Consider the following 57,671-nt stretch of genomic DNA (forward strand, 5'->3'; position numbering starts at 1 on the left):
TGTGGCGAAAGGATGTAGTGTTATTCAGGCCTTCAAAAAGCGTAACGAACCATATGGAAGGATGGAGACCCTCCAGCATGGTGAAGAAGGTTTCGAGCGGCTAGGGGAAGTGCCTAGCAAACTGAAAGAGGCAAGTGGTGTGGAGCCTGTCGTTGTCTTCGAGGCAACCGAACATTACCATCGAGGTTTGGCAGGATATCTGAAACGTAGCGGATGGATTCACTACATCATCAATCCTTTGCAAGCGAAACGATCCAAAGACACACAACTTCGAAAAGTGAAAACCGATGCAGCAGATGCTTGGCATATTGCCGAGATGTATTACCGTGGGGATGTTAAAGCGCATCGCGAGTGGGAAGAGTCCTACAGTGAGCTTCAGCACTTGACCAGGAAGCATGAGTTTGTGACCGCTATGTACGTGCAGGCGAAGCTAAACAGCTAGAATTATTGAAAAATAAAAAAAGTCCACTCCTAAGTCATGAACTGTGACCCGTAAGATGGACACTTTGAAAAAAGTACCCTCTTACGGGTCTTTTGCGTTTTAATCAGATTATAAAAGTTTGTGGGGATGTAGATTATGAAGAATCTCGGACGGGTTTTTACGGAGAAAGAGATCAAGGTACTGGAGTCGAATCCATCCGTTCTTCGCGTATCAGAGAATATCACGTATTCCCCTGCCTTTAAGATTGCGGCTGTACAGGCCAATCAAGCGGGGCATACACCCATGGAAATCTTCGTACAGACAGGATTTTACTTGGAACTGATCGGACAGGAGACGCCAAAAAGATGTCTGGAGCGTTGGCGGAAAACATATGCTTCTTCAGGTGAAGCTGGGCTGCTGGAAGAGCGTAGGGGAAGGGAACTCAGAAAGACCGGTTAGTCGTGAGCTATCGAGGGATTCCATTACACACATCCTGAAGTTCGTTCCATTATCGCTAAAGCTGGGTTTAAACAATCGATGTCACGAAAAGGAAACTGTTGGAATAATGCTTCGATGGAGACGTTCTTCGGGCATATGAAGGATGAATTAGAGTTCAAGGATTGCTTATCCCTACAAGAGCTGCGAGTTCGTGTCAACGAATACATCACCTATTACAATACCGAACGGTTCCAATGGACATTAAAAAAGATGACTCCTGATGATTGATGAATAGGGACCCTTTTCAAAAGGATCCACAAATGGGGTCACAGTTCATCACCAATAAAGATATGTTAATTCTATATATAGTAAATGTAACTTGACTAAATACATATGGATGGATTTGATAGATAAAAAAATCATGAGTTTTAACAATGAAAAAAATGACCTCTAAATCATTGCGGAGGGTTGGGACTGGCTATAAAAGCATTACAAAGCACAAACGCATAAAGCCAAAAGGCACCTGAAACCGTAATTTGGTTTTTGGTGCCTTTTGTATTAAGACTGTAGTGAGCCACCTCTTCGACGATATCACCTTACCGTAGACGCGATGAACTCCAAAATCAGCGAAGTGTCCACCATGATGGATCATATTGTTTAGTAGACCTCGCACGTGGTGGTAAGCGATCTAGAGATACAACCTGTGTTCTCCAGGAGAATGTCAAAGAGATAATAAAGCTTTAGAAAGCTAAAAGGAACTGCTTTTCCTATTTATTCATTTCAAAAACGAAAAATTATTCAGAGAATTAGTCAAAAAATCCAAATGTCTAAATTTTATTTGATAAATTGGATAGTTTATTGAAAATCATAACATCATTTGGGTATTCAATGGTTTACATTTTATTTACTGAATAATTAAATGCGATAAGGAGAACTCAAATAAAAACGGCCGTTTTCAGATGAAACACTATCAAAATGTGCATATGTAAACTAAAAAGTTTATTTTAATTTAAAAAATAATGCGAATGTAAAAAAAAGTTTGACATTTGTACACATGTGGTTTATTTTGTTAAATATGGGCATGTTGTTTTGAGTGCTCTTGTAGTTTTTCTTGGTTGCTTCTATAGAAAGGTGGACGTAATATGTCCCGAACGAGTTGAATCAATTCTAATATGGATCTTATTTAAACCCAAAGGAGCGTGAGCAACATTAACAAAATGCACTTATCAGATGATATTAGCAGCAGAAAAGGATCAGGAAATCTGTATTACAGGGAGACATATAGGCCGGCAAACCACAGGTGCAGAGCATCGCTTACAGCAGGGATAAAGGTCGAACTTGGATAAAATTATGAAGGTAACCCTGTTTTGTTCCCAACGAAAACGCTAGACTTTCGTGATCCGAAGGTGTTTTGGTATGAAGAATCGTCAATGTGGGTTATGGTTCTTGCCGTAAGAGACCGCGTCGACTTTTACACGTCTTCGAATCTGAAGGAATGGTCTTTTGCAAGCGATTTCGGTTCCGATATTCCGGGTATCCATCGAGGGATATTTGAATGTCCTGAGGTATTTAAAATCCAAGTGGATGAGGATCCCAATATCACTAAGTGGGTTCTGATGCTAAGTGTCGGGGATAGAAATGGTGTGAATCCAAACGATTCAGAACCACCAGCAGGCGGTTCTGGCATGATGTATTTTATAGGCAACTTTGACGGTAAGGTATTTACAAGGGATGAAACGTTGGAATCATTCGATACGATCAAATGGATAGATTACGGGTCTGACTTTTACGCGGCCGTGACATGGGATGGTATTCCGAAAGAAGACGGACGAAAGATCTGGGTCGGCTGGATGAACAACTGACGTTATGCCTCTACCCTTCCTTCAAAGGAATGGCGTGGCCACATGTCAATCCCCCGAGAGATTCAGCTTAAGACATATCCGGGAGGAATTCGCTTAATCCAAGTACCTATAAGAGAGTTAAGTCAACTCAGAAGACCGATTATGTCTCTGCAAGACTTAACGATTAAGCCAGGTAGCAACGTCTTATCTGATATTTCTACTGCAAAGGCCGAAATTATTGCGGAATTTGAAATCGGTACTGCCGTGGAATTCGGGTTCAAGGTGCGTTCCTCTTCTACTCAGGAGATAACCACCGGATATGATGTCTTGAATGAGGAGCTGTTTGTCGATAGGACGAAGTCAAACGCAATTGATTTCCATCCTGATTTTGCTGCAAAGCACCAAGCCCCCATGAAGCCAGAGCATGAACGGATAACCTTGAGCATTTACGTTGATTGGTCTAGTGTCGAGGTCTTCGGCAATAAAGGAAAAACAATCGTTTCAGACATGATTTTCCCGGACTTGGAAAGTAGAGGACTAGAACTCTATGCCCTTGGCGGAGAACTAAAGGTCGTGTCGCTTCAAATCAATGATCTGGTAAGCATCTGGGAAAATGAGACGGTTTAGACTTTAGCAATGGCTTGATTCGACGAAATGGTTACAGTCCGGTTTGGGGCACCCGGATCTGAACTTGGTGCCCCAAACTAATTAACGAAGCAATCACTCCTGAAAACGAATAAGGACTACAGCGTTGCGGTGGTCCAGGAAGTTTGACTCTATCTGTGCTGTCAGTCTGTAGTTCTTAGCTAATTGACACTAAATCAAATTCTCTCCCAAGGGGGTGTCTAATTGCGATCCAAGATATTACCGATGCAGTATCCGGCAATCACCTCGTGGCAGTGGCAGGCAAATACGTTTGCCGTCCTAGCCAATTACCCGCAAGCAAAGCCGTGGATTATGACACATTTCATTCCGCTCCAGCTCACCTTAAATGAGGGAAGTTCCTACGTGGACTTCTACCGTACTCCTACCTTTGAATTTTGTCCTTGGCTGCTTCGCCAACATTTAAGTCGTCAGTTGGTCCGAAATTTCAACAAGGATATATGTACTTTTCTGATGGATTGTATAGACATGAATAATTATATTTATTTGCTTCTTGATCAAGCGCAGTTTTTGGATATTGAATCTTTCTTCTCACATGACTCATTTATTTTTGGTTATGACGAGGAGAGGGATATATTTCATATCGCCGATTTTACATTCATGGGGGGGAAATACTCATTTAACGAAATCACATTTGAGCAAATGAGACGTGCCTACGAGGGAATCGATGATGATGGAGATTGGTTGTATGCGTGGAAGGGTGGTCTCTCTCTGTTACAATTCAACGAGCGAGCAGCTTATGACTTTAATCTAAACTATGTTATTGAGCACCTTAAGGACTATTTAAATGGAGAAAATCCCGCCGACAAATACAGAGAGTTGGGTTATATAACAAATCCATGTGTATGGGGAATTCGTGTTTATGACGAGCTGATTTTGGATATAACCCGCATACGCAGTGGACAAATTGAGGAAGATAATCGCCCGTTTCAAATGATCTATGATCACAAGATCTTGATGTTGGAACGAATTGACTTCATGAATCAAACTGGTGTTCTAGGGGAAAGTAATCAGCTCAAGGTTCGCTATCAGACGATTGCCGACGATGCTCTATTAGCGCGAAATTTGATTATCAAATATTCACTGACGAAAAACGAAGATAACCTCAAAAAAGTGGAAGTGTTAATTAGGCGTATTCAAGCCTGTGAGCGCGAGGCTATCGAACTTATGATCTACAACTTGAGCCTTGTGTCAAACATAACTCCAATGGGCGTAGAGGAGGAGGTCTAACGTTGAGAAAACAACCCTGTTTGGAACGCATCCAAAACCTTATTCATCAAAAGATTCCGGACTACGATAAACAACGTATAAACGCTAATTCGTTACTTGAAGAGATATGGATCCAAATGAATTCTATGCAGATGATTACATTCGTCGTGGAGCTCGAAACCGAATTCGGTCTAGAGCTCCCGGACGAACTGGTAGGTAACATGGCAGGCAGTCATCTAACCCTTGGCGACTTGGCAGATCTTATTAAAAGTTACCAGGAACGCTTATAGCAAGCGGTACTTGATCATGCACACTCACAACATGCAGTCTGAAGCAATATGAGTTTGGATCAGGCTGATGCTCTGGCGGACGGCACGAATGCGCATGTTGAATCACTTGTCTAAGCATCTCCCATCGGGAGTGCCATAATAGACGGATCTGGGAGCGGTATTCCAGGATGGCCGCAGTCTTCTGTTTCAAACTGCACTTGGGAAGTGAAATGTAGACTGGATGTAGATTCCGAGCTAGGTCAATTTCCCATTTTATATCTTGACCATAGTTTAAATACGGTAGATCTTCGTAGTAAATCAAACGGGCAGAGACTTCCAGATCACTAATACTTCGTACAGCCTGTTCGGCCGCAACCCGCACGATACCGTGATCCACATGTCTTCCGATTGCAAGCGGAATATAAATATGATCGTAGTCTGTAAGACAGAGTCGTGTCAAAAGCACCTTTGTTGCCTCAGAAATCACGTCCAGCTCGGTTTCGTAGTCACTACGGAACAGATCGTCCAGCTTTTCATATGAGGGGGCACCGCTGCGATCTTTACGATAGATACATTCCGGCATGTCCAGATGAATCGTGTCCACATCGAGAAAAGCACATGCACTAATGTCCTCTTCTCGCCGTACCTTCATCACGTCGGAGCTTAGCCCGAACTTTTTGTGCAGGATGCGAGCAAGTAGGGATAGATCTGTGCCAGTACCAGTGAAAACAGTTGCTATGGTCACATGATAGCCAGCACGAACAAGCGAATCGATATAATCGCCGCAAGAAATAATAGCATCGTCCAGATGGGCGGAGACAAACAGACAGTGGTGATTCAAGGCTTCAAACCCTCCCTTTAACAGTGATAAGTAATATATTACTATTATACCTTTTATTTATTTTTTTTGGAATTAAATAAAAAAATCGAAACTACAACTTGAAAGGATGACGTTTATGTTTGAAACATTAAAAAATATCATTGCAACTGTGCTCGAGGATGACTCGCTTCGTGAAACTCTCACAATGGAGAGCGACCTGATTAACGACGTCGAGTTAGATTCCCTACAGATGATAACGTTTATTCTCGGAGTTGAAGATGCTTTTGGGGTGGAGATCGTTTACGAGGATCTGGACTTGGCTTGTCTGCGCTCAATCGGTGCCTTCATGGCATTCCTAAAAGGCATGAATCAAGAGGTCGGGTAGTATGTTGGTTGCCAGCACCTTTGATTCGGAAACCTATTGGCGTGAAGAAGGGAGTAGCAGGTTGCCTTTTATTCCTGATCCTTCACGGTCGCGGGTCGTAATGGCTATGGATGAATTGCTGGCTTCCTTATGTGGCCCGGAGGACACACTGTTGACCCGCTTTGAGATGGATGAGGCGCACATGGATTATTTGGCGCACATCGGCTTTCATTTTAAACAGCTTAGTGCGAATGTCCCAAGCCATGTACCAAATCTATTTCGCGCTCTGTACGAAGTTTCAGAGACCGACGAGCGGCTGAAGCAGTTTAGTGAAATGACTCCCTTTTCAGTCGTACCTTACGTTCACGAGCTTCTCGACAGGTACAACTATTCGAACAAGCTGCCCACCCTTCAAGACGTTAAACGAGTAAATTCTAAGTTGTATTCCGCCGATCTTGCTAAGAGACTTCTGGGCAGCTCCTATAGCCAGCCAGTGTTCAGCGCGGATGAATTGGCTGCAGTAGGGCTAGAGCTTATGGGGTTGTCGAAAGGGGTCCTGTTAAAAGACCCCTTTGGCGTAGCTGGAAAAGGCAATATGCTGTTTAAAAACCTATCCTCTTTGGAACGTGTAGTAAGCTATTTGCGCAAACAAGAGCAAGCCGGTTCCTCAACGGCGTTTCTTGTCGAGCCGTTCCTTGACGTGGAATATGATTTTTCCTGCCAATTTTCAATTGATGAGAGCGGGTCGTACCAGATCGTCGGCTTGCAGCAAATCATCAATCGACAGTTTGCTTATGTGGGGTCACAAGCGATGCAGGAGGAGAACAGTCATTCGCTAATACGGAACGGTTACTTCGATGTCATTGAGAAGCTTGCTTCCTCACTATACAAGGACAGGTACTTCGGCCATGTTTGTGTTGACTCCATGATACTAAAGGACGGGACAATCGTGCCGATTGTAGAAATCAACGCCCGTCAATCGATGGGACTGGTCAGTCATCGACTGGGCGAACGGCTGGAAAATGGGAAGCACGGGACATTTACGTTCCGAACCGTAGGCAGTCGCCATCGGTTTGATTACGGGCAGTGGCTGCGGCAGCTGGATGATGACGGCGTTTTATACCCTAATCATACCGGTGAGGGCATCATTCCGCTTTCCCCGGCGTGCATGTTTGCTGGCTATGGGGAATCAGATTACCCACAGACATTAAGCGAAGGCAGTTTCATCAAGGGTAGGCTTTATCTGTTTGTAATCGCGCGAGATGTGCAGGAGCAGAAAAGTTTAATCGACAAGCTAAAGGAACGTTTTGAAGTCCAGGGAGGCAAGTGGTATGGATAGTCATTTGAAGCCTTGTGTCACTATACTTGGATCCGGTAACTCACTAGGTGTGTACATGCCCGCCGTACAGCTAGGCATTTACCTGGAGCGTTCCGGCATTTCAAACGAAGTCTGTGTGCTCGAAAATGTGTATGTCGACGGCTTAAAGAACAAAGTGCCGGCTTATCGTAAAGCCTTTCATGATAATTTCGCTATCGCTCGGAAGAGTGTGGAGTTGGCTCGCGATATTTCAGATTGCCTGGATCCCACCAAGGTACAGCTGCTGCTGGAAGATTGGTCCCGTGAGCGCCGGACGTCGTTCATTGCGTTGACTGGGTTCTGGATCCCGATTTTGGAACAATATGAACGGTTTGTTGGAACTCGGCTCGAGGTCGACATGCTTCATCTCGATGCTACGCTTTCGCCATCTTATTTGGTCTATGGATCTCGAAGCGAGCGGTACAACCACATTTGGTTTTACGAACCGACCAAGAAACGTTTTGAATTACAACTTCCGATGACGGACGAAGCACCGATCCCGTTTCGCCAGCGAGAAGAGAGAATGGTGGTCCATGGTGGCGGCTGGGGGATTGGGACCTACCCGCAGGCTGTTAGAGACCTGCTTGAAGGCGGTATGGAGCTGGATGTTCTGGCTTATTTTGACGAGGATATCCAGCCTGATCCACGCATTTGCTATTATCGGAACGACCCCTCGTGGAGTCCGTGGCTGAGGAATAGACGAGGGGAGTTCGGTTTTCCTCCATTTGCTCAGATCCAACATGGAGAGACTCCCATTTACTTAGACAGCGGAACTGTTCCCCTGCTATTTGAACGAATTCGCCGTTGCACAGCCATTGTCAGTAAGCCGGGGGGCTATTCCTTGATGGAATCGTTCGCCGCTGCGACGCCTATGGTTTTTCTTGAGCCCTTTGGAAGACACGAAACCGCCAATGCTGAATATTGGATTAAGCAAGGATTTGGCGTGTCCTTTACGGATTGGAAGACGCAGGGATTCAACATCGAGATATTGGAACGTGCTCATTGTAACCTACTACATGCCCGCGAGCGTTGCAAAACTTATGGAGGTGTAAATTATGCAACCCAAAACGAGTCGAAAGTTTGATGAGCGTGTGTTTAACGATCTGAAGCGTACAATTATGAATATGTCCCGGGTCAGTCGGCTTCGAGCGACCGATAGTCGCTATGCGATGGAGATCCCGGAAGATATCGGGATCAAGCTGAACAACGGGTGCAACTTGCGTTGCAAGCATTGCTACGAGTGGAACTCGGACGGCTTTCACTGGGACATGTCCAAGGAGGAGCAAGGTAAAGAAATCGATGTCGCGTTGGTCGATAAGCTCCTTGCCTTTACCCATGAGAAGAAGTCGAAAGTCTATCTTTGGGGCGGAGAACCGCTGTACCATAGCAAGTTCGATCAGATTGCGAATCTGCTGGAACGCGATCAGCGGACGACGACGATTTGTACAAACGCGATTCTTCTGGAGGAAAAGTTAGATTCACTGCTTAAGATCGGTGAGGGACTTGTTGTACTAGCCAGTCTGGAGGGATTCGAGGCTGAGAACGACGCGATTAGGGGCAGAGGGACCTACAAAAAGGTGGTTAGTGCCATAGAGCGTCTGCTGGAGTTGCAACGGCAGGGCATTTTTAAGGGCAGAGTATCCGTCAGCTTGACGATGAATGATCTCATGATTCCCAAAATGTTTGATTTTATGAAGTTTTTCGAGGAGATGGGCGTGGATTCGGTCTACTTTGTATATCCGTGGTATATCGCACCTGAGTCTGCTCAGGAGATGGACAATTTCTTCATCAAAGAGTTTGACTGGCTTGATCCAATCCGTCAGGGTAGCTGCAGTTGGAATTCATTCACTTATCATATCTCCGGCGAGAAGGTGGGGGCACTCAAGGAGGAGGTTCTCCGCATCTCCGAGCAAACATGGGGAAGCCGGGTTCGATTTATGCCCGCATTGGAGCAAGACGAGATAGAGGATTTTGTCACTGGCGTGCAGAGAACCGGGATGAAGCGGAAGGAATGCTTGGCGATCTCCACCCGAATGGACGTATTGCCGAGCGGAAACGTCACTCCGTGCAAGTTCTTTCCTGAGATGGCGGTCGGCAACATTAGTGATGTGGATGTGAAGGAGGTTTGGAAGGGGGAAAATTTTGCCAAACACCGAGAGGTATTAGCTTGCGGACTGATGCCGGTCTGTTCCCGATGCGGGTTACTTTATCATTATGGCCGGTAAACGTTATCGTCCACCTTCTAGTTCGATTTAATTGTTAAGGAGGAGCGCAATTGACAGCGATCCATGTGGTGCAGTTAGCTAAAAACTTCACCTATTACACCAAAGAGGTCGGAATGCTTCATTCCATTAAAAACCTCTTTTATCGGAAAAGTTTGACGAAGGAAGCGGTGAAAAATATCTCCTTTTCGATCGAAGAGGGGGAAATGGTTGCTTTCCTTGGGCCTAATGGGGCAGGCAAAACGACGACGCTAAAGATGCTCTCTGGCATCTTACATCCAACTAGCGGCGAACTTACTGTACTGGGCTTCAAGCCTTATGAGCGAAATAAGGAATTCAAGAAGCAGTTCGCTATTGTAATGGGGCAGAAGAGCCAACTATGGGTTGACTTGCCTGCGGCGGAATCCATTTTGCTAAACAAATATATCTATCAGGTTGACGATCGGCATTACAAACAAACACTGAACGAACTCATCGAACTGTTGGACGTCAAGCACATTATGAATGTTCAGGTAAGGCGTTTATCGCTAGGTGAGCGTATGAAGATGGAGCTCCTTGCAGCGCTTATTCATAAACCGAAACTGCTTTTCCTGGATGAGCCGACGATCGGGCTCGATATTGTTACACAGAAAAAGGTGCGGGAGTTTTTGAAGTATTACAATGAACAGCATAGGACAACGATTATTTTGACAAGTCATTACATGAAGGACATCGAGGATCTGTGCAAGCGGACGATCATTATTAATGATGGCAGGCTCGTCTTCGACGGGGATCTGAAGCGAATCGACGATGTTTTGAACGACACGAAAATCATACAGTTAAAATTTAAGCAACACGTAGCGACTGGACAGCTGCAGTTGTACGGGAAGGTGCGTCAATCGGACGGATTTCATGCCACGCTGGAGATAAGTAAGGAGCGCATTAGCATGGCTTCCAGGGATTTGCTTGAACACTACCCGATTGAAGATATTACGATCGAAGATATTCCTATCGAGGAAGTCGTTGTATCCTTGTATCAGCGGGATGATCGGGTATCCGGATGAGTGCCTTTCCCAAATACGGACGCGTGTTCCAGTTAGGCGTTCAGTCTTCACTCGAATATCGATTTGACTTTCTCTTTTCCTTGATCAGTGCATTCTTTCCGATTCTGATCCAATATTATATTTGGTCAGCGGTCTATGGAAGATCGGAATCGTCGGAATTTTTCGGATATACCTACGGCCAAATGATTTTATACACGATAACGGCAGCCATCGTGACGAAAATTGTGACAACGGATATAGGTCAAAACGTGGCCACCGAGATCAAGGATGGTGGGTTGAATAAATATTTGGTTCAACCGGTCAGTTTTTTCGCTCTGAAGCTATTTACTATGCTGGGGCAAAAGATTTTCTTTTTTTCAGCCATGCTATGTATCTTGCTGTTTACACTCGTTTACTTGACCGGAACTTATGGTATACGGATTCCCTTGGCACATATTCTACTCTTTATGGTGTCAATGGTCATGTCTTTGTTGTTAAACTTTCTTATCTCTTATACGCTCGCGGCTGTTGCATTTATATTGTCTGAAATCTCCTATTTTTTTGAAATGACCGGCTTATTTGTCATCATTTTAAGTGGTGGTGTTTTTCCGATTGAGGTGTTTGGTAAGACCATAAATAAGATTTTAGACTACTTGCCATTCAAGTATACGATCCATTTTCCTGCGAATGTTATTAATGGCAGATTGTCAATGGACGAGGCAGTACAAGGAATCGGGATGCAGTTCTTCTGGATGATCGCGCTGCTTGCCTTTTCACGGATCGTATGGCGCGCCGGAATGAAGAAGTATCTCGGATTGGGGGGCTGACCGGTGAGAGGATGGCTGGGAACGCTTCGCAACTACCTAATGATTTACTTTTTGTTCATTAAGAACTGCTTTATTGCTCAAATGGAATACAGGACGAACTTCATACTCGGGATTGCTGTGGAAATCGCATACTTGTTTGCCAAGCTGCTTTACGTCGTAGTAGTCTATGAGACGGACTTGCATATCGGATCGATCACGCCTGATGGTATCTTGATGTTTGTCGGCACATACACGATTATGACCGGTCTTTATTCCGGGCTCTTTTTCCCTAATTTCGTCAGGGTATCCGAGTATATACGCAGCGGGACGTTGGATCTACTCATGGTTAAGCCAATTTCACTACAGTTTTTGGTTTCGCTTCGATACATCGATCTTGGGATGCCAATTCCGAATTTCATCGCGGGTGGAACGATGGTTGTGATCAGTTGGAATGCATTAAATATCCCGGTAACGGCATGGAGTTTATTCTCATTTTTGTTTTACTTGGGGACAGCGTTGATCATTACTTACTGTCTCATGTTCATCCCAGCCTTGTTATCCTTCTGGCTTGTTAATACGGGAGGGCTGGCGGGAATTTTCTATTCCATTTGGGACGCCAATAATATGCCAATGCCGATCTATTCACGTTTCATCCAACGAATCGGCGTGTATTTATTGCCTTTTCTCGTCATTACGAATTTTGCGCCTATGATGGTGATGAATCAGCTGACACCTGCTTTGGCGGTATGGGGCGCTATCGTACCAATTGTGCTCCTTGTAATCGTTCGCTTCGTTTGGAGTCGGGCAATACGTAATTATAACAGTGCAAGTGGCTAAAGGCTGACAACTTAATTTAGGGAGGGAGGAATGACATGCATATGCTTCGTTGGCCGGCAACCGGCATTGCCTTAGTATGTCCTATTTGCAAGTCAAAGCTAAACACATCGGATCAGATGTTGGTGTGCGGGGAGTGCGCGGTCAGTTACTTCTTCGGTGATGGTGGTGTTCCGTTTATGCTGGCTGATCTGCAAGGGCAGGAAAGCGGGGAAACTGCATTCCTCAAAAAGGATATCATGAAGATGTTCACTAACTATAATCGGTCCTTGGACGAGAGTGGCTTTTCCCGTTTCTCGACATTTATCAATTGGGGGTTCGCCTCCGAGTTCAACCAGGCCCCAGCAAGTGTCAATCGAAACTCCATCCGGCTTCTGCAGGAGTGCTTGGATGGTTTATATCTCGAGGATAAGAACATTTTGGAGGTAGCCTGTGGCAGGGGGGGAGGCGTGCGAGAGCTCTGTCGAAGTTACGGTGTGAGAAGCGTTGTTGGCTTAGATCTGACCGAAGCCAATATTGCATTTTGCCAATTGACCAACCGTTTCCCAAATGCCTATTTTTGTGTTGGGGATGCCGAGAGGCTTCCTATCGGTTCGTCATGCTGTGATTTTGTCCTCAACATGGAAGCGTCTGATCTATATCCATCGATTAAGTCTTTTTATGACGAGGTCTTCCGGGTGCTGAAACCGGGCGGGACTTTCGTTTATGCGGACGATTTGCCAACCTGGAAGTTTGACGATGGTGAACGATATTTGCTTGAACTGGGCTTCGAGCTGCTTATATCACGCGATATCACGGGGGAAGTTTTGCTTTCAAGTGATCAAGTTCTAAAGAATCGCATAGCCGCTTTTGGAACTGAAGATCAGATGGATACTGCGATTTGGAAAACAATGGGTGTGCCAGGCACTTCCTTGTACGATGAAATGAAAAGCGGGGAACGCCAGTACAAGATCATGCATTTCCGAAAGCGGGCTCATCACAATGTATGAGAACCACGTGACGATCGTCGATTATTCCGTCTATCTCCCGAAGTCCCGTATCCATGTCACGAAAGCGATTCAGCAGGTGAAGGCCGACGGCGTAGAATTTCGAATGAGCGATTCGGAATACTTGAACAAAGGCTTTGAGCTGGTGTCCATAGAAGAGGAACTTGAATTGGAACAGATGATTGCTACCGTGTGTAGGCCAATTCTGCGCCGGGCTCTGCAGATGAATGTACAGATCGCGGCGGTCATGTTTGCTAGTGTAACGAATAATGAAAACGGTGAACGGAATCTTTTTGATCGCCTAGCAGATGAATTCGCCCTTGAGGCAGTCCCATTTATCCCTTTGGAGGAATATTCTTGTTCCACGATGCACTTATCGTTGTGCCTGGCGTCGAACTACTTCATGGCCCCGCGTCAGCAAGGTGAAGGAATCTTGTTCATCACTGCCGACAGAGCCATGAATTCTTATGAACGGAGCGATCCGTTCATGGTGTTCGGTGACGGCGCGAGTGCTGCTTTATATATGAAGGGGCAGCGTCAAGGACAGCAGACACTTGCTTCGGTTATGAGAGTCGACGGCCTCGTATACGATCTGGCTCCAGATCGTATTCAATTATATTACTCAACGTTTTATTTAGGGGTCAGACAGGCAGTAAGAGCAGCATTAAGCGAGTCCGGTATTCACATTGCTCAGATCGCCGTGATCTTTTGCACCAATTTGGGGCTACACGTATGGAGTATGCTGGCTCAAGTGCTGAGGGTGTCCCTGGAACGCTTCTACAATCTAACCCTCTCCAAGGACGGACATATTCATAACACCGATATCCTAAATAATATCGATCACGCTATCCGTTCAGGTTTCTTGAAAGAAGGGGACTTGTATATGACGATTTCCGTTGGTTTCGGAGGCTATTACGGTTGCGCGATTCATCGGTATGCCAAGAAGGTGAACGAGTTATGTATTTGACATTTCATCATGCTGAGGCCGCTGTGGGATTAGAAATGCCATGGGGACGGATAACCGATCTAATTGAAACGAATAGGAATTGGACCGAAGGAATTGACTTGCTCTGTTACTGTCATCAGACGGACTTTGAAACTGGTGTTAATGGCTGTGCTAAACTGAGACAAGAATTAGGGCTAAATGAGGTTATGCCCATTTCCGTCGGGCAGTCGGGTAGCCTTTCTCTATCTAATGCATTAACATTATTAGACTGGATGTTCAATAGCGTTACAAAAAATCATGCTCTTTGCGTCATTGCCGACTCATTCATTCCGGATCGTATGGACAAACAAGGGAGTTGCTTGAGTATGACCGCACTGATCGGTGTATCGACTATGGCCGGTGATTATCGAGTTGAAAGCTGCCGTAAGCTTCCAGGCACCAACGTTAAAGCAGGAGCAAAAAGCGCAGTTGAACCGATCCTAAAGCTTGGACTGCACCAATCAGAGTTTACAAGCGATCTGGAGATGGAAGTCGTCACGTTCGATGCTGGAGTCTTCGGTGCAAGCCAACTGAAGTTACGACGAACATAATTTCCTCGTACCCACCATCTTACCAAGGCCATTTAGGAGAAGGATTGGTTTTTTCCATGCGCTCCATCGTGACCTCGGGATATTGCTTCTTGTCGAGGGACAAGAACATTGTGTCATTGAAGTCGCTATTTTAGCGGCTTTTTTATTTTATCGGTAAAAGTTCGTGTCCCGAGCCAATGACAAGAACTTTTACCGATTGCCGGAATGGACAAGAACATAGTCCGATTTCCGATTAGATGTGTATCGCTATTTTAGGAGGATAGGACGACTTTTATTGTGGGATGAAGTTACAGGGAGTTGAAAGTGCTTTTTACCGATCAAGGGGTTCGGTGAATTTTAAAGTCAGATTTTGAATATTGAGAGTTAGTAAAAAAGGACCTCAGAAACTGAAAAATTTCGAGGTCCTTTACTGCGGATTTGGATTGAAAACGACGTTGACGGCAAGCATCATCTAAGAGGACTCCCAGCGGGTGACCTTTTTTGTAAAACCTTTACAAAAATGCGTAACAGGCAGGAAGCCCTTGATTGGGAGAAAGCGAATGCTATGAGTCTATGGAAAAAAGGCAATTCAATGAGTAGACATCAACAACCACGTCCATGGGAAGAATAGAGGGAGATGAGCGTATTGTATCTAAAAGCATTTGATCTAGATTTACCTTATATAATTAATGATGAAAATGTTGAATCAATGAAGTGGGGCTTTTATAAAGTTTTATTTATCATGAAATAAATTAGAGATGTATAATTTATCAAATAATCTTGAAAATCGCAATGCTCGTTATGAGTGAATGCGTCGCTAGACATTTAGTCAAAATACGGATTTTGTGAAGATGTTCAAGAGAAACCGTGTAGCGACACGGTTTCATCGGTCCATATTATTCACAGCATTACGCATCTCTTCATCTGTTAAGTGAGTATATATCATTGTTGTTTGAATGGAAGAATGCCCTAATTGATTCTTTAGTCTTGGGACATCGTTATTTTCAAGATGATATCGCGTTGCAAATGAATGCCTGAGCGAATGCACTGTTAGAGAAGGTTTCCCAAAGGCAGTTGCATATTTTTCAATCAGCTTTTCAATTGATCGTTGTGTCAGACGACGGCTTTTTCCTTTACGACCTACAGGAGCTGCAATGAATAAATAGTTTTCTTGTTTATCTGGTAAATATCTTGTTTCTCTGATCTGCAGATAACTTTCTAAATCCATTAAAGCCTGTTTGCTAAAGTAAACGTATTGTTCTTTATCACCTTTACGTACCACTCGAACTAAAGCTTTATTCATATCTAAGTCATCCATATTAATTCCTGCAACCTCAGACAATCTAAGCCCTGAACCTAATATCAGCGAAACGATTGCTGTATCACGCTCACGATTAAACTGATGAAACGTAAAAATACGCTTGTTTTCTTTATGTTTTTCACCAAAATCATAAGCTACAAATTGCCTGAATAATTCGAAATCATCATTTCTTAGAATTTTTCCTTCAATACGGTTTGCAATGGTTTCTTGGCTTTCTTTGATAGCATTCAAATCCATTTTGGCCATTACATTTCGTTGAATATAAGACTTCAAGTCGCTTGTTTCAGCCTTATTCTGAAGGTAATCAAACAACGATTTTAGAGAGGACAATTTGCGATTTATCGTAAGTTTCTTGTTTCCAAGTTGATAATCCAGGAATGACAAGAAGTTTTCCACTTCACGTATTGTTAATAACTCCAATGTTTCTAAGGTTATTTCTTTCCGATTTGATGAAGTTAGATTCTCTGCAATAAGCCAATCGAAAAAAATAATGTAATCATGACAGTAATTAAGAAGTGTTGTTGGAGATAACTTGCGTTTTTTGCTATCTATAAATTCTGTTACATACCAAGGTAAATCGGACAATTTTTCATCAATACGTTGCATGTAGTGATTTTTCATTAGTTTATCCATTTATGTACAAACCTCCATGGATTCATCATAACCCATCGTTATTTATTCGTCAAATTATTATTTTACGTAATTTTAATATTCATCTTACATTATGGCATGGTAATTCGGAATATCCCTATGAATAGGAGAATTTTGTTTTTTTTCAGCACACGTTCAACCCAAAGTCTTTTGGCTTCTGCTTTATCTTGAGCTAGCTTCGTTCCACAGTTAAGAAAACCCGCCTAAGCATGGGTTAAAAAGTTCTAAGGCTTAACATCTGTTTTATCATTCTCTGCGATACCGAGTATTAATCTAACTTTACCCATCTATAGAATATAGATAGCATTTCACCTAGATTTCCTGGGCCCCCTGCAGAAAATAAACTGCTCTCGATATTGCAGTGAATTCAGTCATCATCGCTTCTCTCTATTATAAGCGCATTAAATTTTTTGTTTCTAGTTCTGTTTCTTTTAAATTAATTTTAATTTGCCATCCTGGATTATCAAGCGTTGTTATTTTTATTCGTTCTTGATGCTCCCAATCTTCATCGCAGTGTAAATAATACCATTCTTGTAACCAAGTTAATATATCCAATCATTCGGTGAACGGAGCTTTAATAGGACGCCCTTCATAATACTTCAGTCTGATATTATCATAGACGGCTCTAATTGCTCTTTATCGAGTGGCTGATACTGGTTTTCAAATAATACCATGGATTAGAGGTAACCGCGGCTTAAGGGCAGGCTTATCTCCCGACAGAATACCGATACATAGCCCCACCCACGGAATCACATATTTAGGTAAATTCGTTTGATTAGCTGCCTTAAAGATGGCCTCCCGTTGTTCCGCCGTCAGGGTTTATTCGCATAAGAACGAACAGAGGTATGATTTTGAAGTAATTCAAGCGTATTATTCAAAGGATGGGGCTCCGTTTTTACTTAATACCAGCTGCCAACTCATCAACCACTTCTTGTACAGTTTGGATCTTTTTAATTGGTGTAATTCCAGTACCAACAGTGATAATACCACCTTCGCCGTTACCTTCAAGCATACCGATACGGATTACACTTGAACTACCCCCAACCTTAGCAATTTCTTCACGAGATGCGCCCTGGTTATCCATAGCCACCAATTTTTCAGCAAACGGTGTAGGCAACGAACGATAGTAAGCTGGTAAAGTACGGTACAACAACAAATCTGCTGCAGATGAATCCACTATCATTTGCTTTACTGATTGTGCTGCGGGGTTTTCAACAGTAGGAATAAAACGGCTTCCTAAAAAGACACCTTCTGCCCCCAATTCAAAGGCGCTGGCAACACCGCGAGCATCACCGATTCCACCAGCAGCGATAACTGGAATATCAAGCACATCAACGATCATAGGAGTTATTGTAAACGTACCAATGATACTTGTTGGCAATGTTCCACCCTCATCAAATCCAGTAACAACATAAACGTCAACACCCATAGCTTGAGCAGCCTTTGCATCTTCGATCGTTGGAGTCAAAGGACGATAAACAATCTTAATGCCCGCTTCCTTTAATGGGGTAATGATCTTTTCAGTCAATGTTCCTTCAACACCATTAAGAAGAATAACTTGAACACCTTCTTCAATGACAACTTCTAAAATTGGCCAAGTGAACTTCATATCTGCATCAGTAATCAAAGTTGTACCAAATGGTTTATCCGTCAGTTCCTTTGTTTTACGAATCTCGCGGCGCATACGTTCTGCGGTTTCCTCTGGAGAGGTTGTAATTGTCGTTTGACCGGCATTCGGACCAAGAATCCCTAAACCACCCGCATTACTCACGGCAGCAACAAATTTAGCATTCGTAATCCAACTCATAGGTCCTTGTAAAATGGGCTTTTCAATACCAAGAATTTCTGTTACACGATTTTTCATAATTATTATCCTCTCTTTAGCACCATTATTGGCATAATACTGTAAAGCTTAATTGGTCTGATCTCCGGGTTATGTTACAATAATCATTAGCTTGCTAATAATATTTGTATTAGTTAGCAGCCTTGGCACTATCATAAGTCCATACGTTTCATTTGCAAAGAAGGCAATTTAAATGAACGTAGTACATATTTTTGTACTTTTAGACTGGGAGCGATATCATGAGGGTATGTAATAAAGGATTTGAAAAAGAGTTTATTGATGAAAAAAGAAATATGTACGCAATAGCCTTTACGCAAAATGTACTTTCGGGGCGATGGAAATATTTCATTATCTGGTATCTGGAAGGGGAAAGACGCCGGTTTACCGAGATAAAAAATTTCCTGAGAGGCTTGTCGCAAGGCTCGCTCACCAAGCAACTCAAGGAGCTGAAGGACGACGGAATTATTCAGCGCGATGTGTATCCGGAAGTTCCGCCACGGGTCGAATATTCGCTGACAGAGAAAGGAAACAAACTGCTGCCTGTCCTAAAGAAGATGGAGGAATTCGGTAAAGCATATGGGGAGAAGCCTGAATTAGATGAAGGATAAAGGCTACCTCCTAATCAGCCAGCACATAAAATCTCGCCATCTGGACCAAATGTATGTTCAGGATTGCTCCTTCAGCCAGCCATTCTAGTCCACCTCAAAAGGAATGGCCTTGCCACTACTTCTAATTGCATAACATATCGGGTAACAGTAAGTTAAGCCAACCTTTGGGGATAGGCCCAAAATATCGAACCTGGTCAAATCGGCAATAGTACCATGTTCTTGTCCATTGTGGGCAAAGGGACCAAGTTCTTGTCCTTTGCTTAGGACAAGAATACCGTTAAAAGACAAGAACTTGTACCTATTGACGTTTTTTGTTCGCCCTCTTTACTTTATTTTAGCATAATAAAAAAAACCTTTGAAAGCGACAGACATGGTCTAGTGTGTCCTGCATTCTTTCTTTGTCCCCAACTCTTCTAATGAAGTTATTTAAAACCCCTAACAATTAATGTTAGGGGCTAACTTCAAGTGAAACCAGTATATCGCGCCCGTTGTGGCCAAAGAATACGTTCATTTTACTTTTAAAAAGTGTATAACTCAATTTATTACCAAGGTAAAAGCAAAGCTTATCAAGAACATCGGAAAAAATCCTATTCAAAATTATTCTTTGCATATTGATAAGTCTAACAAGGCAATTAATTAAAATCTTGCATTAAGTCATCAATCACTGCTTTTACAGTTCTAATCTCTTTAATTGGAGTAATACCTGTGCCGACAGTAATATAGCCATCCACTTTGTTACCCTCTAGCATTCCGATACGCAGACCACTTGCTCCGCCCATTGCTTTTGCTCTTACTGATCACCCCTTGTTCCACCAATTCTGCGAACCGTGCTTGTTCTGCGGGCAACTGTTCCGCAATTTCTTCCTGCGGTGCGTCTGGTTGAATTTTGACATGAACGAGAAAACGCATGTTTCACTCCTCCTAATATGTTAATATACTGTAAAATCCAAATCTCATTTATTATAGTTTCACACGATCAATACCAATACTTTCACTACAAGCATCGAGTAGGGTATTTTTATTGAAATAAATGTGGGTACAGGGAAGGAACTCCTCCGGCAAGACCCTGCTGTACCTCCCGACTTGTAGCATCAGTCAACAATCTCGTAGAGGTCGGCTTCAATCTCATCGATTGCGGTTCTAGAGATGTCCTTTGGAGATGATTTAGGCGCATGGATGCCAGCTGTCATGTCCGTGTCCATAAACGCTACATACAATCCGGCACCCCTAACGTTCTTAGCAGCTAATTCTAAGCGTAATGCTTTTGTTACTCCCCATTGAGCAGATTTTGCAGCTGAATATGCCCCTCCTTCGCCTATATTGATCCAAGATAATACGGATAGGATATTCAGAATCGAACCCCCTTCATTCTTCTCAATCACTGGTGCGAACGTGCGAATTCATTGAAAGTGTACCAGAAACATGAGTGTGGAATTACAAATGAATATCATCCAGCTCACCTGTGAGCAGAGAAGCACCCGTTGCTGAACCAGCGTTGTTAATTAGAAGGGTAACATCCCTGCGATCTCTGCTGCAGCTACCACAGATTTCGGATCAGTAATATGAGTTGTAGTGGAATAGCACCAGGCAGATCGACTGATTCTGGGTTCCTCGCACCAGCGTATACTTTAGCTCCTCTTGCTAAAGTTCAAGAGCTAGATGTTTGCCTAAACCTCGCTTTGAACCGCTGACAATAGCAACTTGTTTTGAAATATCCATTTTGCTACACCGAATCATTAAATTAAATACATTTTTATCTCCCAGCCAAATAAAATTGGTTCAGCTTTGTTTTACAAGTAGCTGCCGTTCTCCTTTGCCATTTCGAATGACAAGCTGCTCTGACTATTCGGTTTGCTTGGAGTGACTGCAGGACTCACGGGTGTTCTGTATTGACAAGGTCAGTTGTTGGTCTTCTTCTTTACCTGAACAGGTACGTTGAAATCATCGACGTTAATATGTCCAAACCCGCCTTTGGAGTGGTCAACCACCTTAATGTAAAGCTCCTCGCCGATATAATCCGACGCATCCCAAATCTTCCGTTGATATTCTTCATAATTGGTCGCTGTCTCTTTAAATAACTCTTTGCCGTCCGACGCCCGAACCAGCGCAACATACAGACGGTCTATATCCCGGCCGCCGCTGATAAGGAAGTTGATCTTACCGTTCCCACCAAGGACGAAATTTTGAGATCTTAGCGCTCCTGTCAAGCTGTCGCCGCCGGCTTGCTCGTTGAAGCCCCATAAATGGTAGCCGCCCGGAATTTTATGCGACGGGTTGAAGTAAATGGTGTCCCAGAAGAACTGGGTATTGGTCACATGGACATTCTGGAAGGCGTCTCCTTCCGTAATCCATCCTGTTAAGTCGCCTGTAGCAAAATCATGGTTAGGCAGCTCTGTAATATCCTTATACACGGAGTTATCCCAGTTATCGGGCACATAGACCGGAGCAGCCGGTTTACCCGTTAAGGCATTCATATCCCATACTTGCATAGACTTGACAGTGATATCGCCATCGGCCCAGATCTGCAAGCCCAAGGAGTCGTATCTGCCTACATAGACACGAGTTGTCAGCTTTTTCTTGTAATTTGCAAAGGCTTCAATGACCGAGCGATCGAGAAAGATATGGAGTTTCAAGTTCTCTCCGTCAAGATCTACATACCCTCCTTGAATGCCGTCCACACGCACATCCGGATCAATGCTGCTCTTGGTTCGATCCACATTGAATGTCCCGTTCTTCTTGTCGTAGTAAATGAGCGTCTCTTCTTGGCCTTTTTCCGAGCGTCGCACCTTGAGACCGAATTTCTGGGCCTCACGCGGATCAATCTCCATCACAATCTCTAGCATGTCGCCTTTGACATTTTTAATCAATTGATTGGCACTCTCCAAATTTTTGTCCGAAAAATCAACCCATTTTTTCCCTCGAAGGCTCTGCAGTTCTTTAATCGGTTCGACATGCAATTTATCATGCTTATCGAGGCTTAGGGAAAACGGCAAAGATAAATTATGAGCCCATCCGGATTGATATTCGGCTTGCGGTGTTCTTACATTTTGCACCATGGAGAATACGACCGTTCTTCCGTCAGGTGTGACCAGACCGCTCTCTGCGGTTAAATAGCCGTCACCTACATCCATTTTGGAGGGTGCCTCCTGATCAGGAATAAAATTAAAGTTATCCCGGTCCCAGGTCCCGATCCAGTAAAAGACCTCAACATCTCTTTGCACATCGTTCGCTGGAGGAACATGTTCCGGCTTTTCATGCGGATTAATCATGAAAATATATTTTTGCTTGCCCGTACTATCCGTGCCTAACGGCAATAACACTGGCAGCTCCCATACCGTACCCAACTCCGGATAACGGCTTCTGTCACTAACGTATAATGGCCCCTTATATTCCCAATTGTACATATCGTCGGATACATACACCAAAGCTGTGCCGCTTCTGAAGTCTGGAAGGCCAGACGTCACTAACTGATACCACTTGTCCACCTCTTTGTCGTACCATACAAATGGATCGCGGAACTCGTTGTGAATGCCTTTTCCGTTCTGCTCCGTTACTGGTTTAGGATATTTCACCCATTTTTCCAAATAGGGATCGGACAAATCCGCCGGAGTTGCCAGCCCGGTTCTTTGGTTCGGCGACTGGGAGTCGTTGCCGGCGGTATAGAACAGAACGGGGTTGCCGTTTCGATCATACGCTGCACTGCCTGACCACGTGCCGTCCGGATCAAGGGTGCCCGCTTCGGGCGCAAGAGCAGGTCTTACATTTTCCCAGTTCACCATATCGTCACTCACCCAATGCCCCCAGTGGATTTGATGCCAGTATGGACCTTGCGGGTTATGTTGATAAAATAAATGGTATTTGCCGTTATAATAAATTGGTGCATGTGCTTCATTCATCCAGTTTTGCGGAGCCATCGCGTGGTACTGGGGACGGTGCTGATCTCCGTCAAACACACTGGGATCCTCATCAATGTCCGCATTCGGAATTTTCGGAATCGAACCTCCATGATGCGTCTTCACGCTCTCATATCCAGCAAGTATCTCCTGGTTCGTAAGGGCTTTATTATGCAGCTTCACTTCATCTAGGAGTCCGCTGAACATATTGAAGGAGAACAACCCTGCTAACTCTACAGGTTTATTATTTTTCCCGATGATCAGGCTTTCGGTAGATGGGGTGATCGGAACGTTGACGGGGGTTGCTTGGGAAGCCACTTCCTCACCGTTTAGATATAACTTAATCTTTCCATCTTCTTTACTGAAAGTAGCGGCCACATAATTCCACTTGTATTTCTCCAACGGGTGATCCTTTACCCATACCTGAATCCACTGGCCGCCAATTCCTACCTGCATCGACCATGTACCGTGCCGATACATTCCAAGAGAAAAGCCCTCCGCTTTATCCTGATCGGATTGGTTTACGATCGCAGACAGCTTGTTTCCGTCTCCCCATTCATAGCTCCGCGGTGCAACCCAAGCTTCGATGGTTAACGCGTCGCTTACAGGCACAGTATCCTTTGCATTGACCTCAATATAATTCGAGTATCCATCAAACAACAAGGCACCGCCTTTTATTCCACGCGGAGTCCATCTTGGATCCTTCGATGCCATATACCTGGCGTTGTTAAATACATAGTTCACATCATGCTTAAGATTGCGTACATTCTCCAACACTTTCTTTCCTGCACCTTCATCAAGGTTTAAGTAGAAAATGGTACCCACACCACTTGCTTGGAACCCATCAACGGCAATGCTGGCTTCATTGGAATGATCGATGACCTTTACATAAAGCTTCTTGTTGTAGTGTTCCTGTACTTTCCATGAGATTTTCTCGTTCGTGCTGACATCCCCGGTTTTCATAAGCAACGTGTTGCTGTTCGCATCGTAAAGTGCGACATATGCGTTTTCCGGTTTGAGGATATCCAAAATAGTGAAGTTAATTGTTCCGGTTCCCTGAAGCGTGAAAGTATTAGAGGTGATGGAGCCCTTACCTTGCACGGAGGATTTGGCATAGAAGTTCCCTTCTTTGCTCGCATGAGCTTCATCGGTCACTTCAAAAGCATCTCCCTCAACCGTCCAGCCATCGAGATTTCCAGTTTCAAAGCTTGGATTGTCGATTTCATAGCGTTTGAAATCTGGCTTGATATCCGTCGCAACCATTCCTTCAGCTGGCTCCGATTCATGGTACACGGAGAATGCGTCCGCAAAAATGATTCCCCAATCCGAGGTTGCATTATCGACGACCTCCACATACAGTTTCTTGCCCAATTGTGTGGAAAGATCCGCCTTGTATTGCACCATATTGGCAAGCCGCATGCCCTGCGCAGGATCCGGGAAGCCAACGTCGGCGAATGCGCTATTTCCGTATCGGGCAATAACTTGTCCCGTATCGACTTCCACAATATTTATAAATACCTTGTCTGGGTTCTTCGCACCGCCAAGCTTGAAGCTGATCCAGCCGCTTCCGCCCAGCTCGAAAGTGCTGGAACGAAGTACACCTGTCGCAGATTCGTCATACTTCCAGCCGTTTAAATGATAAGCGCCTTCCTGGTTATACGGTATTTTTTCCGCCCACCAAGTCGTTTCGTCTGTCACGCTATTCGGACCGAACGCATTGCCTTTGACAACGGTCCATCCCGTCAAATCTCCTGTTTCAAATCCAGGATTCCGGATTTGATAGACCGAATCCGTAACTGACAATCCCACGTCATTCTTAGGAATATTCTTGATTTGATAAACCGCATTCGTAACCGACGAGCCTACGTCATTTTTAGGAATGAGCGTGTTCCCAGCAACAGTTCTAGATTCAGCTACTGCGGAGATTCCTGGAACAACAAGCTGGAGCACCATAGCCCATATAAGCATTCCCGATATCCAATATTTTCTTATTTTTACCTTTTTCATTCTAGATCCTCCTTCGAAATTTCTTGCACTTTCAAACATCGATACTTCATTTCGAAATGCTCTCCTAGTACAAAGATGAAAGTCAAGAAGAAAGGAGAAAATATATGAAACGTTTCCAATTAGAGAAAAGCGAAGTTACTTGATCATTTGCTGCATGACCCCATTAGTAAGGAGCGCCTAAGCAATCGTCTTACCAAATGGACTGCATATCCCATATATCCAAGGATTTAACAAACGGTTCTCCATCTCCCCAAATCTCGAGTCCCAAAGCATCCATACGGCTCGGGTACACCCGGGTTGTCAGGCTTTTCAATCCGTTTGCATAGGCTTCGACCATGGAGCGGTCCAAATAAATATGAAGCTTCAGATTCTCCCCAAGTAGCTCCAGCTTACCGCCCTGAATCCCTCTGCACTTTTCTCCCGGATGCAGTGTCGTTTTCGACCGGTCGACCATGAGCATCGCTTGATTCCAATCATAATACAGCAGAGTTTCTTCCTCCCCGTCCGGCGTACAACGGACCTTGATTCCAAATTGTTTGGCGCTGCCGGGCTCCAATTCCAATTGAATCTCAAGCATGTCACCATGAACATCCCTGAGCTGTACATTAGTTTCAGCCAATGACTGGTCCCGAAGCGATAGCCGCTTGGCGCCACGTAGCGATTGAAGCTCCTGAATCGGCTCTATTCCCAGACGTCCGTCATCCCTCAAATACACGCTTAACGGCAAGCCGCCGTTATGAGCCCAGCCCGACTTATATTCCATCTCGGACGTCCGATCGCCTTGGGCTATCGTAAAGACGATATTTCTGCCGGTCTTCGGATCAACCATTCCGCTCGGTCCGGTAAAATGGAAATCCCCGAGGTCAATCAATTGAGGCTCTTCTTGATCAGGGATGAACGAAAGATTTTGCTTGTCAAGTTGCCCGATCCAATAGAACACCTCGACATCCGCTCCCTTCCCCACAGGGCTGACAAGCAGGAGATGTTTGTTCACCCCCTGCTTGTCACTGCCAAGGGGAAGAAGCACAGGGAGCTCCCAGATGGGTCCAAGGTAAGGAAACTTCTGAATATCTGCTTTAAAAAACGGCCCTTTATACGTCCAATTCAGCATATCCTGTGACGCAAATGCCAGTGCTGCTCCACCTTCGATACCGGACCCGACCAGAGCATACCAGCCGTCATCGTCCTTCCATACGAATGGATCTCGGAAATCCCCAAATGCACCCATTCCCTTCTTCTGCACGATCAACGGCTCTGGATGTTTGACCCACTGAACCAGATCCGGGTTTCCGTCAAGGGTATAAGTGCTTCGGGCAAGCGCTACGCTCTGATTCGGAGAAGCGCTGTCATTACCTGCCGTAAAGAACAAGACAGGAAGTCCGTCAGCATCATAGGTTGCGCTTCCCGACCAGATCCCGTCCGGTGCGAGCTGATCCTTTTCGGGCGCCAGGGCCACGGGTAGATCACGCCAATGCACCAAATCCTGACTTACCCAATGTCCCCAATGGATCTGATGAAAGAACGGCCCCTGCGGGTTATGCTGATAGAACAAATGATATTGCCCGTCAAAATAGATCGGTGCATGGGGTTCGTTCATCCAATGGGCCGGCGGGCTAACATGATATTGCGGTCTGTGCCGATCAAGTAGCAGTGGCGTTCGGTCCAGCTTGATCTCGTCATAGTTTAATTGAGGCCGGTTACCTTCATGAAAGGTATCCAGCACATGCCGATAAGAAGCGGCCACTTCTTCCGCGCTCAGCGCCCGATTATAAATCTTGAGTTCATCAATGATACCGCTAAACATGTGCAGGCTGAACACTTCCGCCAGCAGGCTGCTATGGTTATTCTTGCCGATAAGAAGATCCGTGTCCGTCGCCTCAGCCAGGCGGGAACCACGAGGCACGGCTGCTGAAGCGATTTCACTGCCGTTCAAATACAGCTTGATTTCCCCTTGGTTCCCATCGAACACAGCATTCACGTATGACCATTCATTCTTGGACAGTTCATGGCCGTCTGGCGACCAAAGTTCCTTCCAGTCCCCTCCTTCCAGCCCGACTTGGAAGGACCAGGAACCGTGACGGAACATGCCAAGCAGATAACCTTGCTTGCGATCCAGGTTGTAGCGGTTCACGATGGCGGACAATTTGCCATCATCCCCCCATTCATAGGAGCGTGGGGCTACCCATACTCCAATGCTTAGCGCTGATCGATACTCTGGCTCGGTGTTCTGATTTCCCTCATCGAACGAATGCGCAATGTAAGTCGAATAACCATCGAACAGAAGCCCATTTCCAATTACCCCCTGTCTCCACCTAGGAGGGCAAGGTTTAGTGAACTCTGCTTGGTTAAATACGTACTGGATATTATCCTGGACTTGGGATACGCTCTCCAGAGCGCTTGTACCGGAATCTTCATTGAACGCCCAATACATGATCAATCCCCGATTATCGGTTGCATGGCTCATACTTCAACCCTCCTTAATGTCTGCTCCGTTGGACCATTGGGAATATGAATGGAGTTAAGAGCATGGATATAAAACGAGTTCACTACAACTTCCCCTGATTTCGCACTTATCTCAATACGATCCATCGGAGCATCAGGGAATATTTGATCCGTCAGTGCAACCAAACCCTCATTCGCGTACACTTCAACCGCGTTGCGATCCAGCCAGATATGCAGCTTGATCTTCCCATTCTCCGAAACCATTCTAGCACCGTGCTTGCACGCAAACGATGAGTGGAAATCAGTCAGGCCCGATTTCGAACGGTCGATGAATAGCCATTGACGCCAAGGGTCATAACCGATAATAGTCTCACTTTGCCCAGAGGACTTCATTTTAATGTGAACCTCGTCCCCGGAACGAATGTCGATATCCGCTTCAATTTCAAGCAGAACATCATTTATTTTTTGCGTAAACGGCGCCTCTGGCGTAACCTTAACCTCATTCCAGCAGAGCGTTCCTTTCCGCAGCTGCTCTATTTCCCGAACAGGCATTTGGGTCAGAACTACGCCCTCGTCTCGGCTGGTCAATGACAAGACGCGAGGCAGAGTCATTGTGCCTCTCCAGGCCCCGGTAGGCGTTTGGTTAGCATATTTCCAGTTGCTCATCCATCCGATGATCACACGCCGTCCGTCCTGCTCAGCTATATCCGACCAGGTGACCCCCGCATAATTGTCCCGGCCATAATCCAGCCACAGGATATGATCGGCCGGATTGTCATTGATGAACGTATTTCCGTCGAACTCTCCGATAAAGTATTGCGTGCGTGAGCCTTCCGGACAGTTGGGATTATCTCCGATGCTTATGATAAGTACCCATTTGGAATGTCCGCTGTCATCAACCAGCAATTCAAAGAGATCAGGGCATTCCCAAACTCCGTCATGCGAGCCATCAATCTTTCCGAATTCGCCTGACAACGACCATTCACGCAAATTGTCCGAACGATAAAACCGAACGTGGTCTCCCGCGACAAGAGCCATAATCCAGGATTCACTTGGCGAATGCCAGAACACCTTGGGGTCCCGGAAGTCGACCAGATCATGCTCGTCGAGTATTGGGTTCCCCTCATATTTGTGCCAAGTTCGGCCTTTATCACTGCTGTAAGCCAGGCTTTGCCGCTGGCGAGGTTGTCCGGTCTCCGGACAGATGTCTGCATGAGTGAAGAGTGCGATCAATCCATGGGAACCATCGAACAGTCCGCTGCTATTATTCCAGTCAACCACACAGCAACCGGAGAAAATAGCGCCATGCTCATCCGGGAACAGAGCGATAGGCATATGCTCCCAATGAACCAGGTCTTGGCTTACGGCATGACCCCAGTGCATCGGTCCCCATTCATTGCTATAAGGATGGTGCTGATAAAACAGATGATAGACTCCCTCGTAATAGACTAATCCGTTCGGATCATTCAACCAATGGGAGTGAGGTGAAAAATGAAAACCCGGCCTAAATCTATCATCATCGTGCTGTTTATTTGTCTCGATTATCTGGGTAATTTCATCTGTCGTCGGCATAGATTGAAGAGCCCCTTTCCGTGTGGTTACTAATGCACCGCCGGCATTAGCAAAAGTTAGCATACCGATGATTTGCTGTTTGGTCAGCTGATTCAAAGAAACACCGGCTTTCAGTATCTTATATAACAAGCAGCCCAGAAAAGCGTCGCCGGCTCCTGTAGTATCAATGGCCTCTACTTGAAAACCCGGCACATATCCGTCATGACCCGCTAATCGGTAATAGCAGCCTTTTTCCGCTAAAGTTACGAAGATCCCGGCGATGCCGAATTGCTGTTGCAGCTCTAGCGAGCCTTTTTCCACATCAGTTTTACCCGTTATAAAGTGGAGCTCATCTTCCGATATTTTCACGATGTCGGCATACTTCATGCCCCAAAGGATATTCTGTTTCGCTTCCTCTTTGCTCTCCCATAAAGCAAACCGGATATTTGGATCGAATGAAAGCAGGACTCCTGCCTCTTTAGCCTTCACAACTGCCGCTCTTGTTGCCGTACGGGCCGGCTCATGGGTCATCGACAAAGAACCAAAGTGCAGTGCATGGCAGTTTTCAATCCTATCGAACGGGACATCCTGCGTGCGCAAGTATGTATCCGCTCCTGGTTTCCGGTAGAAGCTGAACGATCGGTCTCCGTTGTCATCCAGATGGACAAATGCCAGCGTTGTATTGGCTTCATCTGTAAACGAAAGCGCAGACACGTCGATGCCGACGTTCATCAAGGTATCGTGCAGCAAGGAACCGAATTGATCATCCCCAACTTTGCTAATCAATGTCGCTCTAGTTCCTAAACGGGATAGAGCAGCTGCTACGTTAGCCGGAGCCCCTCCAGGATTACATTCAAACTGCTCGTTGCCTCTCGCGGTACGACCTGATGGCGTAAAGTCTATCAATACTTCCCCAATGGTTATTACATCAAGCATAGTTTTCTCCCCACCTATCGTTTGATTATTTATTTTTTAAATTTGCAATATATCGGTCCAGCCCTTTTTGATAGATCTCCATTAATTCGTTCAGCCCCATCTTCTCGAGTGTCTTCACATAGCTGTCCCACTTTTCATCTACCTCGCCATCGACGATGAACTTGCCTCTTTGGGTATTTACATATTTAATAAGTTCTGGCTCGATCCGATTAATTTTATCTAGTTCATCCGGTTCAAAGAAGATGCTCGGATAGTTTTCCTTTTTCATATATGGAGTGTAATATTTTTCCAAATACTCAGCACGTTTCTGAGCTCGGGGTTCCATATCAACAACTTTTCCGAAGTCATCGAAAGTAATGACGCCCGGATTTCCTGTGCCTGGAGCCACTTTTTGACGGAATTCACCTGCGGAGACTCCTTTGGGAAGCGGCAGGTTCACCAATTTTCCTTTTTCGTCCTTCTTGAATACGACATCCAACGGACCCCAGTGAATTTGAGCCGCCATGTAAGGGTCATACTGTTGATCGATCCAACGCATCGTCATTGCCGGATAACGGTTCTCCTTTGTAATCACGAAGCTACCTCGTCCCGGTCCTCCGCCGTTGTTGCGACCAATCATTTGATCTCCATTTGGGCCTTTAAGCGGGGGCAGCAGAGCATAATCCTTACTACGCTCCGGTCCGACAACTTCTTCGACTTCCCACCAAACGTAGGAGCCGAGCGTTTCATCTGGTGTTTTGCCTTTTGCTAAATACTGAGCGGCGTCCTGGGTGAACGATTCAGGGTCAATCAGCCCCTGTTTATACCAGTTATCATGAATATATTTTAATGCTTCCTTATATTGAGGTTGCGAAGCGGTAAAGATCACTTTACCTTCGCGGACAATCCGATGTTCCAAATTATCCGGAAGACCGAAAGCTCCGAATATGCCGGCAATGTCACTACACCACTGCATGTGCATAAAGCTTAATGGGATTTCATCAGCCTTGCCATTGCCGTTCGGGTCCTTCGTTTTAAAGGCAATCAAAGCCTGCGTGTATTCGTCCAGCGTTTGAGGTACTTTTAAGCCCAGTTTATCGAGCCAATTTTTATTGATGACGTGAAAGAAGGGGTTGGTATCGAGCTTATTCTCTTCCCACGACGGCAGCCCATAGATGTGACCGTCTGGTGCTGTGATGGCTAGTTTAATGTCAGGCCGACGATCGAGAAGCGCTTTCAAATTAGGCGCATATTTATCAATTAAATCCTCCAGCGGAATAATGGTTCCGTCTTTACCGTAATTGATTAGATCGTAATCTGTGAATCCGGCTCCGTAAAATGCGTCTGGCAAATCTCCGCTGGCCAACAACAAATTTTTCTTCTCTGCAAAGTCAGCGTCTGGAATGTTTTCCCAGTCAATCTTTACGTTTGTTTGTTTTTCCAGCCGCTTAAAAATTTCCATTTTCGAGTAATCCGGCGCTAAAGCAGCTTTCGGGGATACCATCTTTAATGTCACCGCTTCTTTAACAATCGGAAGGCCGGTTTTATTAAAATTCGCATCCTGATCCGGGTTTACCGCCTGATTTTTTGACTCGCCGCCTCCCGAACATCCGCTAAGCGCAAACACTCCGGCCAGCACTAGAAGCCCAGCACTTTTGAATAACGATTTCATCGTACACAACCTCCTGTTAGATCATTCCACAAGCTGAAAATTTCGTTGCTCTTCTTATATAGTTGTCTGGATGATGGACTTATCGTTTCTGTTGCACATCACCCCTTTCAGGCACCATGACAATGTTAGCCTTTGATCGAGCCGATCATCACGCCTTTAACAAAGTATTTTTGCAGGAAAGGATACAAAATCAGCAACGGTAGACTGGATACCATGATGACACCATATTTGATAAGCTCTGTAACGCGCATCTTCGCTGCGTAAGATTCCACGTCTATCATCATGCCCGAGTTGGCCTGATTCTGGACAAGAATGTTGCGCAGAACCAGTTGCAACGGATACTTGTTTTCGTCGTTCAAGTAGATCAAAGCGTCAAAGAAACCATTCCAGAAGCCGACAACATGATATAGTACCATTACGGCTATAACGGACTTAGACAAAGGCAATACAATGCTCCAAAAAAATCTGGTATTGGAACAACCATCGATCGAAGCTGCCTCCCACATTTCATCTGGGATGGTCGACTGAAAAAAAGTCCTTACGATAATGACATTGAACACACCTCCCGCTCCAGGAATAACAAGTGCCCAGATCGTATTCAGCATGTGAAGATCTTTGATCAGCAAATAGGTTGGGATCAGCCCTCCACTAAAAAACATGGAGATCAGTAAAAACCACATAATCGCCGATTTTCCCGCCAGTCCTTTACGAGCTAACGGGTAAGCTGCACATACGGTCACGGCTACTCCGATTAATGTTCCTAGACCCGCATATAAAATCGAGTTGGCATAACCAATCCATATAGATGAATCACTGAATATCCGCCCGTATCCATCCAGCGTAAAACCCTTTGGAAAAAACCATACTTCTCCTGAGTAGATGAGATTGGGGTCACTAAGTGAAGCAATCAGCACAAAATACAACGGGAATAATACAAGCAGCATAACTATGGTCAACATGAAGTAGTTGACGATGTCAAACCACATGTCTCCCTTGCTTTTTCTCTTTAATAATTGATTCAAAATGAACTCCCCCTTACCACAGGCTGGTTTCAGTCAACTTCTTGGCGATCCGGTTGACGGTGATTATCAGGATAATATTTACCACTGAATTAAACAGTCCAATTGCCGTAGAAAAGCTGTATTGTGCCTTTTGAATCCCGATTTCATAAACATAGGTCGGAATGATATTGGAAGTGGCATAATTCAAATCGTTCTGCATAAGGAAAGCCTTTTCAAAACCGATGCCCATAATGTTACCGAGTGCGAGAATCAATAAGATGACGATCGTCGGCAAAATGCTTGGAATATCCACATGCATTACGCGCTTCCATTTGCTTGCTCCATCCATAATCGCGGCTTCATGCAATTCTGGATTGACCCCTGCCAGTGCAGCAAGGTAAATGATGGTAGCAAAACCTGTCTCTTGCCAAACCCCTGATAAAATATACAAAGGACGGAACCAACCTTCGTCGGCCAAAAACATAATGGGGTCTCCTCCGAACAAGGTGATGATGTGATTCACGATTCCGCTGTTTGGAGACAGAAAAACATTAAGCATACCGACGAGCACTACGGTAGAAATAAAGTGTGGTGCGTAAATTACAGTTTGTACAATTTTCTTGTATCTTTTGGCCAACATCTGATTCAACATAATCGCTATAATAATCGGAGCAGGGAAGCTAAACACAAGCGATAGAACACTGAGTGTAAGTGTATTCGTCATAATCGTCCAGAAGTTATAGGAATCGAAAAAATCAATAAAGTGCTTAAAGCCTACCCACTCGCTTCCCCAGATCCCCCGACTTGGTGAAAAATCCTTAAAAGCAATTTGTATTCCATACATCGGATAGTACTTAAATACGAGATAAATAATAATGATTGGCAGCAAAAACAGATACAGTTCATAGTCACGTTTGACCTGGTTCCATATTTTGCGATTTGGCTTGATCGTGGAATGATCCAACTCACTAGTTCTTGAATTCACCATTACACTCCCTTTCTTGTAAAAGGATATTTTCATTTTTGAAACGTTTCCAATTTATTATAAGAAAAACATCAGTCGGTGATCCATACCATAAATCCACCGAATGAGCTGAAGTTTTTCCAATGTAAAAAAACTTGCCTAAGATAACGGGAGATGATACATTTGCTGATTCAACTTATTCCTTCGATCTTTTAACAGAGTAGTCTGATTGTAAAATGAAACGTTTCCAATTTTCTAAAAGAAAAGTCAAGTTTGCATATCCAGACTGTGATCCGACTTTACGAGCTAATATCTTTACAATTAAAATCATGTAGTTTCGCCTTGTCTGAAGATAACGGGGAGACGATACACTTGCTGATCTAAAGTTATACCATCGATCTTTTGATACAGTAGTCTGATTGTCAAACGTGCCATCTCCTCCACTGGTTGCCTGATTGTAGACAATATCGGATGAAAATAACGATGATCCTGAATGCCGTCGTAACCGATGACCTTTACATCCTCTGGAATACGAATCCCCTGCCTACCTGCTCTTTCTATATATTTGGCGGCAAACATATCGGTAATAGCGAAAATGCCGTCCACATCCTGATGCTTAGATAGAAATTCGCCAAAATAGGCTTCGTCATCCACAATAGGATCTGGTTTCTCGTATACAACATAGTCTACACCTAATTTTTTCGCCTCATCAATGAAACCTTTTCTTCGATTCATGGTTTCACTAAAAACGGAAGTTACACTTCCCATAAAAGCCGGTTTCTGGGCCCCTGCTTTAACAAGTTCCCTCAAAGCTAGACGGCCTCCCTCATAATTATCTGAGGTTACACAAGTGATTTTTTTGTTGAAATGTCTGTCAATACTTAGAATCGGAATGTCATTGCTTACGCTATTTTCTATATCATTGTAAGTAATGCCGACAATACCAGCCACTTTGTTTTGCCGTAGCATATCCAGGTAATACAGTTCCTTTTCTGGCTTGCCTCCGCTATTACATAACATGAGCTTAAAGCCTTCCCGATCCAACTCATCCTCAATGTAATAAGCTAGTTCAGAAAAAAAAGGATGCCAGATACTTGGAAGCAGCAAGGCTACCATCTTGGATTTCCTCATTTTAAAATTTCGAGCGACTTCATTAGGAAAATAATTCAGTTCTTGTATAGCTTTCTCCACTTTCCTTCGTGTATCTGGTTTTACAGAGCCCGAGTTATTAATAACTCGGGACACCGTTCCCACAGCAACACCAGCTATCTTAGCTACATCTCTAATACTTGGCATTTAACCCCCCCATCTCTCTTATGGGAATTATAATAGCACGAAGTTGGAAACGTTTCAATAATCTTTGAAGCGCTTTTTTTCTGACTTTTTTCATTGCCTACCCCGCATATGAATTTCGTGCCACCTGATTCAATCACACCTATTCGCTTTTTATATTTTTTTACAAACTTACACAATGTACTTTTCGAAGCGACACAAACATGTATGGCAACTCTATAAAATTAAAACTTAATTATTTCAGATTAAGTTGATGCGAACTGTAGCTCTTTATTGTATTAGAAACGGCGGTCAAAATGACCGCCACCGCAGTGTAAAATAGATAATCACATCTATTATTTCTTCTTCAAAAAAAATAAAATCTCCTTTTAGAGACCGGTTCTTCTCTCGAGCTCTTCCGGTTTACATCAATGCAATATCCATTTACATATTTTCTGTGAAAAATGATATGAGTGTCTTGACAATCAACATGTCCTGGAGATTTTTCGACTTCCAGACTACTTCGTAATAACGCTTAAGTTCTTCCTCTGTTGGCACGTATGGTAGCTTCCGTCGATTACAGTGGATTGGTGACAACATCGATGCGCTTGATGGAGTAAACGTTGAAAAAGGTAGACTACATTTTTAATCGGCTTGAAAAAGATGTTCCAGAAGAGGCGAAACAATATAGCGCTGCTCTCTACGGCATGTTGCCACGGGTAAAGCTACCAGACCTACTTTTAGAAGTAGCAAGTTGGACTAAGTTTGACGAGCAATTCATTCATGCTTCAACCAATCGTCAACCTAAATCCGAAGAAAAACCGATTGTTCTGGCATCGCTCATGGCTATGGGTACCAATATAGGCTTAACAAAAATGGCTGATGCAACGCCTAGTATCTTAGAATCATTACGTCCGCTGAACCAAGGATAGCATAAAAGCCGGTTATACCCTTAACGTGTGAAAACCGGCTATTTTTGTACTCAGAATTCCTTAGCGTTGTAAATCTGCGTTTTGCTGGCGGTACCCCTTCAAGATCGAAATATACGCGGTATGTGTGTCCGCAACAGCAAGAATTGCCCTACCGAACTACGGATGGACGGAGCACCTTAGAATCAGCAAAAGAAACCCGAAGTCTCATAAAAGACTTGGGTTTCTCGTCAATCTGAGTAGCCTTTAGAACTACTCTTTATTTACTAATATTAAACCAACCTGGCATTGCTTGAAATACATTCCAAAGTTTTTCTGGAATATTAAGCTGGTCGAGTTTCGAAACGATCAATTCAGAATCTACCTCGGATTCACGTCCATTTGCGACCTTTTCAACCCAGTTAGGATCCATAATTAACGCATGCCCAATGGCGACTAGCGGCAAACCTAATTCCATAGCTTTAAGAGCATCATCCGGTGTTATTATGGAACCAGCAGCCATCACAGGTACCTTACCGTTTGCTCTTTCAAGAATTAATTCAAGTCGTGTTTTTTCATCTTGACTATCTACTGGCTTTGAAGACACATTATCCAATGAAGCATGTATATAATCTAAATCCTGTCCAACAAGGAAATCAATTAATTCATACGTGTCTTTCATACGTAATCCGCCCACTTTGGAGGATTCTTCAGGAGAAAGTCGGAATCCTATAATGAATGGTTTTGTAGCATGTTTTTCAGTGACATTTTTGATTTCCTCAATAATTGCCAACGGAAAACGCAAGCGATTTTCAAGTGATCCTCCCCATTGGTCCGTCCGTTGATTTGTCGCTGGCGACCAAAAATTCTGAATTAAAAATCCATGAGCCCCATGAATTTCGACGCCATCAAATCCGGCTTCAATTGCTCGTCTTGTTGTGTCTCCAAAAGCACGTACAATCGACAAGATCTCCTCATGTGATAGTTCTCTTGTTTCTGAAGTTGAACCTAAATTAGTAACTTCGGGTTGCAATGCACTCGCACTAACTGCATCCAATCCAGGCACGGCTTTATTGCCAGCATGGAAAATCTGTAGGATCGCAGGAGCGCCTCCACTTTTCGCTGCCTCAGCTAATTTTCGTAAACTTGGAGTAAATTCATCATTGTACCCGGCGAATTCATTCGTAAAACCCTGTCCATTCGGTGTAACATGAGTACACCCTGTAATGACGAGTCCTACTCCATTCACTCTTTGTTTGTAATACTTTACTTCGTCATCCGAAATGGTAAGATCGTCATTGCTTGACCAGGTTGTCATAGGTGCCATAACAATTCTATTCTTCATTGTTATTCCACTTCTGAATGTGAAGGATTCAAATAACCTACTATATTTTTGATTCATTTCTTTAACCTCGCTATCATATTTTATTTTCTGTTTCAGTGTAATTGGTTACCGTAACAGTAGGTCAAGGATTTATTTTTATATGATTACATATAGAATTGTTGTGCTTTCATTCTCTTTATGATATATATTTAGTTACAGTAACTGTAACTAAAGGTGGGACAAGTAGATGTTGTATTCAATGACATACGTAGTGGAGAATTTAAATGTATCTGCAAAAACACTTAGGTTTTATGAAGAGCAGGGGATATTACCAAATATATCTCGTGACGAAAAAGGCCGTAGAGTTTATAACCAACAACAAATAGATTGGATTTCTTTTATTCGTTGTCTCAAAGAGACAGGAATGCCTCTTTCAAAAATCAAGGATTACAAGGAACTTTATGAATTGGGGAATAGCACCTTTTTACAAAGAGAGGAGATGTTGATACAGCATAAATTGGAACTTCAGAAGAAAATTGACGAAAGTTTTAAACACATGGAAGAAATAAACTATAAAATTGCCATGTATGAACTTCAGAAAGAAGAGGTTATGAAAAACCCTAACTATAACTTTAAATGTCACGGTCACGGCCTGGAGATTAAGACGGTGAATTAATGTAATGTATTTGCGCTAACGGGAAACGATAGTTCAATCTCAAACTAAGACTAGGCTGCCGATCAATGTCGGCAGCCTAGCTCTGTCTTTGCCCATTACGTAAACAACCCAACAAGATAAATGTAGGTTTATTCCATACGTTTGAGACGCTGGTATTTCTCCAATCATAGCGAAATTCCCAGCACTTATATTTAACATATTAATCCATCTACTTTGCCCTTGTGACAGCGACGCTGGTACTACCCCTTCTTCGGATGATTACACATAGGGATGCAGCCAATAATAATGTACCCTTTCTCGTTGTGTTATTAAATCAGTAATGTTTAGCTTGCTAAATATATTAAAAAAGATGGAGAACTCATGATAGATTATTCTCCATTTGTTGCATTAATTGTCTTAATATCAGCCGATCTTCCGTAGAAATGGATTGAAGTAGTTTTTCCTGCTGTTGTCTCCATTTGATCTCAACCGGTGTCTCTAATTCTTTGCCTTTGTCCGTTAGGAAAATGCGCATTATCCTTGCATCTTGTTCATCACGTTTACGATATATAAATCCGTTCTGCTCCAATGATTTAACCATGTTCGTTACCGTAGGCGGTTCGCATTTTAAGTGTTCACATAGTTGCATTTGTGTTACCCCATCACCCAACCACAGACGATACAGCAAATTATCTTGCCCTACATAAAGGTTAAGTTCCCTGAGAGATTCACTATAATTTCGACGCATTTGGAAGGAGATTCGATCTAACGATTGACGAATATCACAATCCACTTGATCTGTCATTAATTCATCATCCCTCGACTCGAATGTTATTTAGCGGGCTAACTATATCACGACGAATTTGATGTGTCAAATTAATTTATGATGAACTTCCTTCTAGTCAAAAAAGTTTCTTCCCTGCTTCATTTTTTGGCATATCCCTGTTTGTGGAGATAGTCCATCATTTGTGGCTGAATACTTCTTTGCAGATGATCATGGATGTGGTCACTCCATCCTTTTACTTTTTTCGCTGAGAAAGGGGCCTTTACAGGTCGATTTTCATAATACTTCAACATGGTCTTATCATAAGTTGCTAATTTCAGTTTATCGAGTGTTTGATACTGGTTTTCATGTAAAACCATGGATTTAGGCAACCTTGGCTTGAGTTCAGGTTTATTTCCAGATGGACTACCAATACATAGTCCCACCAAAGGAATCACATACTTCGGTAAATTCAAAATTTCAGATAATTCATTAATGTTACTTCTCACACCACCAATAAAAACGCCACCAAGTCCAATAGATTCTGCTGCGGTTAAAGCATTTTGCGCCATAAGCCCGGCATCAAATGAACCGATTAAAAGAAATTCTATATATTCAAGGTCAACTTCAGGGGCGATTTGATGATTCCGGTGGAAATCTGAACAAAAAATCCAGAACTCTGCGGCTTCTTCAATATAAGGTTGATTAACCGAAAGTTGCATCACCTTTCTTCGAAGATCTGGATCTGTAATTCTAATAATAGAAACGGCCTGCAAAAGACTGAATGATGATGTTTGATTAGCTGCCTTAAAGATTTCTTCTCGTTGTTCTTGTGTCAGTGATTGATTTGTATAAGAACGAATGGACGTATGATTATGAAGTAATTTAAGGGTATTATTCATATGAATATCTCCTTCAATGTTATTATCATAAATAAAAGTGTTAGCAAAAATAGCAATGAGGTCTTAGTTATAGGTGGCCTCATATACTAACTCAATACAAAATTGCGTTACATTACAGACAATCCTCCATCAATTCATGATGAGCACCCGTAATATAAGAGGCTTCATCACTCGCAAGAAACAAAGCAAGGTTCGCTACCTCTTGAGACTGACCTAATCTTTTGATGGGAAATTGTTGTGCCCGTTCTTCAATTGCCTTTTCACTTAGAGCTTTAGTCACAATGTTTGTTTGTATAGGTCCTGATTGAATTAAATTTATCCGAATTTGATCAGTGGCAAACTGTAGGAAAAAAATTTTTGAGATCTTCATCCGATGGTTTTAACAATTTCATCAATCACTTCTTGACACGTTAGAATTTGCTGAATACCACCAGCTGATTCGGATACACTAACGGTCCCATTAACCAGATCGCCATCTAACATTCCTATTTTGAACCCTTCTCCATAATATTTGTATGCTTCTGCAGGCTTTCCTTGATTAATGAGTTCTAACGCTTTTTTGCCCGCTTCTGTAGGAATGGTTCTCAAATGTCCTGTACCTGATTTAAATTCAATAAACTCTTCACTTTTTACCTTAATGATGGCTTTCTTTGTTTCCATACTAGCTGGATTTTCTTTGGTCACTATAAACCTTGTTCCCATATATACACCTTCTGCACCCATAGATAGTGCTGCTTTCGCTCCCCGACCATCTATAATTCCTCCAGCAGCAATAACAGGGATTTTTACAAGTGAAGTGATTTGTGGAACAAGGGAAAGCGTACTAATTTTATAATCACTCATATGACCACCAGCCTCATAACCTGTAACGATAAGGGCATCCACTCCTGTTTTCTCAGCTTCTAGAAGCTTTTCTACAGTCGGACTTAAGTCTCTGTAAACGACCTTAATGTCATGTTTTTTAAGTCGTTTCAGTTCACGATCGACCACATGTTGTCCAATGGCAATAACGTTTTTGACATTTTCTTTAACCAATACATCAAAAACTGCATTAGTAAAGGGGTCTTCTGTAGCCCCTCCCATTGGGAAAATGTAGTTTACTGCAAATGGTTTATTCGTTAATGCTTTTACCTTGCGAATTTCCTTCGTTAGTCGATCTGCCATATCCTCTGCACTTGTTGCTTTTTCCGTTTGACCAGCATTTGGCCCCAACACACCCATTCCACCTGCATTGGAAACTGCTGCAACAAATTCCGCGGAAGTGACCCATGTCATAGCAGCTGAAATAATAGGATACTCTATTCCCAGTAGTTCTGTAATTCGGTTTTTCATGATTGATTTCTCCTCTTTTTAAAAAAAATTTTTTAATTATTGCTTCGTATACCTGTTTTCAGGGTAAGGTAGACCCAAATTCCCTCGAAGTGTGTCGTCCTCATATTCCTTGCGGAAGATGCCTTTATCTTGCAAGATGGGAACTACCACTCGGATAAAATCTTCAAATCCGGCTGGATGATCCTGTCTTATGAGCAAGATATCCATAACGCCCTCTCGATACCAATGTTCTATTTTCTCGGCAACCTGCTCCGCCGATCCCATCCATTGAGGTTTCGGCACTCGATAACCTTTAGGCATCCATGATTCGATTTCCCTTAGCTTGTCTAAGGCTTCTTTTTCCGTTTCACCAACGATGGGATTATGAGAAGGCATCATCAGTAGGTCGTTTGGTGAACGCCCTTGATTTTGCACTTTACGTTTAAGTTCAGCAGTAAATGCCTTGAGATACCCAAAATCATCTCCAGGCGCCATGATGATCTCAGCATGCTGTGCAGCAATATCCATGAATTCCATGGAAGTTCCGGCTTGAAAGACGACCGGTCTGCCTTGCCGGGATCGACTGATATTTAATGGTCCCTCCACTGAAAAGTAATTCCCGGTATAATGCAGCGGATGCATCTTACCAGGGTCATAGAATACTCCGCTTTTCTTGTCACGTATAAAGGCATCGTCTTCGTACGAATCCCAGAGACCTTCAACAATCTCTAAAAACTCCTTTTTCATGGGATAAAGATCTGCTTTCCTTAAATGGGACCGACTGTAATTGGCTAACCCTCCCGGATTAGAGGTGATCGCATTCCATCCTGCTCGACCCTTGCTAATCTTGTCGAGTGAGGCTATTTGTCTAGCAACAGTAAATGGATCAGCATATGAAGTAGCTATTGTTGCGGTCAAGCCAATGGAATGAGTCACCATACTCAATGCAGACAAAATAGATACGCCCTCAAACATGCTTAGATAGTGTGGTATCATGCCAGGTCCAATATGACTTACGTCTGCTAAAAAGATGAGGTCGAACCTTCCTTGTTCAAGTTGCCTGGCTTTTTGAACGTAGTAATCAATATTTTCACTGGCATCTGCTGGAATAGCGGGGTGTCTCCATCCCGTGTAATTCCAACCAACGCCATCAATAATCCCTCCTATTTTTAACTTTCTTTCTTCCATTGTTGAATGATCTCCCTTTCATGAGGTTCTTTAAAGTTACAGTCAAAAAAGGAAAGCAGGTTATCTAATTGCTCTGGAAAATCATTTACCCCAATAATTCTCTGGACCTTAGCAATGCCCACATGGTCCAGCCATCAGCTGCAGAAGTCCTAATGTTTTGGAGACTTTTCTTAGCATCACTTCCGTTATAGACATGAACGAAGTCTAAAATCGAAAGCTGTAGTCTATTTCCTGTATTCACTTATCAGTAACTCCTTTCTGTGTTATATTTATTTAGCTTACTAAATATAAAAACGCAATCTTAGTTACCCTATTAAACTATAAAACGAAAACAAGAACATTATCCTTTCGCATTTTAGGTTAATTAAAATTAATTGTTTTGGTTTGTTGACACAATCATAAAGTCATTATGTTCATTTGCAAAGAGGGCAATATAAATGAACATAGTACAACTTTTTGTACCTTAAGATTAGGAGTGATATCAATGAGGGTCTGTAATGAAGGATTTGATAAAGAATTTATGGATGAAAAAAGGGATATGTACGCGATAGCATTTACCCAAAATGTTCTTTCAGGACGTTGGAAATATTTTATATTATGGTATTTAAAAGGAGAAACACGCCGTTATACGGATATAAAAAAATTTCTTGGAGGTTTATCACAAGGCTCTCTCACAAAGCAGCTTAAAGAGTTGGAGAACGATGGAGTTATTAAACGTAATGTTTATCCGGAAGTTCCTCCGCGAGTAGAGTATTCATTAACAGGCAAGGGAATCAAATTACTACCGATCCTTGAGAAGATGGAGGAATTTGGTAAGGAATACGGCGAAAAACCTTAATCTGATGAAGTTTCCAAACAAGCTTATTACCGAAATTTTGAATCCAAAGAAAACATTTTTATTTAAGTCTTTGTCCAAACTTCTTCTACGCAATCCGTGCGAATGAGCAAGGAAATCATACAACCGATTTCACAGTTAATATGGTTGCCTTTTACGGTCTATATGGTAAACGAAAAAAAGCGCATGGAAGCTGTTTATGTTTATGCGTCACAAAGAAAAGCGCGGTAAAATCATAAAGGGTGCCTGCATTCAGCAAGCACAAAATTACAATTTTTTTTCAATGCTTCCTATACCGCTTTCTTATTTCGGAAAAGGAACCAAGTTCTTGTCCTCAACTCGGAAAAACTTGGTTCCTCAAAACAAAAAAAGCCGCTAAGTTCCGCTCAGATAACCCTTTCCCAATGGGCTGTACCACGATGCCAATGCTGAGTTTTTCTAACGTAGGCAGTAGTTCGTCTTCCGGACATCTTCACCACAACGAATCGCTCTCGATGGCCGTCGTAAGCGGCTTAACGGAATGCGTGCGTCGAATGGTTCCCACGCCCGCCTCCGACAGTCCCCAATGTTTATCTTTTTCCGCCTGAATTAAATCTCCTAGTGCCCAGGCTACTTTCCTCCGATTGAATAAAAATGATTAATGCGGTGAAGTTACCGCTGAAGCTTATCTTACAATCACTCGGCGGATAAAGAACGAGATCACCAGACCGATCAGCGCTACGATCATTGCAAACCCAAACACAAAAGCTTTTAATCTCGGTATCTCAAAAAATCTCATCCAATCTAGAGGGTTTCCTATAGTTTTAATAGAATGAAGCTAGAATAAAGCCTCTATATACCGCTGAAGGCTGTCGAGTAATATCGTCAGCCTTCCTTACATTAAATTATGAATTTTCACCCTAGAGATGAAGCCAGTGCTGAAACCAAAACAAAAACCATCTATAATAGATGGCTTTTTTCACCGTGTGGATGGACGAGCAAGAAATTCTGTTACTCTCAATTTTATTAGAAAAAATGCCCCACTCTATATGAATGAGGTCTCATTTTTGAGATATCCAATCAGCTAGCTCTTTCATCACAGCGGAGCACAGTTGATTTATGTAGAGAGGTTTATTGTCAGCCAATCTGACATAAGGATTGTTGTTAGGTTTGAAGAACATTCTTCTTGAACCCAAAGCTTAGTTGTTACAAAAAATCCTCTTGGGTATGCCACTCGGTTTAGTGGCTCATCTACGCTTATTCACTTTGATAAGAAGCAACAGTATCAATTAGGAGCATTATTTAGAAAGGTTTGTTAATAGAAGCTGATCATTATTTAAACAATAGGGGGACAAATTCATTTGAGCAAAGGACAAGAACTAGACCCTTCAAAGGTTTTGTTTTTGTCCTCCAATATGTGTTGTGGTTCAAGGGCTTTCTAAACTTTATACTAGATGCTTTCTCTGCCGAATGGTTATGGGACCGCACTAACTCATATTATCCATTACAGACAGGGACAACTCTTTATTACTATCCAAGAGTAATGCCATAGCTACAAAATTGATAGTTTCAACTGAATTGCTATTCAAAAATCTCTTTATAAATATTAATCATCTTACGAATATTCTTATTTTCTTGTTTCATTAGTTTCGAAAGAGCTAGGCATGCATCCATCCTTGGATGAATTACGTTTCGAGGAGCAGTACAGTCATAATGCTCCATCCTCGTGCATAGATATTGCTATTTCCTAAGTTTTAATCGGAAATGAAATATTTATCCATTTTCGGCAATGGGACCAAGTTCTTGTCTTCTATAACTCCCTCTTATTAAGGAAAAAACTACACTTGTTGACTGCAAAGGGGATAATATCGCTTATTTGATTATTATCCTTTAATAAAGGTACAATACCAATCCATTTGCTATTTATTGAGTTGATATTGTGTCAAGCCGCAGACTATAAAGGGAGTTTTGTGTCACTGTCTCCGTTTACCACTAAATACAAGGGGATATTTGTGTCAATATCCAAGTAAAAGGGTGCTTTTGTGTCAATCTACATTTGTGTCATACACTAAATAACACATTTTTTATCGGAAAAATATAAGTTAAAAAAACATACATCCGGCCCCTCTACTTTAGTAAAATACGATGCTCCCAGGTGGTTAATGAATACTATTATAAATGCTTTTAAATTCTTGAACAAAGTCAATCGGCAGCATAGGATCATCAGAAACGGCTACGGCTCTGCTACATTCGTGGAAATGAAGGACTTCTAGTCGATTTGTCGGAACAACTTAGTAATAAATAAGTGACGTACTTAACTGGAATAAAAATAGAAACAGAAAAGCAGTGTGAAAGTATCTCGAAGCATTGCTGCAGGCACCTCCCCCTGGGAGCTTTTATATATTAAAGTATACATATCCGAAGATCCGTGTGACGACAATTCCTCAATCGATCTTCTGTACCGTCTCTTCTCGCAGCCTTCTAATGTCACTGATCGGCGGGAGTCCGAAAAGCTTTGCGTATTCGCGGCTGAAATGCGAGGGGCTCTCGTAGCCGACGCGGGAAGCGGCATCGGCGGCATCGAGGGATTCGGCCAACAGCAGACGGCGCGCCTCTTGAAGACGAATCCGTTTCAGGTACTGCAGCGGGCTCAGCGCAGTCACTTCCTTGAAGTGACGATGTAGCGACGAGGGACCCATATGGGCCATTCTTGCGAGCTCGTCTATATGAAGCGGCTGGGCATAATCCTGCTTGATGCGGGCGATGACTCTGGCAATCCGGCTAGTGCCGCTGCCGGCGAGGGCAAACTGCTTAAAGGCTCCACCTTGGCTTCCCCTCATTATCCGGTAATAGATTTCGCGGACGACCAGCGGCGCCAGATAAGGAATGTCTCCAGGCGTATCCAGCAGCCGGACGAGCCGAATCGCCGCGTCCAAAAGCTCGGGACTCGTCCGGTCGACGAAAGCGCCTCGCTTGGCCTCCCTGCCGTCTTCCGCCTCTGCGCCTTTCATCACTTCTAGCACCAGAGCGGGATCCAGTCCAAGCCGCATGCAAAAATAAGGCGCTTCAGGGGAAGCCTGAATAAGCCGTGAGGTGACCGGTAGATCGACCGATACGACAAAATGCGAGGAGGGGCCATAAGTAAAGCTGTCTCCTCCCAGCATAACGACCTTCATGCCTTGGGCGACGATGACGATTGCTGGCTCATAAACCGTATTGACCGGCAGTGTGGTCTTTGAGCTGCGAATCAGATGCAGCGATGACACGGACGTTCCGAACATCCCGTCTCTGCTCGTATGACGCTTGATCAACCCGGCAAGCTCGGCGAGCTGGTCAACTGACTTATTTTCACAATCTAACGAATGTCTGTCTTGATCGTCGTGCGGCATTTTTTCCCATCCATTCCTTATCCACTTTGGTAAGTTCATTATAGCACCGATCGAGGGGGCCGTCTGTTCGGTTGGAGGATTCGGCAATAACTTGGTACAAACCGACTACCTAGTAGGGCGCCCATTGTCGCATAATAAAGGCGAAAATCAAATTTACCCGAAAAGAGAGGCGAAACCGAATATGAAAAGAAGAACATTAGGCAAAAGTGGCCTTGAAGTGTCAGCGCTCGGACTCGGCTGCATGGGCATGTCCGACTTTTATAGCGGAAGGGACGACGAGGAGTCCCTGCGCACGATCGACCGCGCATTGGAGTTGGGCATTAATCTGCTGGATACGGCGGATATGTATGGCGTCGGCAAAAATGAAGAATTGGTCGGCAAAGCGCTCAAGGGACGACGCGACAAGGTAGTAGTGGCGACCAAGTTTGGCAACGTGCGCAGCGAGGACGGTAAGTTCCTAGGTATCAACGGCCGTCCAGAATATGTCAAGGCCGCCTGCGAAGCAAGCCTGCGTCGTCTCGGCATCGACTATATTGATCTGTACTATCTACACAGAGTTGATGAGAAAACGCCGATCGAAGAGACGGTCGGCGCAATGGCCGAGTTGGTACGCGAAGGCAAGGTGCAATACCTTGGCATGTCAGAGGCGGCTCCAGCTACCATTCGCCGTGCAGCAGGCGTGCATCCGATCGCCGCGGTGCAGACGGAGTATTCGCTGTGGAGCCGCGATGTCGAGGACGGCATCTTGGCTGTATGTCGGGAGCTCGGCATCGGCTTCGTGCCGTACAGCCCGCTCGGTCGCGGATTTCTGACCGGACAGATTCGCAAGTTCGAGGACCTGGCGGAGGATGATTACCGCCGATTCTCCCCCCGCTTCCAAGGGGAAAACTTCCAGCGCAATCTGGATCTCGTCGAGCGGGTCTCCGAGGTGGCCGCCGATAAGGGCTGTGAGCCGTCACAGCTGGCACTTGCCTGGTTGCTGGCGCAGGGAGACGATATCGTGCCAATCCCTGGTACAAAGCGAATCAAGTACTTGGAGGAGAACGTAGGCTCGCTTGCAGTCGAGTTGACAGCAGCAGACTTGGCGCGCATCGACGAAGTGGCTCCGCGAGGAGCAGCCTTTGGCTTGCGTTATCCCGAAGGTTCGATGAGTGACCTCAACCTGTAAGGCTTGTTCTCACGATCTAATCAAATACGTTAAAGGCAGCCGATCTTTGCGGGAGGCCACTGAAAAAAAAGTTTTTCGGAAGATCGTCGATTCTTATTATGTGAAGTCAAATAAAAAACGAAAGCCGACCAGATAAACTGGTTGCGTAGCGCTGGAGGACTGAAAAATGAGTACAATGAATGAGCTAATGCAAAAACACTTCAAAATCTGGAGTGAAACAGATCACGAAAGAAGAAGAATCGCAATCGATGAGATTTACTCAGAAAACTGCCATGTGTATGACCCTTCCTATGCAAATGTATTCGTTGGTCGCGATGCACTTATGACTTTGATAGATGAAGTACAAGGTAAGTTTCCGGGGTTTGTTTTCACTATTATTCCTGGGTCTTTAGATGAACACCATGGCCATGTAAGGATTAGTTGGTATTACGGATCGACGGACAAGCCCCAAACTTTCACCGGGCAGGAATTTATGATTGTTGAAAATGGTTCGATTCATTCTATAACTGTTTTTTTTGACGCACCTGCAGAATAAAGTTTTTTAATTTTAGGCAATGTTAATTCTCAATATTGATTTTCAGCCAAAAATATAACCGCCCGTAATGAACTGCACCCCAATTGTTAGACATAACTAACAGCTGGAGGTGCAGTTTTTTTAATGGCCAAATTGACAGCACAACAAAAAATACTTGCTGTAAAAAGGCGAACATGAGACGTCTATCCGCGAAACGACTGCTATATTCAACCTTCCAACACACTCCATGCTTTTAAGTTGGAAGAACCAACTCGAAGTGGATGGAATAGACGCTCTAAAACCCAAAAAGAAGGGGCGTCCATCAATGAAAAAAGAAAAGAAGCCAGGTCCAGTTGAAGGCTCTGTCGAAGCGTTACAAGCAGAGGTAGAACGTCTGCGAATGGAGAATGCCTTAGTTCAAAGCAAGGAAAAATCACGAAACAAGACAAAGCGCAAGTAGTATTTGAACTAAGGCTGGACTTCCCCGTTACTACACTGCTTCAACTGGCTCAGATCCCACGCAGCACGTACTATTACTGGATAAGCACGCTGGGAAGGCCAGATAAAAATGCAGATTTAAAAGCTCGTGGGACATGTGTTATCTCCCACAGCAAACGGAACAATAACCAAATCGCCTTTCTTAAATCCTGCAACTTCTGAACCTATCTCTTCAATTCGTCCGATCACTTCATGACCCATGGCTTCGCCTTCGCCATGCTCGTGTGCATGCATGTTGTGATAAGGATGCAGGTCGCTTCCACATATGCAGGCTACAACCACTTTCAAGATGGCATCTGTAGGTTTCAGCATTTTTGGAACAGGAATTTCTTCAACCCGAACATCACCAACTGCGTACATGATATTTGCTTTCATTAATGCATATCTCCTAACTATATCGAAATAATGTTTTAGTTATTTAGCTCGGCTGCCCAGATATTCACCAACAATTGTGAACTCAGATAATGCATTGTTAATTTGGCTTCTACAGAAAGAATCACCTCTGCAGAACGTGTATTTTCAATTAGACGTTCCGGTTTTCGGGTACCTGGAATTGGCACGATGTAAGGCTTTTGAGCCAACACCCAAGCAAGAGAGATTTGAGCCGCGGTAGCTTCTCTTTCTGCTGCAAAACGGTTAATCAAATCAATAAGGGCTTGGTTGGCATCCATATTTTCCGGTTTGAATTGAGGTAAGAAACTTCTATAGTCCAGTCCTTTTTCCTCACTACTTTCAAACTGAGAGTTTTTATCATATTGTCCAGACAAGTAACCATTAGCAAGCGGGCTGAAAGCCACAAATCCAATTTCCAGTTCTTCCACTGTTGGGAATGTCTCCACTTCTTTCTGCCGGCTTATCATTGAATATCTGCTTTGAATGGCTGTTACCGGGCATACAGCATGAGCTCGTCTAATTTCATCAGCATCCGCCAGTGTGTTAATTTTACCTTCCTTTATGAGCTCCCCCATTACGCCTGCAACTTCTTCTACAGGAATCTTTTTATCCACTCGTTGCTGATAATACAAATCAATATGATCGGTATTCAAACGTTTAAGGGAACCTTCTACCGCCTTTCGGATCGTCTCTGGTCTGCTGTCCGTGAGCAATGCTCCACTCTGTCCATGTTCAAAGCTAACGCCGAATTTGGTAGCAATGATTGCATTTTCCAAACTCGCCAGGAACTTCGCCATAGATCCCTAAATATTGATAAAAATTGCTCTTTTCACTTGCATTTCATCCATAGCCGCGATGATGTTTTGCGTTTTCCGAACGATATCAGAACCTCCCAAATTTGCATAAACCACATCTTGTCCTACCATGGCTTCCTTCAATTTGGCCAAGTCGTTGACATCACCTTCAATTACTACTTCCCGCTTCAGTTAAGCAAACGCCTGACCCCGTATACTCTTCCACACTTAACAGATTCGATATGTTATCCACTCCTTTGGTGTCCAAATGTAACGATAGTTTTACCTTTGAAACATAAACGGCACTCCAACATCAGCACCAAAATGGTCAACCTTATCATGGCGAGGCCAGACAGATTAAAAATGCCAGGTTCTATGATGAGAACCTGGCACTGACATGCATGGCTTATGAATTGTGGGAAGGGGCAACTCTTCCAATCTCTCCAGAAGGAATCTGATACTGGCGGATATCCTTAAACAGAAACATAATCAATCCGCATAGTACAGTAATCAGTCCACTGAAAAAAAGAACCTCACTCAGAGAAAACCGTAAAGCTAGCGCTCCTCCAATCAAGGCCCCTAATGGCAGAGCCGCATTCGACAAGGTGTTTAAAAAGGCTGTAACACGGCCCAGTATAGGCAGCGGTGTAATAATTTGAATCAACGACGTTTGGAGCACATTGATGATGCCGGTAAAAATACCTAATAACAGAGCTGCCAGCAGCTTCATCCACATCTCGGGCACAAGGGAAAAGACATAGATTGCCAGTCCCATGGCTACCCAGGAAACCGCGATGGTAATGCCGTTCTTTTTCAATACACTGACCAGAAAGGAACCGATGAAAATACCGATAAAGTAGGCTACATACAGCAGACTGTAATAGATCGGCGAGCCATAGGATACAGCGATGGAAGGTAAAGCGATGATCAAAATCGCCATCGAAAAGTTTGTCAGCGCAAAGAACGGAAGCATAATTCTCAGGAAGGTGTGCCGTTTTACAAAAAGATACCCTTCTTTCAATTGTTTCAGATAGTACCCGAGCTTTAGTGAACTCCTGCCCGTGTCTTCCACCGGAGGAGCATCGATTTGCTTGCTGAGCCTGACATATACAAAGCCTGCCAGAAACAGCATTGCACCGGCTAGAAAAAACGTATTTTTCATCCCCATTGCGATGATGAGCGAGGCTCCAGCTAGATATCCGGCAATGTTAATAACCTGATCCGTCGATGAAATCATGGAATTCGCCCGGACAATCGAATCCGGCGAGTCTACCAGTTGCGGCAGCATTTTACTGTTGGCCGGATAAAACAGGGTGGAGAAGCAGGATGCAATGAATACAATAACAAGAATAGCGACCAGATTGACCATCCTATCCTGAATGAGAAACGGGACGGCCAAAATTAACACAGCCTGCGTAAACAAGGAGATGCTGGCTAACAAAGGCGGTGAATAACGGTCCACCAAAGGCCCCACGAGAAAGCTGAAAATCGACGCCGCAGATACGGCCGTATACGTGAAGCTGGTTATCGCCACCGACTGTGTCGATTGCTGAACAAAATACAGCAGGACAATAGAATAAATGCTGTCCGCGATATTGGCAGAAGTACGAGATGCGAAGAAACGGATAAAACGGCTATCCTTAAATAATAGATTCACATCTTCATCTCCTTACTGCAAAATGGTCAAAGCATTCAAAAGCCTGTCACTAGCAGTCTGGAAGATTTGATGGATATCCTGCCGGTTTTCTTCATATGGAATGATAAGTGAAATTTTCAGAATATCCCCTACATGCTCTGACTCAAAGAAAATAACCTTGTTAACATTGGCCTGTGTGCCTTCGGTATGCAGATTGTCGAGCAATTCTGCATCCTCTCGTCCCTCACCCAAATAGTTGAATACGATAGGCAGCTGTTCAAGTCCCTTTTTCAAAAAGCTACTGGATACCGGGTAAGCTTCCTCCATTTCCGCATTGAAGATCAGATTGAAAAAGTTCAAATGATAGCGTGAAGCAAAGTCCAGATGGGTATGGATGCTCTTTTCATTGGGTTCCATGTCATCTTCCTGCAGTACAACGGGGATATGATCAATACACTCGCCTACGATTCCAAAATAATTCCGGTCGCCATATTGTCTTCCATAATTAGTGAGCCAAAGCGGAACATCAGGGCCTTCGAAATAGCTGCTGAAAAAACGTACAGCCATTTGAAGCGAAATCTCCCACATTATCGCAGGGCCGTGCTGCTCTGAAATTCCGCTTAAATTCAGCGTCCAGCGATATCTGGTAGTGTCCGCATAGTTGCGTTTTTCGGTCAGCGCATGAATACGTTGATTATTCTCACCAAACCTCTGAAGTTCGAATTGCTCGCTGATTTCATGATCTCTGATTCCTTGAGGGCCTTGACGGATATGGTTCACATAATCCCGGTATTGCACCTCTTCTGTCGAATATTCCTGCTGCGGGTGATGATATTCATCAAGAAGCTGTCTGCGTAAGATGTCGCTGCTCGTAGCATCAAAGATGATGTGCGAGCAAGGAAACAACAACAGATGTTCACGCAAATTTAAGCGAACCAGGACAATCCGGTAATGCAACGATTGTGTAAGTTCATAAGGTTCTAAAAACAGGCTGGAAGCGATAGATAAAAGCAGCCTGCGTTGTGCTTGTACCGGCTGATCCGAGAGATCAACAATCGGTAAAGAAAGATGCTCTGGAGCTGGATGCACCTCCCATTCCCATGCTCCGGACGTTTGTACAAGCACACTTCTTAGCAATTCATGGCGTTGAAGAAGCCGCTGAACTGTTGCGGTCAAACGCTCGGTGTCCAAGTAGCTATCCAACTGTATAGCCATGCCCGAGCCTGTAAAATGCTGCAAATGATACTGCTGAGCTGGTGCAAGCGGATAGCACCCAATAGCATTTAGACTTAATATATTGGTATTCAAGCTTATAATTGACTCGGTAATGCTAGCAAGCCATTCATCGGCCTGTTGTTTAAGTAAGTTTTCTTGTTCTTCGTTAGTTGGTATAGTCCCAAGAATTCTATCTGGTTCGTTGGTTCCCCAGCGGACGATATAATGGGGATGAAGGTCTGGATGGATACGAGATTGGATAAACGCTGTGATTGCCTGAACCTGTTCTGTGTGAAAAGGCTTAACTTGCAGGAACAAATAGTCTTGCTTATCGGCAGATATGAATTGAAGCCATGCCTGTACACCAAACGCATCGGCTATTGCCTGCTCAACCTCCTGAGTTTTCCCAATAAGCGTATCCGCGTTCTCTCCGCCCTCTTTACCACGTTGTAAAAGTTCGGCCAGATTTCTGATCGTTTGATATTGCAGCAATTGATGTATATCCAGTGGAATGTTCGATTCCTGCATTTTGGATACCAGCTGAATGGCCTTCAAAGAATGACCTCCAAGCTCGAAAAAGCCGTCGTCAATGCCGACCTTTTCAACGCCAAGCACTGCTTGCCACAGATTGGCCAATTGTTGTTGCACTTCATTAGTCGGAGCAACATATTCCATATCGGTACCGCTGACCATTTCTGGCTCAGGCAATGCTTGGCGGTCGATTTTACCGTTCGTTGTCAGAGGAAACGCCGGTAGGAACACATAATGGTCAGGAATCATATAACCCGGCAACTGGCCAGTCAAATGGGTCTTCATATCACGCTTAGATAGCGGTACATCGGTTGCGATATAAGCACAGAGCGTTTTTTGGCCATCCTTCGTGCTTTTTATCGCTACGTGCGCCTCCTGAACCGCATCATGTCTCATGAGCAGGTTTTCAATTTCTCCAGGTTCAATACGGTATCCGCGGATTTTAATCTGCTGGTCTATGCGTCCGAGATACTCCAGATTGCCATCCGGTAGCCATCTGCCCAAATCGCCTGTCCGGTACATTCTTTCGCCCGGCATAAAGGGATTAGGGACAAAATTTTGCTGGGTCAGATCATCCCGGTTCAGGTACCCACGCGCCAGACCATCCCCGCCAACACATATTTCTCCTTGAGCACCAATGGGCAGTAGCCTGCTTGAAGAATCCATAATATAAACGGTTGAATTGGCAATCGGACGGCCAATGGGAATGCTGTTATATTCCTTATCAATCGGGAAATAAGTAGAAAAGGTAGTATTTTCGGTGGGTCCATAAACGTTGATAACGTTCAGTCCCGGAGAATGTGATCTCACTGTATTAATGATCCCGGGTAAAAGCACATCCCCGCCCACCAGCAGGTGCTTTAGCGAAGCAAAGAGATTGGGTTTATGCTGGGTGAGCTGATTAAACAAAGGCGATGTCATCCACATCGTTGTAATATGATATCGATCCAGCGCTTCACCAAGCTGAACAGCATCCAAGATTACAGATTCCGGAACAATGTATAAGCGCAATCCGTTCAGCAAAGCTCCCCAAATTTCAAAGGTACAGGCATCGAACACGAGCGCCCCTGTCAGCAAAATGCGTTCGTTCTCGGCAAACGGCATGTAATTGGTGTTCTTCACCAGCCGTATGACATTCCGGTGTTCAATCATGACACCCTTGGGACGCCCGGTCGAGCCGGATGTATACATGACATAGGCCAGATCGTCTGCCGTTGTCGATTCGAAAAAAATGAAGTCGTCGGAATCGTAGGAGCTGATGTCGGCCAGATCCAGAACCATACCGGAAAAATCGAAAGTGTTCATCTGTTTTCCCTTGTCGGATAGGGTTAGCAGAATTTCGCTACCGCTATCCTGAAGCATAAACATAATCCGTTCCTGTGGATAAGAAGGCTCCAGTGGCAAGTAGGCTCCACCTGCCTTCAAAATACCAAGAATACCGATAATCATTTCTGGTGAACGTTCAGTCAAAATGCCTACGATGGTTTCCGGCATAACGCCCAGTTTCCGCAGTTTCGAGGCCAGTTGATTAGCTTTTATATTTAATTCGCGGTAGGTTAGCTCACGATCTTTGAATATCACGGCTACTGCTTCCGGCGTTTTCTCTACTTGTTCTTCAAAGGCGCGATGTATAGTGTGATCCGATGGATACGGTCTTCGTGTATCGTTAAATTCAAACAAAATCTGCTGTTTTTCCTCTGCCGTCAAAAGATCAATCTTCGAAACCCGGATATTTGGGTTCTGAATCACTTGCTCCATCATTTGGATGAGGTGAGCAGCCAATTGTTTGATCGCATTTTTGTTATACGTCAACGCGTTATAGCTAAATTTGATTTCCAGCTCTCGCCCAGGCATGACGATTACATTTAAATCATAGTTGGTCTGTTCAATATCCTCTACTTCACCAACACGGAGGAACTTAGGATTTTTCTCCAAGCCCGCAAGCTCTTCCGAAACAGGAAAGTTTTCAAAGGCGACAATATGCTGGATCAGGTTTTGTTTTAGTACACTATGGGCTTGAATATCAGCCAGGGAAAAATAGGAATACCGATTGGACTCCATCAAGGAATCCTGTATAGACGTAAGCAAGTCAGAAAACCGAAGTTCTGCGGAGCTTTTAATACGAACGGGTATGGTATTAATGAATAATCCGATCATATTTTCAATACCAGGGATTTCATCAGGTCTGCCCGACACAACGGAACCGAAAATGACATCGTTACTATTGTTGTACGCTTGTAATAACAAGCCCCATACGGTTTGAAATAAAGTGCTGACGGTAACACGGTTTTGCTTGGCCATTTGCTCCATACCTTGGGTCAGCTGCTCTCCCCATGTGCTTATGAGCTGCTCTGCCTGAAACGAAGAATCAACGGATCGGGTATTGCTGGGCACGACGGTTTCATTTTCAAAATCAGCCACATAATTTTTCCAGTACGCTGCTGCTTCCTCTTTATTTTGTCTTTCCAACCACTGAATAAAGCTGCTGAATGGATAGACAGGCTCTAATGTTAAAGGGGTATCTTCCCGAAGTGATGTGTAAATTTCAAAGAAATCTTTGGCAACTGTCCGCAGGCACCAGCCGTCCATAATTATATGATGAGAAATCCAGATGAGCTTCGAGGTATCCTCATCCCAATGCACAAGCGCTAACCGGATGAGAACTTCTTTCTCCAGGTCAAAACCTCTCTGCCGCTTTTCCTGTAAAATGGCTTGTAGCCGTCTCTGCTTTTCCGCCTCCGTTAGACTGCGCACATCTTCGGTATGCACAGGAGCAGCTGGTCGTTCCTCCAGTACAACCTGAAGCGGACGATCCGTCTCCTTATATATGAATACCGTACGGAAAATGTCATAGCGGTCAATCAGCTTTTGTAAGCTTCGGCTGATTAGATCGATATCCATAGCTTCATGAATGGTAATAATCGTTTGTTCGAAATAAGCCTCTGACTTTTCATCAGCTATGGCATGAAATAGCATGCCCTCCTGCATCGGGGAAAGCGGATAGAGGTCTTTAATTTTCACTTGGTGGTTTAACAGCTTATTTGACAAGCGATTTGCAATATTTTCAAACTGGTCCAGAGACAATTGCCCATATGTAAAATCCGTCGGGCTTTGTTCTGCTGTTTCCTTAGCACAGCAATGGCGAATAAGTTCGACCAGATGATTCTTAAAGCTGGCTGTAAGTTGCGCTACCGTCGATGCTTCATATTCACGCACGTTATATTCGAATACAACACGGAGTCTTTCATTAGCCACCACACCATGAATACCAAAGCCGGGTGTTTTTTCAGTCAGAGGGCTGATTGCAGTACCGGCAAACATGGATAGTGCCGAGGTACGCCATGTTGTACCTTCTCTGGCTTCTTCGTCAAAGCTAAAGCTGATCTCAGGTGGCTTAGCAGAAAAAAGGGTTGCTTTATCCTGTTGCTCCCTGTTGGTCAAATAGCGTAAAATGCCATAGCCGGCACCCTGGTTAGGTACACGCCGCAAATTGTCCTTAACCAGCTTGATTTGATAGGCCAGATCTTCGGGCCTGCTCACATTTACCACAAACGGATACACGTACGTAAACCAGCCAACTGTACGGGATACTTCAATGTCTTTAATCCATTCCGTCCTGTTATGACTAGCCACCTGGACTGCAATTTCAGCATGTCCGCTCCATTCATAAAAAGCTAATCCTAGCGCCGTCAGTAAAATATCATTCATTTCTGTATTGTAGGCGTGGTGCGCGTGCTTCAACAGGTTTTCAGTTTCTTCCCGGCTGAGTGTCACTTCTGATTGGCGTGCGTCACGGATGAGGCTAACCGAAACCTCATGATCTTTTGGCAGAGGACGTATCTCTCGGGCTTCTACCTCATTCCAATAGTTTATTTCCTGACGCGCCTGCGCGCTTTGCGCGTACTTGGACAAACGTGCAGCCCATTCCTTATAAGAATCAGTCTTGGCAGGCAGTTGTAGCTTTTGACCGTTAGCAGCCTGCTGATAGGCTGTTTCCAGGTCTTCCAACAGAATTTTCCACGATACAGTGTCTACGACAAGATGATGAATGACGATTAATAAATGGTCGGCTTCCTGCAGCCGGAATAAAGCCAAACGCACAAGCGGGCCGTTGCGCAAATCAAAGCCGCGTTGTAACGTGTCAGCCAATTGTAAGATTTCTGCCTCAGGCTGATCAGCATGTAATAAGTTGTAGCTTTCCAATGAGAAGCATTCACCTTCGGCTGTGCCTCTGCTATAGGCGACAGGTTCTTTTTCTCGCTCATCAAAGATAATTCGCAAGGCATCATGGTGCGTGGTCAGCTTATCCATGGCGCTTCTCAGCCAGGTTTCATTCCATCTTTCGGTGTTCTGGAGCATGACAGCCTGATTGTAATGATGACGTTCGGTTTGATGATACTCAAAAAATTCCCACTGGATTGGCGTCAGCTCCACTGCACCTTGGACTGCACCTTGCGGGACGACCCGTGTTATTGTCTTAATATAAGGAACGATCAAATCAATCTGCGGATGACGGAACAAATCCTTCATGTCCATTTTGAGGCCCTTCGCATTCAACCGGGCCGCAATTTGCAGTGCCTTGATCGAATCTCCGCCAAGCTCGAAAAAGTTGTTGCGCAGCCCAATCGGTTTAACGCCAAGGACTTCCTGCCATATGGAAGCGAGTGTCTGCTCCAGTTCGCTCCGCGGCGCTTCATACTCGGTATCGGTTAACACAAAATCTTCGGGTTCCGGAAGCGCACGGCGATCAATTTTGCCGTT

At 44.0% G+C, this 57,671-nt stretch carries 47 protein-coding genes and 2 pseudogenes (2 of these 49 running past the window's edge); 24 read left to right on the forward strand and 25 right to left on the reverse strand.

Annotated elements, in window-relative coordinates:
• The 7 genes from NLX73_RS05875 to NLX73_RS05905 all read left to right on the forward strand — a co-directional run.
• On the forward strand, positions 1-442 hold the 3' portion of the coding sequence (locus NLX73_RS05875; RefSeq protein ID WP_254325595.1) for an IS110 family transposase. The gene continues 23 nt to the left of window position 1, outside the view; 442 of the gene's 465 nt are visible here — the last part of the coding sequence; the start codon falls outside the window, past its left edge; its stop codon occupies positions 440-442.
• Positions 443-577: 135 nt separating this feature from the next.
• Positions 578-880: a hypothetical protein gene (locus NLX73_RS05880; protein WP_254325596.1), complete on the forward strand. Its 303-nt coding sequence runs from the start codon at positions 578-580 to the stop codon at positions 878-880.
• A 51-nt stretch (positions 881-931) separates the two neighbouring features.
• Complete coding sequence (locus tag NLX73_RS05885; protein WP_367997089.1) at positions 932-1,147, forward strand: integrase core domain-containing protein; 216 nt, start codon at positions 932-934, stop codon at positions 1,145-1,147.
• A 1,079-nt stretch (positions 1,148-2,226) separates the two neighbouring features.
• Positions 2,227-2,721, forward strand: a complete 495-nt coding sequence (locus NLX73_RS05890; RefSeq protein ID WP_254325598.1) for a glycoside hydrolase family protein — start codon at positions 2,227-2,229, stop codon at positions 2,719-2,721.
• Between the two features lie 141 nt (positions 2,722-2,862).
• Positions 2,863-3,327, forward strand: coding sequence for a glycoside hydrolase family 32 C-terminal domain-containing protein (locus NLX73_RS05895; protein WP_254325599.1), 465 nt, complete (start codon positions 2,863-2,865; stop codon positions 3,325-3,327).
• Positions 3,328-3,549: 222 nt separating this feature from the next.
• Positions 3,550-4,593: a hypothetical protein gene (locus tag NLX73_RS05900; RefSeq protein ID WP_254325600.1), complete on the forward strand. Its 1,044-nt coding sequence runs from the start codon at positions 3,550-3,552 to the stop codon at positions 4,591-4,593.
• Positions 4,594-4,709: 116 nt separating this feature from the next.
• Complete coding sequence (locus NLX73_RS05905) at positions 4,710-4,862, forward strand: acyl carrier protein (protein WP_155729661.1); 153 nt, start codon at positions 4,710-4,712, stop codon at positions 4,860-4,862.
• Here the strand turns inward: NLX73_RS05905 and NLX73_RS05910 are convergent.
• Complete coding sequence (locus tag NLX73_RS05910; RefSeq protein ID WP_254325601.1) at positions 4,837-5,682, reverse strand: PIG-L deacetylase family protein; 846 nt, start codon at positions 5,680-5,682, stop codon at positions 4,837-4,839. The two genes, NLX73_RS05905 and NLX73_RS05910, sit on opposite strands and share 26 nt — an antisense overlap.
• Before the next feature lie 115 nt (positions 5,683-5,797).
• On the opposite strand from NLX73_RS05910, the gene NLX73_RS05915 reads away from it, so the two are divergent.
• From NLX73_RS05915 to NLX73_RS05960, 10 genes are read left to right on the forward strand one after another with little or no spacing between them, the layout of a single operon-like run.
• On the forward strand, positions 5,798-6,046 hold the full coding sequence (locus NLX73_RS05915) for an acyl carrier protein (protein ID WP_061828348.1): 249 nt from the start codon (positions 5,798-5,800) through the stop codon (positions 6,044-6,046).
• Between the two features lies 1 nt (position 6,047).
• Positions 6,048-7,364 carry a hypothetical protein gene (locus NLX73_RS05920; RefSeq protein WP_254325602.1) on the forward strand — a complete coding sequence of 439 codons (1,317 nt, stop codon included), beginning with the start codon at positions 6,048-6,050 and terminating at the stop codon, positions 7,362-7,364.
• Entirely contained in the window at positions 7,357-8,466 is a 1,110-nt protein-coding gene (locus NLX73_RS05925) for a glycosyltransferase family protein (protein WP_254325603.1), read from the forward strand. Before NLX73_RS05920 ends, NLX73_RS05925 begins: the two co-directional genes overlap by 8 nt.
• The gene (locus NLX73_RS05930) at positions 8,438-9,607 is read left to right on the forward strand and encodes a radical SAM protein (RefSeq protein ID WP_254325604.1); all 1,170 of its coding nucleotides are present in this window, start codon (positions 8,438-8,440) and stop codon (positions 9,605-9,607) included. The genes NLX73_RS05925 and NLX73_RS05930 overlap by 29 nt, the downstream gene beginning before the upstream one ends.
• A gap of 50 nt (positions 9,608-9,657) precedes the next feature.
• Positions 9,658-10,647 (forward strand): ABC transporter ATP-binding protein, encoded by a 990-nt coding sequence (locus tag NLX73_RS05935; RefSeq protein ID WP_165176802.1) that lies wholly within the window; start codon positions 9,658-9,660, stop codon positions 10,645-10,647.
• Positions 10,644-11,453, forward strand: a complete 810-nt coding sequence (locus NLX73_RS05940) for an ABC transporter permease (protein WP_165176800.1) — start codon at positions 10,644-10,646, stop codon at positions 11,451-11,453. The genes NLX73_RS05935 and NLX73_RS05940 overlap by 4 nt, the downstream gene beginning before the upstream one ends.
• A 3-nt stretch (positions 11,454-11,456) precedes the next feature.
• On the forward strand, positions 11,457-12,269 hold the full coding sequence (locus tag NLX73_RS05945; protein WP_231109362.1) for an ABC transporter permease: 813 nt from the start codon (positions 11,457-11,459) through the stop codon (positions 12,267-12,269).
• A 35-nt stretch (positions 12,270-12,304) separates the two neighbouring features.
• Positions 12,305-13,255 carry a methyltransferase domain-containing protein gene (locus NLX73_RS05950; RefSeq protein WP_254325605.1) on the forward strand — a complete coding sequence of 317 codons (951 nt, stop codon included), beginning with the start codon at positions 12,305-12,307 and terminating at the stop codon, positions 13,253-13,255.
• Entirely contained in the window at positions 13,248-14,219 is a 972-nt protein-coding gene (locus tag NLX73_RS05955) for a 3-oxoacyl-[acyl-carrier-protein] synthase III C-terminal domain-containing protein (protein ID WP_254325606.1), read from the forward strand. The genes NLX73_RS05950 and NLX73_RS05955 overlap by 8 nt, the downstream gene beginning before the upstream one ends.
• Positions 14,171-14,788, forward strand: coding sequence for a hypothetical protein (locus NLX73_RS05960; protein WP_254325607.1), 618 nt, complete (start codon positions 14,171-14,173; stop codon positions 14,786-14,788). Before NLX73_RS05955 ends, NLX73_RS05960 begins: the two co-directional genes overlap by 49 nt.
• Positions 14,789-15,650: 862 nt before the next feature.
• Here the strand turns inward: NLX73_RS05960 and xerS are convergent.
• The 3 genes from xerS to NLX73_RS05975 form a co-directional block, all read right to left on the reverse strand.
• On the reverse strand, positions 15,651-16,721 hold the full coding sequence (gene xerS, locus NLX73_RS05965; RefSeq protein WP_254325608.1) for a tyrosine recombinase XerS: 1,071 nt from the start codon (positions 16,719-16,721) through the stop codon (positions 15,651-15,653).
• A gap of 408 nt (positions 16,722-17,129) precedes the next feature.
• On the reverse strand, positions 17,130-17,294 hold the full coding sequence (locus tag NLX73_RS05970) for an Imm53 family immunity protein (RefSeq protein ID WP_254325609.1): 165 nt from the start codon (positions 17,292-17,294) through the stop codon (positions 17,130-17,132).
• A gap of 340 nt (positions 17,295-17,634) precedes the next feature.
• Positions 17,635-18,603, reverse strand: coding sequence for an NAD(P)H-dependent flavin oxidoreductase (locus NLX73_RS05975; RefSeq protein WP_254325610.1), 969 nt, complete (start codon positions 18,601-18,603; stop codon positions 17,635-17,637).
• Between the two features lie 218 nt (positions 18,604-18,821).
• On the opposite strand from NLX73_RS05975, the gene NLX73_RS05980 reads away from it, so the two are divergent.
• A complete protein-coding gene (locus NLX73_RS05980) occupies positions 18,822-19,190 on the forward strand; it encodes a winged helix-turn-helix transcriptional regulator (RefSeq protein ID WP_254325611.1) in 369 nt (122 codons plus the stop codon).
• Between the two features lie 735 nt (positions 19,191-19,925).
• Here the strand turns inward: NLX73_RS05980 and NLX73_RS05985 are convergent.
• The 9 genes from NLX73_RS05985 to NLX73_RS06025 all read right to left on the reverse strand — a co-directional run bounded on the left by NLX73_RS05985 (position 19,926) and on the right by NLX73_RS06025 (position 34,931).
• Positions 19,926-20,099: a hypothetical protein gene (locus NLX73_RS05985; protein WP_165176790.1), complete on the reverse strand. Its 174-nt coding sequence runs from the start codon at positions 20,097-20,099 to the stop codon at positions 19,926-19,928.
• 182 nt (positions 20,100-20,281) lie between these two features.
• Positions 20,282-20,572, reverse strand: coding sequence for an SDR family NAD(P)-dependent oxidoreductase (locus NLX73_RS05990; protein WP_254325612.1), 291 nt, complete (start codon positions 20,570-20,572; stop codon positions 20,282-20,284).
• 516 nt (positions 20,573-21,088) lie between these two features.
• Positions 21,089-25,090, reverse strand: a complete 4,002-nt coding sequence (locus NLX73_RS05995) for a GH32 C-terminal domain-containing protein (RefSeq protein ID WP_254325613.1) — start codon at positions 25,088-25,090, stop codon at positions 21,089-21,091.
• Positions 25,091-25,280: 190 nt separating this feature from the next.
• Entirely contained in the window at positions 25,281-27,554 is a 2,274-nt protein-coding gene (locus NLX73_RS06000; RefSeq protein ID WP_254325614.1) for a GH32 C-terminal domain-containing protein, read from the reverse strand.
• On the reverse strand, positions 27,551-30,019 hold the full coding sequence (locus NLX73_RS06005) for a PfkB family carbohydrate kinase (protein WP_254325615.1): 2,469 nt from the start codon (positions 30,017-30,019) through the stop codon (positions 27,551-27,553). The genes NLX73_RS06000 and NLX73_RS06005 overlap by 4 nt, the downstream gene beginning before the upstream one ends.
• A 25-nt stretch (positions 30,020-30,044) precedes the next feature.
• Entirely contained in the window at positions 30,045-31,670 is a 1,626-nt protein-coding gene (locus NLX73_RS06010) for an ABC transporter substrate-binding protein (RefSeq protein ID WP_254325616.1), read from the reverse strand.
• 125 nt (positions 31,671-31,795) lie between these two features.
• Positions 31,796-32,692, reverse strand: a complete 897-nt coding sequence (locus tag NLX73_RS06015) for a carbohydrate ABC transporter permease (RefSeq protein ID WP_061828394.1) — start codon at positions 32,690-32,692, stop codon at positions 31,796-31,798.
• Between the two features lie 13 nt (positions 32,693-32,705).
• Entirely contained in the window at positions 32,706-33,659 is a 954-nt protein-coding gene (locus tag NLX73_RS06020; RefSeq protein WP_235309800.1) for an ABC transporter permease, read from the reverse strand.
• Positions 33,660-33,962: 303 nt separating this feature from the next.
• Complete coding sequence (locus NLX73_RS06025; protein WP_061828396.1) at positions 33,963-34,931, reverse strand: LacI family DNA-binding transcriptional regulator; 969 nt, start codon at positions 34,929-34,931, stop codon at positions 33,963-33,965.
• A 547-nt stretch (positions 34,932-35,478) separates the two neighbouring features.
• Between NLX73_RS06025 and NLX73_RS06030 the strand changes: the two are divergent.
• Positions 35,479-35,806, forward strand: a pseudogene (locus tag NLX73_RS06030) (Tn3 family transposase); the annotation flags it as partial.
• A 289-nt stretch (positions 35,807-36,095) separates the two neighbouring features.
• On the opposite strand, the gene NLX73_RS06035 reads toward NLX73_RS06030, so the two are convergent.
• Positions 36,096-37,217, reverse strand: a complete 1,122-nt coding sequence (locus tag NLX73_RS06035; protein ID WP_254325617.1) for an NADH-dependent flavin oxidoreductase — start codon at positions 37,215-37,217, stop codon at positions 36,096-36,098.
• A 169-nt stretch (positions 37,218-37,386) separates the two neighbouring features.
• On the opposite strand from NLX73_RS06035, the gene NLX73_RS06040 reads away from it, so the two are divergent.
• Positions 37,387-37,815 (forward strand): MerR family transcriptional regulator, encoded by a 429-nt coding sequence (locus NLX73_RS06040; protein ID WP_061828399.1) that lies wholly within the window; start codon positions 37,387-37,389, stop codon positions 37,813-37,815.
• A 358-nt stretch (positions 37,816-38,173) separates the two neighbouring features.
• On the opposite strand, the gene NLX73_RS06045 is transcribed toward NLX73_RS06040, so the two are convergent.
• From NLX73_RS06045 to NLX73_RS06065, 5 genes are all read right to left on the reverse strand, one after another.
• Positions 38,174-38,599, reverse strand: a complete 426-nt coding sequence (locus tag NLX73_RS06045) for a MarR family winged helix-turn-helix transcriptional regulator (RefSeq protein ID WP_254325618.1) — start codon at positions 38,597-38,599, stop codon at positions 38,174-38,176.
• A 119-nt stretch (positions 38,600-38,718) separates the two neighbouring features.
• The gene (nfsA, locus tag NLX73_RS06050; protein WP_254325619.1) at positions 38,719-39,459 is read right to left on the reverse strand and encodes an oxygen-insensitive NADPH nitroreductase; all 741 of its coding nucleotides are present in this window, start codon (positions 39,457-39,459) and stop codon (positions 38,719-38,721) included.
• 112 nt (positions 39,460-39,571) lie between these two features.
• Positions 39,572-39,829 carry an SDR family oxidoreductase gene (locus NLX73_RS06055; RefSeq protein ID WP_254325620.1) on the reverse strand — a complete coding sequence of 86 codons (258 nt, stop codon included), beginning with the start codon at positions 39,827-39,829 and terminating at the stop codon, positions 39,572-39,574.
• The gene (locus NLX73_RS06060; protein ID WP_254325621.1) at positions 39,826-40,791 is read right to left on the reverse strand and encodes an NAD(P)H-dependent flavin oxidoreductase; all 966 of its coding nucleotides are present in this window, start codon (positions 40,789-40,791) and stop codon (positions 39,826-39,828) included. Before NLX73_RS06060 ends, NLX73_RS06055 begins: the two co-directional genes overlap by 4 nt.
• A gap of 36 nt (positions 40,792-40,827) precedes the next feature.
• Positions 40,828-41,958 carry an NtaA/DmoA family FMN-dependent monooxygenase gene (locus NLX73_RS06065; RefSeq protein ID WP_254325622.1) on the reverse strand — a complete coding sequence of 377 codons (1,131 nt, stop codon included), beginning with the start codon at positions 41,956-41,958 and terminating at the stop codon, positions 40,828-40,830.
• A gap of 484 nt (positions 41,959-42,442) precedes the next feature.
• Here NLX73_RS06065 and NLX73_RS06070 point away from each other — a divergent pair, with 484 nt between their 5' ends.
• On the forward strand, positions 42,443-42,796 hold the full coding sequence (locus NLX73_RS06070; RefSeq protein WP_061828404.1) for a winged helix-turn-helix transcriptional regulator: 354 nt from the start codon (positions 42,443-42,445) through the stop codon (positions 42,794-42,796).
• Positions 42,797-45,216: 2,420 nt separating this feature from the next.
• Here the strand turns inward: NLX73_RS06070 and NLX73_RS06075 are convergent.
• Positions 45,217-46,161 carry an AraC family transcriptional regulator gene (locus NLX73_RS06075; protein WP_254325623.1) on the reverse strand — a complete coding sequence of 315 codons (945 nt, stop codon included), beginning with the start codon at positions 46,159-46,161 and terminating at the stop codon, positions 45,217-45,219.
• A gap of 181 nt (positions 46,162-46,342) precedes the next feature.
• Here NLX73_RS06075 and NLX73_RS06080 point away from each other — a divergent pair, with 181 nt between their 5' ends.
• From NLX73_RS06080 to NLX73_RS06090, 3 genes and pseudogenes are all read left to right on the forward strand, one after another.
• Positions 46,343-47,329, forward strand: coding sequence for an aldo/keto reductase (locus NLX73_RS06080; protein ID WP_254325624.1), 987 nt, complete (start codon positions 46,343-46,345; stop codon positions 47,327-47,329).
• Positions 47,330-47,495: 166 nt separating this feature from the next.
• A complete protein-coding gene (locus NLX73_RS06085) occupies positions 47,496-47,864 on the forward strand; it encodes a nuclear transport factor 2 family protein (RefSeq protein ID WP_254325625.1) in 369 nt (122 codons plus the stop codon).
• Between the two features lie 169 nt (positions 47,865-48,033).
• Positions 48,034-48,425, forward strand: a pseudogene (locus tag NLX73_RS06090) (helix-turn-helix domain-containing protein); the annotation flags it as partial.
• Here NLX73_RS06090 and NLX73_RS06095 read toward each other — a convergent pair.
• From NLX73_RS06095 to NLX73_RS06115, 5 genes are all read right to left on the reverse strand, one after another.
• Positions 48,420-48,716, reverse strand: a complete 297-nt coding sequence (locus NLX73_RS06095) for an alcohol dehydrogenase catalytic domain-containing protein (protein ID WP_367997082.1) — start codon at positions 48,714-48,716, stop codon at positions 48,420-48,422. The pseudogene NLX73_RS06090 and the gene NLX73_RS06095 sit on opposite strands and share 6 nt — an antisense overlap.
• Positions 48,717-48,751: 35 nt before the next feature.
• A complete protein-coding gene (locus NLX73_RS06100) occupies positions 48,752-49,510 on the reverse strand; it encodes an aldo/keto reductase (protein WP_254325626.1) in 759 nt (252 codons plus the stop codon).
• A gap of 27 nt (positions 49,511-49,537) precedes the next feature.
• Positions 49,538-49,720: an NAD(P)H-binding protein gene (locus NLX73_RS06105; RefSeq protein ID WP_302055317.1), complete on the reverse strand. Its 183-nt coding sequence runs from the start codon at positions 49,718-49,720 to the stop codon at positions 49,538-49,540.
• A gap of 214 nt (positions 49,721-49,934) precedes the next feature.
• Entirely contained in the window at positions 49,935-51,185 is a 1,251-nt protein-coding gene (locus NLX73_RS06110; RefSeq protein WP_254325628.1) for an MFS transporter, read from the reverse strand.
• Between the two features lie 12 nt (positions 51,186-51,197).
• Positions 51,198-57,671: the 3' portion of a non-ribosomal peptide synthetase gene (locus NLX73_RS06115; protein ID WP_254325629.1), read on the reverse strand. The gene runs 2,886 nt beyond the window's last position; only the last 6,474 of its 9,360 coding nucleotides appear in the window; its start codon lies beyond the right edge, outside the window — the gene reads right to left on this strand; it ends in the stop codon at positions 51,198-51,200.

It is taken from the genome of Paenibacillus sp. CH40 (assembly GCF_024213605.1).
GTDB lineage: Bacteria > Bacillota > Bacilli > Paenibacillales > Paenibacillaceae > Paenibacillus > Paenibacillus polymyxa_B.

Excerpts from the sequence above, each read along its gene's own strand:
- NLX73_RS05880 (WP_254325596.1), top strand. The coding sequence starts at position 578 with ATGAAGAATCTCGGACGGGTTTTTACGGAGAAAGAGATCAAGGTACTG.
- NLX73_RS05895 (WP_254325599.1), top strand. The coding sequence starts at position 2,863 with ATGTCTCTGCAAGACTTAACGATTAAGCCAGGTAGCAACGTCTTATCT.
- NLX73_RS05905 (WP_155729661.1), top strand. The coding sequence starts at position 4,710 with ATGAATTCTATGCAGATGATTACATTCGTCGTGGAGCTCGAAACCGAA.
- NLX73_RS05915 (WP_061828348.1), top strand. The coding sequence starts at position 5,798 with ATGTTTGAAACATTAAAAAATATCATTGCAACTGTGCTCGAGGATGAC.
- NLX73_RS05920 (WP_254325602.1), top strand. The coding sequence starts at position 6,048 with ATGTTGGTTGCCAGCACCTTTGATTCGGAAACCTATTGGCGTGAAGAA.
- NLX73_RS05925 (WP_254325603.1), top strand. The coding sequence starts at position 7,357 with ATGGATAGTCATTTGAAGCCTTGTGTCACTATACTTGGATCCGGTAAC.
- NLX73_RS05930 (WP_254325604.1), top strand. The coding sequence starts at position 8,438 with ATGCAACCCAAAACGAGTCGAAAGTTTGATGAGCGTGTGTTTAACGAT.
- NLX73_RS05940 (WP_165176800.1), top strand. The coding sequence starts at position 10,644 with ATGAGTGCCTTTCCCAAATACGGACGCGTGTTCCAGTTAGGCGTTCAG.
- NLX73_RS05950 (WP_254325605.1), top strand. The coding sequence starts at position 12,305 with ATGCATATGCTTCGTTGGCCGGCAACCGGCATTGCCTTAGTATGTCCT.
- NLX73_RS05955 (WP_254325606.1), top strand. The coding sequence starts at position 13,248 with ATGTATGAGAACCACGTGACGATCGTCGATTATTCCGTCTATCTCCCG.
- xerS (WP_254325608.1), bottom strand. The coding sequence starts at position 16,721 with ATGGATAAACTAATGAAAAATCACTACATGCAACGTATTGATGAAAAA.
- NLX73_RS05975 (WP_254325610.1), bottom strand. The coding sequence starts at position 18,603 with ATGAAAAATCGTGTAACAGAAATTCTTGGTATTGAAAAGCCCATTTTA.
- NLX73_RS05980 (WP_254325611.1), top strand. The coding sequence starts at position 18,822 with ATGAGGGTATGTAATAAAGGATTTGAAAAAGAGTTTATTGATGAAAAA.
- NLX73_RS05985 (WP_165176790.1), bottom strand. The coding sequence starts at position 20,099 with ATGCGTTTTCTCGTTCATGTCAAAATTCAACCAGACGCACCGCAGGAA.
- NLX73_RS05995 (WP_254325613.1), bottom strand. The coding sequence starts at position 25,090 with ATGAAAAAGGTAAAAATAAGAAAATATTGGATATCGGGAATGCTTATA.
- NLX73_RS06000 (WP_254325614.1), bottom strand. The coding sequence starts at position 27,554 with ATGAGCCATGCAACCGATAATCGGGGATTGATCATGTATTGGGCGTTC.
- NLX73_RS06005 (WP_254325615.1), bottom strand. The coding sequence starts at position 30,019 with ATGCTTGATGTAATAACCATTGGGGAAGTATTGATAGACTTTACGCCA.
- NLX73_RS06010 (WP_254325616.1), bottom strand. The coding sequence starts at position 31,670 with ATGAAATCGTTATTCAAAAGTGCTGGGCTTCTAGTGCTGGCCGGAGTG.
- NLX73_RS06020 (WP_235309800.1), bottom strand. The coding sequence starts at position 33,659 with ATGGTGAATTCAAGAACTAGTGAGTTGGATCATTCCACGATCAAGCCA.
- NLX73_RS06025 (WP_061828396.1), bottom strand. The coding sequence starts at position 34,931 with ATGCCAAGTATTAGAGATGTAGCTAAGATAGCTGGTGTTGCTGTGGGA.
- NLX73_RS06035 (WP_254325617.1), bottom strand. The coding sequence starts at position 37,217 with ATGAATCAAAAATATAGTAGGTTATTTGAATCCTTCACATTCAGAAGT.
- NLX73_RS06040 (WP_061828399.1), top strand. The coding sequence starts at position 37,387 with ATGTTGTATTCAATGACATACGTAGTGGAGAATTTAAATGTATCTGCA.
- NLX73_RS06045 (WP_254325618.1), bottom strand. The coding sequence starts at position 38,599 with ATGACAGATCAAGTGGATTGTGATATTCGTCAATCGTTAGATCGAATC.
- nfsA (WP_254325619.1), bottom strand. The coding sequence starts at position 39,459 with ATGAATAATACCCTTAAATTACTTCATAATCATACGTCCATTCGTTCT.
- NLX73_RS06055 (WP_254325620.1), bottom strand. The coding sequence starts at position 39,829 with ATGAAGATCTCAAAAATTTTTTTCCTACAGTTTGCCACTGATCAAATT.
- NLX73_RS06060 (WP_254325621.1), bottom strand. The coding sequence starts at position 40,791 with ATGAAAAACCGAATTACAGAACTACTGGGAATAGAGTATCCTATTATT.
- NLX73_RS06065 (WP_254325622.1), bottom strand. The coding sequence starts at position 41,958 with ATGGAAGAAAGAAAGTTAAAAATAGGAGGGATTATTGATGGCGTTGGT.
- NLX73_RS06070 (WP_061828404.1), top strand. The coding sequence starts at position 42,443 with ATGAGGGTCTGTAATGAAGGATTTGATAAAGAATTTATGGATGAAAAA.
- NLX73_RS06075 (WP_254325623.1), bottom strand. The coding sequence starts at position 46,161 with ATGCCGCACGACGATCAAGACAGACATTCGTTAGATTGTGAAAATAAG.
- NLX73_RS06080 (WP_254325624.1), top strand. The coding sequence starts at position 46,343 with ATGAAAAGAAGAACATTAGGCAAAAGTGGCCTTGAAGTGTCAGCGCTC.
- NLX73_RS06085 (WP_254325625.1), top strand. The coding sequence starts at position 47,496 with ATGAGTACAATGAATGAGCTAATGCAAAAACACTTCAAAATCTGGAGT.
- NLX73_RS06095 (WP_367997082.1), bottom strand. The coding sequence starts at position 48,716 with ATGAAAGCAAATATCATGTACGCAGTTGGTGATGTTCGGGTTGAAGAA.